Origin of the sequence: Streptomyces sp. CHD11, from assembly GCF_018638295.1 — a bacterium.
Lineage (GTDB): Bacteria > Actinomycetota > Actinomycetes > Streptomycetales > Streptomycetaceae > Streptomyces.
On sequence record NZ_JABTTS010000022.1, the window covers coordinates 1 to 56,329 of the forward strand.

Here is a 56,329-nt window from a genome sequence, read left to right on the forward strand (position 1 = left end):
GCGCCGGCCGCCGCGCCCTCCTTGGCCCCCGCCCCCGACCTGACCGAGCCCGAGGACGCCCGATGAGCACGCCCCCGCCCCCGATGCCGCAGAGCGCCGCACCCGAACGGCAGGCGGCAGCCGGTTCCCCGTACCCCGACTCCGGCCGGAACCACCCCGGCTACACCTCGCCCATCCCGGTGGTGCGCACCCACCTCGGGAACGCGCTCGCCTCCGAGTGGACGAAGATCAAGTCCGTGCGCTCCACCTTGTGGACGCTGGGCGTGTTCGTCCTGCTGGTGGTCGGCATCGGTCTGCTGACCGGTCTCGTGGTCTCGAGCTCGGAGCCCGACATGGGCAGCGAGAGCCCGCTGGCCCTCGGCTTCTTCGGACTGCTGCTCGGCAGCATGTGCGTCATCACGCTGGGCGTACTGACGACGGCCTCCGAGTACGGCACCGGCATGATCCGCACCACGATGGTCGCCTGCCCCTCGCGCGGCCGGGTGCTCCTGGCGAAGGCCCTGGTGTTCTTCCTGCTCGCCTTCGCGGTGACGCTGGTGTGCGCCACGCTCGTCGGCCTCCTGCACGAGTCGCTGCTGGAGGAGTACAGCACCGAGGCCCCCTCCGGCGAGGAGTGGCTCAAGGGCACGATCGGTATCTCGCTCTACGTGGCGCTGCTCGGCACGCTGTCGCTGGCGATCGGGTCGGTCATCCGGCACTCGGCGGGGGCCATCACCATCATGATCGGCGCCGTGCTCGCTCCGCTGGTGATCGCGCTGTTCATGTTCTCGTCCTCGCTCCGGGACGTTCAGCAGGCGCTGTTCGAGTACTCCATCCCCAACCAGATGAGCATCTTCTACGCCAACTCCCTGAGCGAGTCGGGACCGTCCGGCTGGGACCCGCTGTGGATCATGCTGGTGGCCACCGGGGCCGCGCTCGGCGGCGCCTTCGCCCTGCTGGAGAAGCGGGACGTTTGAAGTGCTCTCCCGGCTGAAGCCGGGAGATTCCCTCCTACCTTGCGGTGGCGGGTTTGACGCCTCGTGGGCGCCTGCCGACTGCCCTTCCGGCAGCCGGGACGAGCGCGTGGCTCATCCGGTACAGGTGCAAGACGTTCCGGGCTGCGTTGTGGTCGGCGTTGTCGGACCAGCCGCAGCCTTCGTTCTTGCATACGAACACGGCCTGGGACTCCCGGCTGCCCGGCGTGGTGAAGCCGCACATCGAGCAGCGCCGGGAGGTGCCGGGGGCGGGAACCTTGTGCAGGGTGCCGCCGTGGCGGGCGGCCTTGTACGTCAGCATCGTCACGGTGCGTCCCCACGCCTCTTGGCCGATGGAGCGGTTGAGGCCGGACTTCTGGGCGACGTTCTTCCCCGGGTTCTCGACGGTGCCTCTGGCACTCTTGACCATGTTCGGGATGTCCAGTCTTTCCACCACGATCACGCCGTAGGTACGGGCGAGGTGGGTGGTGGTCTGGTGCTGCCAGTCGCTCGCCCTGCGCTTGGCTGTCGCGCGGAGGCTTGCGATCTGGTCGTAGGTCCGCTTCAGCCGGCTGGACGTTTCCTGGCCCGGCTTGCGGAAGCTCTTGCGGTGCGCGGCTCGCTGTTCCAGACGGAGCAGCTTGGCCTTTTCATCGAGGTTGAGCCACTTGTCCCGGTCGGCCGTGCCGTTCGGGAGGCGGGCGGGGCGACCGTGGTCCTGGTGGTTGCCGTCGGACAGAGCCAGGGGGATGTTGACTCCGGCGTCGATGCCGACCGCGGGACCGGTGTGCGGCTCGGGCACGGCGTTGAGGGTCTGGACGCGGAAGGCGATGTGCCAGCCGAGCGTGTCCTTGACCAGCCGGGCGCCGGTAATCTTGTTGTCGGTACCGGCGGCCTTGCCGATGGGTAGGTCTTTGGTCCAGCGGAAGCGGACACGGCCGATCTTGGGGATGTTGGCCATGCCCCAGCGGCGGTGCACGCGCTTGACCTGGAGGTCGCGGCCCTGCGGGACGTCCACGCTCATCACCGTGCGCGAACGGGCCTTGAAGTTCGGCGCTTCGGCCCGGCCGTCCCAGCAGTTCTTCCACGCCTGGAAGTACGTCTTCAACACCGCCTGGGCTGCCTGGGCGGGAAGGGCCGCGAGCCAGCCGATGTCTCTGCGGGCCTGGCGGATCGCGGCGTCCGCCGCGGCAAGCGTGCGCTTGCCCTTCGGCAGCATCGTCCACCAGTCGTGCAAGAGATTCCACGTCGTACGGGCGGCGTGCGCCTGGGCGTCGACGAGCCGGATCTGTGCAGGGGTCAGTGCCAGCCGGGCGCGGTGCCCGAACGGCCGCTTCTCCTGCGCACGTTCCGTTGCCAAGCGATCACCGTACCATTGGGTCTATGTCACCGCGTTGGAATCCAAATCCCGATGTGCGTACCGGTCGTCATGTTGTCTACAATCTCCATGTCCACTTGGTCTTTGTCACCAAGTACCGGCGCAGGGCCATGACAGGCGAGATGCTGACGCGCTGCGAAGAGATCATGCGAGAGGTCTGCGAGGACTTCGAGGCTGAACTGAAGCAGTTCAACGGAGAAGAGGACCACGTCCACCTGCTCGTGCACTACCCGCCCAAGGTCCAGCTCTCCAAGCTGGTCAACTCCCTCAAGGGCGTCTCCTCCCGCTACCTGCGCAAGGAGTACGACGCTCACGTCCGCCGCTACCTGCGGGGTGGCCACTTCTGGTCCGGCTCCTACTTCGCCGGAAGCTGTGGTGGAGCGCCGCTGACCGTCGTCCGCCAGTACATCGAAAACCAACAGCGCCCCGTGTGACGGCCGTCGTGGGCGCGGTCAACGGCGCAGATCCGTGCCCACAGCAGAGGTCAGAGCAGTTCTGAGATGCGCTTCACCTCCGCCCTGAAGGCCGGAGCACTGCGCAAGATCAAAGGTAGAAACCTTCAGAACCTCGGCGCGTTGCGGGACCGCCGCACCCGTGTGGTGCGGCGGTCCTTGGCGTTCCAGCACGCCTTGTGCCAGTGCCGGCGGTCGTCGACGCCCGAGTGCTCCGGCCAGGCCACCACGTGCGGCACCCCGTCCGGGATCAACTGGTCGCAGCCCGGACAGCGGTAGGCCTTGCCCTGCGCGCTGGCCCCCGCCACGTGCCGTACGCTCCACTCCTCGCCCTGCCAGCGCTCCGTGGTCTGCCAGCCCCCGTAGCGTCCGGAACGGTCGTCCCCGGCGGTCCGGCCGGACGACGCACCGGCTCCCTTGGGTCGGTTGCGACGCGGGGACACAGGACACCTCACGGGGCTATACAGGGAGCGGGAACCGCGTCCAGCCTACGCGGCACGAGCAGGGGCAGGCGTACGGAACCAATCGTCACAAGTCCCCTCCCGTGGCGATGCGGCGGCCCCCGGCGACGCTCATTCTGCAGACAATCCGCAAAATCGCTCGCCCGGCCGTGTCCTCGGCACGTGTCGCGCGGTTATGCCCTGCGGGGGAGCTCCGCGTCGGAGCCAAGGAAGCAGGAAAGCAATGCGCGTTGGAAGTTTCGTGTTGGCCGCCCAGTTCCCCGGGCAGGGCGAGGGGGAGGCGCTGCACCGCGCGGTCCGCTCGGCCGAGGTGGCCGAGGAGGCGGGGCTCGACACGGTCTGGCTGGCCGAGCACCACTTCGTGCCCTACGGCACCTGCCCGTCGGCCGTCACCCTGGCCGCGCTGCTGCTCGGCCGCACCCGCCGGCTGCGGGTCGGCACGGCGGTCAGTGTGCTGCCCACCGTCCACCCCGTCGCCCTCGGCGAACAGGCCGCGCTGCTGCACATCACCAGCGGCGGCCGGTTCTCGCTGGGCCTCGGGCGCGGCGGGCCGTGGGTGGACCTGGAGGTCTTCGGGGCCGGCCTCGAGGCGTACGAGAAGGGGTTCCCGGAATCACTCGATCTGCTGGTGCGCTGGCTGCGCGAACCCTCCGTCGGGGCGGACGGCGAGCGGTACCGCTTCCGCGAGGTGCCCGTCGTACCGCGCCCGTCGGAGTCCCTGACCGAGACCGAGGGTCCCGAGGTCGTTCTCGCGTGCACCTCCCCGTCGAGCGTCCGGCTGGCCGCCGAGCGCGGGCTGCCGATGCTGCTCGGCATGCACATCGGGGACGAGGAGAAGGCCGAGATGGTCGCCCTGTGGCGGCGCCACGCGCGCGCGAGCGGCCGGCCGGCCGGGGAGATCCACCGCGCGGCCCATGTGTCGGCCGGGGTCTGTCAGATCGCGGACCGGCGCACGGACGCGGCGGAGATCCTGCTCAAGGCGATGCCCGGCTGGCTGCGGCAAGGACTCCAGGCCCATGTCACGGTGGACGGACGGCAGCGGCAGCTGCGCGATCCGCTGGCCTACACCGAACTGCTCTGCGGGCTGCACCCGGTGGGCACCCCGCGGCTGTGCGCCGACCGGCTCGCCGCGACCAGCGAGCGGACCGGCATCTCCCGCTTCGCCCTGCTCGTCGAGGGTTCCGGCGATCTGGCGGCGACGGAGGAGAACGTACGGCGGCTCGGGGCCGAGGTACTCCCCCGGCTCGCCCGGAACTGACGGGCCGGGGTCCCACGTCGGCTTGCCGCCCCGGTACGAACCGCACCTCCCGCGTACGGAGCGGCAAGCGAACGATGACGTGTCAGCAGTCGCGCAGTTCCGGGGACTGGTTCAGCAGTTGATTGCGCGCCGAGGTGAAGCGGGACAGCGTCTCGTCGACCGAGGAGTCAAGCGGGAACACCGCCACCCGGTGGCAGTTCTGGAAGGCCAGCCGTACACCGAAGTGCCGTTGCAGCGCGCCGCGTATCGCGTCACTCGCGAGCGCACGCAGCAGCTGACCGCGCGCCTGCTCGTCGGGCGGGGGCGTCTGGTTGTCGGCGAAGGGTCCGCCGTCCACCTTCAGCTGAGCCACCAAAGAGCTGATCATCTCCCACGCGAAGGGCAGGGAGGTCCGGACGCAGTCGACGAAGTCAGCTTCGTCGACCTCGCCTCGCTCGGCCTGTTCGAGTAGGGCCGGTGAGACGTCGAGCGACATGGGTTCTCCTCTCGCACCCCCGACGAACAGGGGTTGCCTGACAGATAAGGGAACGCGCGAAATCGGGCACGCTGCGTACACGCTTCGCGACCTCCCGTTCAATACCGTAAGCAACGGACCGTGACGGCACCAGGAGAACGCCCGGATGCGGGACTTCCTGTGGGCCGGTAATCGGCCATCGCCGAACACGCGTTTTCCAGGAGATTCAGGACGCGTCACCTGGGTCCCACGGGGCGGCTGTGGGGGCCGTCCGCAGGGCGGATCGCGCCGACCCCGGCCGGTCGAGTAGCGTTGCCGACCATGCGTCTCGTCATTGCCCGCTGCTCCGTGGACTACGCCGGACGGCTCACCGCGCACCTGCCGTCGGCACCCCGTCTGATCCTGGTCAAGGCGGACGGCAGCGTCTCGATCCATGCCGACGACCGGGCCTACAAGCCCCTGAACTGGATGTCGCCGCCCTGTGCGCTGAAGGAGGGCACCGGCGAGGAGGAGGGCGTCTGGACCGTCGTCAACAAGGCGGGCGAGAAGCTCATCATCACGATGGAGGAGATCCTCCACGACTCCTCGCACGAACTCGGTGTCGATCCCGGCCTGATCAAGGACGGCGTGGAAGCGCACCTCCAGGAGCTGCTGGCCGACCGTATCGAGACCCTCGGCGAGGGCTACACCCTCATCCGCCGCGAGTACATGACCGCGATCGGACCGGTCGACATCCTCTGCCGGGACGCCGAGGGGCGGACCGTCGCGGTGGAGATCAAGCGGCGCGGCGAGATCGACGGCGTGGAACAGCTCACGCGCTACCTGGAGCTGCTCAACCGCGATCCCCATCTCGCCCCGGTGCGCGGTGTGTTCGCCGCCCAGGAGATCAAGCCGCAGGCCCGGGTCCTGGCGACCGACCGGGGCATCGGCTGCCAGGTCCTCGACTACGACGCGATGCGGGGCATCGAGGACGACAAGCTGCGGCTGTTCTGACGTACGGCGGGCAAGGAGGGCCGGGGTCCGTGCGGACCCCGGCCCTCCCGCGTGCCCTGCTACGGGTCAGATCACCGTTTCCTGGCTGCTGGGCGTGCCCACGCCGGTGCTCTGCGGGGTGTCGGCGTCAGAGTCCGTCTCCACGGGGATGGAGGGGGCTGTGCCGCTGGCGGAGTCGCTGGTGGAGGGCTCCCCCGGCGGCGTGGTCCCGGGGTCGCTGTCGCTCGGATCCGGTGAGGTCTCGGGCCCGCTCGGGTCCGGATCCGGGTCCGGGTCGGGATCCGGGCCGCTCGGGTCGGGGGACGCGGAAGTGGTGGGATCGGGCGGCGTCTTGGACGGCGACTTCGACGGAGATTTCGTCTGATCGCCCGGCTTCTTCGTACCGCTCGCGTCGTCCGACGGCTCGTCCGGCTCCCCCGCCGTCGGTGCCGGGTCGTCCGAGGTGCCCAGCGTGCCGTCCGCGCCCGGGTCGGTCGGCCGGCTGGTGGCGTCGCCGGTGTCGCCCTCGTCGTCCCCGGCCGCCGGGTCGGCACCCAGGCTGCCGTCGTCGATGCCCTGGCTGGCGGACGGGTTGACGCCGACGTTCTCCGACGGCGTGCCGGCGTCGTTCTCGGAGGTGGCGCCGAGGGTGACCACCGTGCCCAGCACGGCCACCAGCAGCGCGCCCGCGCCGGCCGCGACCAGATTGCGCTTGGCCAGGCTCTTCAGCCCGCCCCCCGGCCCGGCCGGCAGCGCGGCCGGTGACGGCACCGTGCGGCTCATGACCAGGGAGGTCTCCGCGGGCGGCAGAAGCTCCGGGAACGCCGTGGGCACCCGCGGCGGTGAGGCCGACTCCTCGAACTGGGCGTCGGGCACCTCCTCCCCCGCGGTGGGCGCGATCGCCAGCGGGATGCCGGAGCGGTCGGCGACCAGGGCCAGGGCCCGGCGCCCGGCGACGGTGCCCCGCTTGTCGGCGAGGGCGCCGCGCAGCCCGATGGACGCCTCCAGTTCGGTGCGCGCCCGGTCGAGCTGTCCGGCGCACAGCGCGTGGATGCCGAGCTCGTGGTGGAAGTAGGCTTGTTCACCCACGTCGCCGGCGAGCCGGGCGGCCTCCGCGCCGGCCCGCAGCGCACATTCCCAGGCACTCCAGTGCAGCCCGGAGGCGAACGCCGGTGCGGCGGTCCGGGCGAGCTGCACGGCGGTGCTGGGCTCGCCCTCGCCGGTGGCCGAGGTGAGCGGCGACAGCACGGCGAGCGCGGCGAGCACCGCGTCGGCCTCGGCGCACACCCGTTCCGGGGTGACCGAGGGGTGCCCCGTCCACCAGGCGTAGTGCTGGGCGGCGGCGCGCACCTGGGCCTCGGCCTCGTCGGCGTACCCGGCGGCCTCCAGCTGGGCCGGCACCCCGGCGGCGAGCCGGAAGCGGGAGCCGGTCGGGGAGACCAGTCCGCAGGCGGCCAGCTCGCCGAGGGCGGCGTCGGCGTGGGTGTCGCCCACCAGGGCGGGCAGGTGTGCCTGATGGGGCACCTCGCCGCCGAGCGCGACGGCGAACCGCAGGGTGGCGCGGGCGGAGGTGCTGAGCCGGGAGGCGAGGAGCGGGGCGGGCGCGGCGGCCTCCCCCAGCGAGGGCAGCGGTACGTCATCGCTGTCGTCCGCGGCGGGGTCGTAGGGCGTCTCGTCGGGCCGTACGTCCTCGAAGACGCCGAACTCGTCGACGGCGCTGGTGCCGGCCCGCAGCCGGTCGCGCTGCCGCAGCAGGGCTCCGGCCTGGACGAAGCGCAGCGGCAGGCCCTCGGACTCGAACCACAGGTCGCCGGCCCAGTTCGACTCGTCCTCGGTGAGACCGCGGCCGACGGCGTGCTCGAGCAGGTCGAGGCCGGCCGCGCGGTCGAGACCCGGGAGGACGACCTCCTCCACACCGGCTTCGGCGGACGGCTCGGGCACGTCGGGGGCGACGCCGAACAGGAAGGCGCACTCGGGGGTGGCCTCCAGGAGCGCGTCGAGGGCGGCGCCGCCGAGCTCGAGGTCGTCCAGGACGACCACGGCGCCGATGTCACGGACCCACTCGGTGAGTTCGTCCCGGTCGGGGCGGTGCAGGGGCGCGTCGTGGACGGCGTAGAACAGCTCGTACAGCAGGTCGTCGGCGGAGCGGCCCAGGCCGTTCAGCCGGACCACACCGTCGGGAGCGAGGTCCGCGCAGTCCTCGGCGACGATGTCGAGGAGCCGGGTGCGGCCGGAGCCGGGCGGGCCTGCGAGGCGTACGGAGCGGCCGCGGGCGAGCAGCCGGACCAGCTTCTCGCGCTCGTCCTGACGGGCCAGCAGCGGCAGCGTGGGCGGGGTGGGACCCGGCGGGACGGGCGGCCGGGCGGCCCGCTCGACCTCGGCCCGCTCGGCCTCGGTGAGCTTGGCGGGACGGGCCGGCCGCTCGGTGGGCGGGCAGTGCTCGATCTCGCCGCCGTCGACGGGGTTGACGGTCAGCAGGAAGTCGCCGGAGACCAGCTGCACCGTGCGGGCGAGCGCGGGCGCGTGCTGGCCGAAGTCGGAGGTGAGGTGTTCCCGTGCGGGACGCTGACGCGGGGCGTCGCTTCCGCGGGCCTCGTCCGCGCCCGGGCCGGGGGACTCCCATGACCGGGAGGTGTCCCCATCGTCGTGGCCGTACTCCTCGGGTCCCGGGTTGTTCGGGTCCATCGGTCCTAGCCCCCCAAAAGCGTCGTGGCTGAAGCCCTCCCCGGCCTCGCTGCACACCGCGCTGTCGCTTCTGGTCCGGGCCCGCTCGAGGGTTGCAAGGCAGCGGGCAGCCGAACCCTAAACCTTCGCTCAGTATCTACGACAGTCCGGGGTACCGGGCGGTCCGGGACATCACAGTCTCGTGAGGATTGTGCGGGGGTCGTACGGTGCGGATGTGCGGGGCCCGGCCGGTCCACCGGACGCCGGCGCCGGTCCGCGGGCCGTCCGCCGGTGACGCGTACGGCCTCACACACGGGGCAGCGTCTCCACCCCGATGCCCCCCTCGATCGCCAGGATCCGGTGCAGCCGGGTGGCCACCAACAGGCGCTGCATCTGCGGTGGTACGTCGCGCAGCACCAGGCGCCGGCCGCACCGGCCGGCCCGTCGGTGGGCTCCCATGATCACGCCGAGTCCGGTGGCGTCCCAGGAGTCCAGATCGGACAGGTCCAGCACCAGGTCGCCGACTCCGTCGTCGACGGCCGAGTGCAGGACCGTACGGGCGTCCGCCGCGCTGCGGACGTCGAGGCGGCCCCCGACGACCAGCTCGGCGTGGTCGCCCCTGATGTACATATGCGCTCCCCGTGCTCCGTCTTGCTGCTCCGTGATGTCCTCAAAGGCCGGTGACGCAACCTCTGACGGCCCGGCGGCCGCCGGGGTTGCTGCCTGTAAGCGAACCGATACCGAATTCACCCCGGCGTGTGATGCGCTCCGGGGCGGGTGCGCGGTGTCAGTGCTCGTAGAAGCCCTGCCCGCTCTTGCGCCCGATGTCACCGGCATCAACCATCCGGCGCATCAGCTCGGGGGCGGCGAACTTCTCGTCCTGGGACTCGGTGTAGATGTTGTCGGTGGCGTGCAGCAGGATGTCGACACCGGTCAGGTCGGCGGTGGCCAGCGGCCCCATGGCGTGGCCGAAGCCCAGCTTGCAGGCCAGGTCGATGTCCTCGGCGCTCGCCACACCCGACTCGTAGAGCTTGGCGGCCTCGACGACGAGGGCGGCGATGAGGCGGGTGGTGACGAAGCCGGCGACGTCGCGGTTGACGACGATGCAGGTCTTGCCGACCGACTCGGCGAACTCCCGCGCCCTGGCGAGCGTCTCGTCACTGGTCTTGTAGCCGCGGACCAGCTCGCACAGCCGCATCATCGGCACCGGCGAGAAGAAGTGGGCCCCGACGACGCGCTCCGGGTGCTCCGTCGCGGCCGCGATCTTGGTGATCGGGATGGCGGAGGTGTTGGAGGCCAGTACGGTGTCCTCGCGCACGATTCTGTCGAGCGCCCGGAAGATCTCGTGCTTGACCTCGAGCTTCTCGAACACGGCCTCGACGACGACGTCCGCGTCCGCACAGGCGTCCAGGTCGGTGGTGGCGGTGATCCGGGCGAGGGCGGCCTCGGCGTCCCGCGCCTGGAGCTTCCCCTTGCCGACGAACCGGTCGTACGACGCCTTGATCCCGTCGGTGCCCCGCGCGAGCGCCGCGTCGGTGACATCGCGCAGGACGACGTCCCAGCCCGCCTGAGCGGAGACCTGGGCGATGCCGGACCCCATGAGACCGGCCCCGATGACGGCGAGCTTGCGTGCCACTGTGCGACTCCCTGATACGCGCTGTCTTGTTCTCCAGAAGCGGACATTAGCGTTCGCGAGGCGCTGTGTGACCGGTAAGTAACGCGCGTCACGTCTCACATGACGGACATCACACCGGCGGGGTCAGAAAGCGCTTCGTACGGCGCAGTTGAGCCCCGCACGCCCCACCGTGTCCCTGGCCACACGCGCACTGCGGACCTCCGTGACGTCACTAGGCTGACCCCATGGTCAATCTGACGCGCATCTACACCCGGACCGGCGACAAGGGCACCACCAACCTCGGTGACATGAGCCGGGTGCCCAAGACCGATCTGCGGATCTCCGCCTACGCCGACGCCAACGAGGCGAACGCGGTGATCGGCACGGCGATCGCCCTGGGCGGTCTGGAGGAAGAGGTCGTCGAGGTCCTCACCCGTGTGCAGAACGACCTGTTCGACGTGGGCGCGGACCTGTCGACGCCGGTGACGGAGGACCCGAAGTACCCGCCGCTGCGGGTCGAGCAGTTCTACGTCGACCGGCTGGAGGCGGACTGCGACCGGTTCAACGAGCGGGTGGGGAAGCTGCGCTCCTTCATCCTGCCCGGCGGCACCACGGGCGCCGCCCTGCTCCACCAGGCCTGCACGGTCGTCCGCCGGGCCGAGCGCTCCACCTGGACGGCGCTCGAGGCGCACGGCGAGACCATGAACCCGCTCACCGCCACCTACCTGAACCGGCTCTCCGACCTGCTGTTCATCCTGGCCCGCATCGCCAACAAGGAGACCGGGGACGTGCTGTGGGTGCCGGGCGGGGAGCGCTGAGCCCTGCCGGGGCTCCACCGGGCCGCCGCGCGCGGCCCGGCAGAGGTCCGGCAGAAGACCGGCAGAAGACCGGCAGAGGCCCGACGCGGCCTTCGCGCCGCCGGCACCCATCGTCACCACGCCCACCGTGGCGGGCGTGACCGCCGGGACCGCACCGGCATCCGCCACCGGCCGATGACCGCCGTCGGCTCCGGTCCTCCCCCGGTCACCCGGCTCGCGGCCGGAATCGCCGTCGCCGCCGTCCTCCGAGGCGCCGGTCATCCCGGCCGGCGGCCACCGGGAGAGCCCGCCCGGCCCGCGCCGCCGGCCCGACCGGGCCCCGCCCTTCTGCCCCGGCCACACCGCCGGGCCGCGCCGCCCTCCCGCCGTCCACTTCTCCGGCGGACAGCCACGGTTCCGGGCCGGTCGCCGGCAGGCCCGCTCCCGCGCGGACGCTCCCGGCCGCCGACGTCACCGGCCCGCACGCTCCCGGTCCGCGCCCCCGGCCTCCACGGCTCCCGCGGGGGCCTTCTTCGGCCAGATCCAGTAGGCCAGGGCCACCAGTCCGTGGATTCCGGCGATCCGCCATGCGGTGAGGCGCCAGTCCTCCAGGGACGTGACGCGGCCCGGGTCGCCGACGTACCAGACGGCGAGCTGGAGCAGCGCGGTCGCGACGGCGGCGCCGGCCAGGGTGCCCAGCCAGAGCCTGGTCTCGTGCCGGGCGCGGGCCGTGCCGTAGCGGGGCGGGCCGAGCAACTTCGGCGCCCCGCCCAGGCGGTGCGCCGCGTGGCCGTCGAGCCACTTCACGGTGCGGTGACCGTGGCCCGCGGTGTAGCCGATGTAGAGGGCGGCCAGACCGTGCGTCCAGTCCGGTTGCGCGCCGTTCTTCAGGTCCAGCGCGGTGGCGACCAGCAGGACGACCTCCAGCACCGGCTCGCACAGCAGCAGCGCCAGGCCGGTACGCGGCATCTTCAACAGGTAGCGGAAGGCCAGTCCGGCGGCCAGCAGCACCCAGAAGCCGATCTCGCAGGCGACGATCAAGGCGACGATCACGGTTCACTCCTCTCGGTCACCCTCCCAGGCTCCCGTCCGGTACGTCCCGTTGCGTCGTCGCCGCCGATGAACTCCCGGTACATCGAAAGTCGCAGTCCAGGACCCTTCCCGGGGACCGGGCGCCGGGTGCGCGCACCGTGTTGGATGGAGCCATGGCCCTGCGACCGCCCCGCCCTCCCCGCTTCGACCTGTGGGTCGCGCTCGCCGGACTCGGCGGCGGGCTGCTGCTGTGGGGGTTCGGGCTGGGCGTGCGGCCGGGCGACGATCCGGTCGTGCTCTTCGGGGGACGGTGGCCGCTGCTGGTGCCGCTGGCCGTGATCGCCGGCTGCGAGCTGCTGCGCCGCACCGCACCGCGCACCGCCCTGGCGGTCGGCACGCTGGCACTGATCGCGGACACCATGACCCGGGGCAGCATCGCCACGATCGTGATGTACACCGATCTCATGTACGCCGCCGTCCTGTACGGCACGCCCGCCACGGCCCGCCGGCTGCCGTGGGTCACCGGCATGCTGACGGTCGCGGCGACCCTGGTGCCCTATGCCGTGTGGCGGGTCCCCGAGGCGCTGCTGACCGGTCTCGTGGTGGGCGCGGTGACGTTCGCGCCCGCGTCGACGGGCCTCATCGTGCGCAGCCACCGCGACGCGGCCGACTCGGCCCGGCTGCGCGCCGGACAGACCGCGCTGCTCGCGGAGATGGACCGCACCCAGGCGGTGGTCGCGGAACGCGCGCGGATGGCCCGCGAACTGCACGACATGGTCGCCAACCACCTCTCCGCGATCGCCATCCACTCCACGGCCGCGCTCTCCCTCGACGACCCCGGGACCTCCCGTGAGGCGCTCGGTGTGATCCGGGAGAACAGCGTGCAGGGACTGTCCGAGATGCGACGGCTGATCGGCATCCTGCGCGACGGGGAGGACGACCGGGAACCGGCGGCGACCCCCACCCTGGACAGTCTCGGCACCCTGGTCGAGGGCGCGCGTGCCAACGGTCTCGACATCACCCTCGACGCCGTCCACGGCGAGGTCCCCGCACCGGTCGAGCTCGCCGCATACCGGATCGTCCAGGAGTCCCTGACGAACGCGCTCAAGCATGCCGCGCCGGGGACGGTCACCGTCCGCCTGCGCCGTCCGGCCGACAGGCTCGACATCCGGGTGAGCAGCCCCTACGGCGGCCGGGACGCCCCGCGCGCGCCGGGTTCGGGGGCCGGGCTCATCGGCATGCGGGAGCGGGCCGCCCTGCTGGACGGCACGTTCGAGGCGGGGCCGGAGCACCGCCCGGAGGGCACCTCGTGGGTGGTGCGCGCCACCCTCCCCGTCACCGACATCGCGCCAGGAGACAGCTGATGATCCGCGTCCTGATCGCCGAGGACCAGTCCGCCGTCCGCGCGGGGCTGGTCCTGATCCTGCGCAGCGCGCCCGACATCGAGGTGGTCGGCGAGGCGGGCGACGGGGAGCGGGCGGTGGAGCTCGCCCGTGAACTCCGTCCCGACCTGGTGCTGATGGACGTACAGATGCCGCGGCTCGACGGGGTGTCGGCGACCCGGCAGGTGGTCGGCGAGGGGCTCGCCGATGTGCTGGTGCTGACCACGTTCGACCTCGACGCGTACGTGTTCGGGGCGCTGCGGGCCGGTGCGGCCGGGTTCCTGCTGAAGAACACGGAGGCGGCGGACCTCATCACGGCGGTGCGCACGGTGGCGGCCGGCGAGGGCATCGTCGCCCCGGCCGTCACCCGGCGGCTGATCGCCGAGTTCGCCGCGAAACCCGCCCGGCCGGTGCCGGCCGACGCCGCGGTGCTGGACTCCCTCACGCGGCGCGAGCGCGAGGTGCTGTCATGTCTGGGCGAGGGGCTGTCCAACGCGGGCATCGCGGACCGGCTCGGCATGGCCGAGGCGACGGTGAAGACACACGTCAGCCGGCTGCTGGGGAAGCTGGAGCTGCGCAGCCGGGTACAAGCGGCCGTTCTCGCTCAGGAGTTGGGGATCTAAGGGGTTTCCGGGGCGAACTTCGAGGACAGTGGTCCAGACCTATTGACCCGTGGTCCAGACCTTTCTATTCTCGCGGCACCGCGGATGTGATGGCTCAGTCACATCCACAACGGCTTCTCCCCATAAGGAGGCGCAGCATGCGCTTCAGACACAGAGCCGCCGCAGGGTTCGCGACCCTGCTGCTCCCCGTCGCCGGCCTCGTCGGCCTCGCGAGCCCGGCCGAGGCCGCCACCTCGGCGACCGCCACCTACGCCAAGACCCAGGACTGGGGCTCGGGCTTCGAGGGCAAGTGGACGGTGAAGAACACCGGCACCACGACCATCAACTCCTGGACCGTCGACTGGGACTTCCCCTCCGGCACCAAGGTCACCTCCGCCTGGGACGCCACCGTCACCAACTCCGGGGACCACTGGACCGCCAAGAACGTCGGCTGGAACGGCACCCTCGCCCCCGGGGCGTCGGTCAGCTTCGGCTTCAACGGCAGCGGCTCCGGCTCCCCCTCCGGCTGCAGGCTCAACGGCGGCAGCTGTGACGGCACCTCCGTCCCCGGCGACGAGGCCCCGTCCGCCCCCGGCACCCCGACCGCCTCCAACGTCACCGACACCTCGGTGCGGCTGTCCTGGCCGGCCGCCACCGACGACAAGGGCGTCAAGAACTACGACGTCCTGCGTGACGGCTCCAGGGTCGCCACCGTCACCGGCACCACGCACACGGACACCGGGCTGTCCAAGGGCACCGACTACTCCTACACCGTGCAGGCCCGGGACACCGCCGACCAGACCGGCCCCGCCAGCGCCGCGGTGAAGGTCCGCACCACCGGCAACACCGAGGAACCGCCGCCCCCCGGCGAGAAGATCAACCTCGGCTACTTCACCGAGTGGGGCGTCTACGGCCGCGACTACCACGTCAAGAACCTGGTGACGTCCGGCTCGGCCGCCAAGATCACCCACATCAACTACGCGTTCGGCAACGTCGTGAACGGGCAGTGCAAGCTCGACGACTCCTACGCCGCCACCGACCGTGCCTACACCGCCGACCAGTCCGTCAGCGGCCAGGCCGACACCTGGGACCAGCCGCTGCGCGGCAACTTCAACCAGCTGCGCCAGCTCAAGGCGAAGTACCCGCACATCAAGGTGCTGTACTCCTTCGGCGGCTGGACCTACTCCGGCGGCTTCGGCCAGGCCGCGCAGAACCCGGCCGCGTTCGCCAAGTCCTGCAAGGCCGTGGTGGAGGACCCGCGCTGGGCCGATGTCTTCGACGGCATCGACATCGACTGGGAGTACCCGAACGCCTGCGGTCTGACCTGTGACACCAGCGGCCCGGCGGCCTTCAGGAACCTCTCCCAGGCGCTGCGCGCCGAGTTCGGCAGCGACTACCTGGTCACCGCCGCCATCACCGCGGACGGCTCCAGCGGCGGCAAGATCGACGCGGCCGACTACGGCGGCGCCGCCCAGTACCTCGACTGGTACAACGTGATGACGTACGACTACTTCGGCGCCTTCAACGCGCAGGGTCCGACAGCCCCGCACTCGCCGCTGACGTCGTACAACGGCATCCCGCAGGACGGATTCAACTCGGCCGCCGCGATCGCCAAGCTGAAGGCCAAGGGCGTCCCGGCGAGCAAGCTGCTCCTCGGCATCGGCTTCTACGGCCGTGGCTGGACCGGTGTCACCCAGTCCGCCCCCGGCGGCACGGCCACCGGAGCGGCCCCCGGCACCTACGAGGCGGGCATCGAGGACTACAAGGTCCTCAAGAACAGCTGCCCGGCCAACGGCACGGTCGCGGGCACCGCGTACGCCCACTGCGGCAACAACTGGTGGTCCTACGACACCCCGGCCACCATCAACTCCAAGATGGCCTGGGCCAACAGCCAGGGCCTCGGCGGCGCTTTCTTCTGGGAGTTCAGCGGCGACACCACGAACGGTGAACTCGTCACCGCCATGGACAACGGGCTGAACTAGCCGAAGGAAGGACACGGCCCCAGGGCCACAGCCACAGGACCGCCCCCGGACGCCGCCGTCCGGGGGCGGTCCCGCGTTCGGCGGACCCGGGAATCAGGTGTTGCAGCCGTTGACCGAGGCGGCGAGACCGTCCAGGGCGTCCTTGATGTCGTCGTTCGGGGCGGTGGAGCCGTTCTCGACGAAGGAGAAGACCTTCCAGCGCCCGTCCTCCCCCTGTGTGATGCCGCTCAGGGCGATCGCGCCGGTGAGGGTGCCGGTCTTGCCGCTGACCTCCCCCACCGCGCACTGCGAGTCCTCGGTGTCGAACCGGCCCCACTCGGGCCCCAGCGTGCCGCCCTCCTCACCGGCGACGGGCAGACCGTCCGCGACGTGCTTCAGTACGCCGGCGTAGCGGGGGTCGGTGGTCAGGTCGAGGATGTCGGCCAGGGTCCGCGCGGGGATGCGGGTGGCGCGGGACAGCCCGCTGCCGTCGTACATCTCGAAGTTCTCCATGGACACGCCGTACGTGCCGCTCAGCACGTCCCGCACGACCGCCGTGCCGTCCTCGAAGGTGGCCGTGCGGCCGGCGCCGAGCGCGGTGCTCCGCAGCAGCGACTCGGCGATGTTGTTGTCGCTCACCTTGAGCATGTGCTTCACGATCGTGGACAGCGCGTCGGACCGGTGCTCGGCCACGAGGGCGTCCCTCTCCCCGGCCACCCCGCGGGTCACCTCGCCGCCGACCGTGACACCCCGGTCGGCGAGCAGCCCGGCGAAGACCTCACCGGCGTCCAGGGCGGTGTCCTCGACGGCCCGTCCGTCCACCACCAGGGCACGGACCGGCGCGACCTCGTTCGGGTGGTAGTCGGCGTTCCAGCCGGTGGCGAGGGTGGGCTCGGGGAAGAGGCTGTCGTCGACGCGGACCTCCACCGAGGTGAGACCGGCGTTGTCCAGCCCCGCGACCGCGGCGTCGGCCAGCGCGCCCAGGTCCTCGGTGGTCAGCGTGCGGTCTCCCCCGCCGACGAGGGTGAGCGTGCCGTCCGCGTAGACGACCTGGGTGGTGAACCTGTGGTCGGGGCCGAGGACGGTCGACGCGGCGGTGGCGGTCGCCAGTTTGGTGTTGGAGGCGGGCATCAGCGCGGTGTCCGCGTTGTGGTCCCAGACCACCTCGTCCGAGGCGGCGTCGATGACCACACCGCTGAGCTCGGTCCCCAGCCGGGGGTCGTCGATCCGCGCGTCGAGGGCGTCGGCGATGATCTGGTCCACGGTCCGGTCGTCGGGGGCGGTGTCGCTCGCGCCGGGCCTGACGGATTTCACGAACGTCGGCCCGTCCTCGGCCGTCCCGTCCGTCCCGTCCGACCCGTCGGTCCCGTCGGTCCCGTCGGTCTCGGAGGGGACGGCGAGGCGCTCGACGACTCCTTCCGCGCCGTCGTTCTCCGCCCCGGTGGCGCTCTCGCCGGCCTCCTCCGGGTCCGTCGGGAGCACGTTCACATGGGAGTGCTGCCGGGGGGTCGATCCGCCGTCGGCGGCGAACGCGGACGGCGCGGACAGGATCGTCGCGGCGATGGGGGCGGTCGCCGCTATCACGATCGCCCGGCGGGCCGTCGGACGCATCTCTTTGGGCTTGCGGTGGCGGCCGCTGCCGGCGGCCGCACGCGAAGTGCTGTGCATGGAGGGGGCCTCACTTGGGATGAATCGGAACCAGACGTCCGAGCGACGTCCCAAGTACAAACGCGGGCCCACCGAAATGGTTCAACGTCACGGCTGAACAGTCGCCGCGTTACGCGATTTCAGGCCACATTCACCCGCTGGCCCGGCGGGGCCGCCTCGAGCCACGCGAGGAAACCGGTCAGCGCGTCCTCGCTCATGGCGAGCTCGAGACGCGTCCCCCGGTGCAGACAGGCGAGGATCACCGCGTCCGACAGCAGCGCCAGTTCCTCCTCGCCCTCGGGGACGCGGCGCCCGGCCACCTCGATCGCGGAGCGCTCCAGGACGCGGCGCGGGCGGGGCGCGTACGAGAAGACGCGGTACCACTCGACCCGGTCGCCGTTGTAGCGGGCCACCCCGTACGCCCAGCCCTTGCCGCCGGAGTCACCGGCCGTCTCCGGCGCGTCCCAGCGCAGGCTGCAGTCGAAGGTGCCGCCGGAACGCTGGATGAGCCGGCGGCGCAGAGCGAAGACGAAGAGTCCCGCCACCACGAGCACCACGACAGTTCCGCACACAGTCAGAGCGAGGACCATCGACACCGACCTCCTCGTCTCCTAGGTAACGGAACGGAAAAATCATCCAGATCTGCCTCAGCCGCGACCGGCTCCGGATCGCTCCGGTGCCGGCCGCGGCTGAGTGACGTCAACTCATCGGGCTGGTATCAACGCCCCGCCGTCGCCGCCCGCAGGCGGACGTCCGCGCGGCGCCCGGCCTCGGGATCGTTCTCCGCCTTCGCGCGGGCGATCTCCTGCTCCACGCTCTTGACGTCGATCTCGTCCGCCAGCTCGGCGGTCTCGGCCAGCAGCGACAGCTTGTCGTCCGCGAACGAGATGAAACCGCCGTGCACCGCGGCGACGACGGTCCCGCCCTCGCGCGTACGGATGGTCACCGGGCCCGACTCCAGCACACCGAGCAGCGGCTGGTGACCGGGCATGACGCCGATGTCGCCGGACGTGGTGCGCGCGACGACCAGGGTGGCCTCGCCGGACCAGACCTCTCGGTCGGCCGCGACCAGCGCGACGTGCAGCTCAGCAGCCAAGGTGGCTCCTCGGGTCACCACCCGGCGGTTGTGCCGGGTGTTGGTTACAAGTCTAGTGGGCAAGGAGGAGGGGGCGGGACGCAGCCCGCCCCCTCAGGAGTGAGTCGTGGGACTCACTTCGCAATCCGGGGGTCAGGAGACGCCCAGCTCCTTCGCGTTCTTCTTCAGGTCCTCGATGCCACCGCACATGAAGAACGCCTGCTCCGGGAAGTGGTCGTACTCACCGTCGCAGATCGAGTTGAACGCGGCGATCGACTCGTCCAGCGGCACGTCCGAACCGTCCACGCCGGTGAACTGCTTGGCGACGTGGGTGTTCTGGGACAGGAAGCGCTCCACGCGACGGGCACGGTGGACGACGAGCTTGTCCTCCTCGCCGAGCTCGTCGATACCGAGGATCGCGATGATGTCCTGCAGGTCCTTGTACTTCTGCAGGATGTTCTTCACGCGCAGCGCGGCGTTGTAGTGGTCCGCCGCGATGTACCGCGGGTCGAGGATGCGGGACGTCGAGTCCAGCGGGTCCACGGCCGGGTAGATGCCCTTCTCCGAGATCGGACGGGAGAGCACCGTCGTCGCGTCGAGGTGGGCGAAGGTGGTGGCCGGGGCCGGGTCGGTCAGGTCGTCCGCGGGGACGTAGATCGCCTGCATCGAGGTGATCGAGTGACCACGGGTCGAGGTGATGCGCTCCTGGAGGAGACCCATCTCGTCGGCCAGGTTCGGCTGGTAGCCCACCGCGGAGGGCATACGGCCGAGCAGGGTCGACACCTCGGAGCCCGCCTGGGTGAAGCGGAAGATGTTGTCGATGAAGAACAGCACGTCCTGCTTCTGGACGTCACGGAAGTACTCGGCCATGGTGAGGCCGGCCAGCGCGACGCGCAGACGGGTGCCCGGGGGCTCGTCCATCTGGCCGAAGACCAGGGCGGTCTTGTCGATGACGCCCGACTCGCTCATCTCGTCGATGAGGTCGTTGCCCTCACGGGTGCGCTCACCGACACCGGCGAACACCGACACACCGTCGTGGTTGTTGGCGACGCGGTAGATCATCTCCTGGATGAGCACCGTCTTGCCGACGCCGGCACCGCCGAACAGACCGATCTTTCCACCCTTGACGTACGGGGTGAGAAGGTCGATGACCTTGACGCCGGTCTCGAACATCTCGGTCTTCGACTCGAGCTCGTCGAAGTTGGGCGCCTTGCGGTGGATCGGCCAGCGCTCGCCCGTGTACTCCTCGTCGGAGTTCAGCACCTCACCGAGGGTGTTGAACACCTTGCCGGTGGTGAAGTCACCGACCGGCACCGAGATGGCGGAGCCGGTGTCGGTCACCGGGGCCTGGCGGACCAGACCGTCGGTGGGCTGCATGGAGATGGTGCGGACCAGGCCGTCACCGAGGTGCTGCGCGACCTCGAGGGTCAGCGTCTTGAGCTCGCCGTCCTTGGCCGGGTCGGCGACCTGGACATGCAGCGCGTTGTAGATCTCCGGCATCGCGTCGACGGGGAACTCCACGTCGACGACCGGGCCGATGACCCGGGCGACGCGGCCCGTGGCCGTCGCGGTCTCAACAGTGGTGGTCATGAGTTGTCACTCCCCGCGTTCGCGTCGGCCAGGGCACTGGCGCCACCGACGATCTCGCTGATTTCCTGGGTGATTTCGGCCTGGCGGGCCGCGTTGGCAAGACGGGAGAGCGTGTGGATCAGCTCGCCCGCGTTGTCGGTGGCCGACTTCATCGCGCGCCGCGTGGCGGCGTGCTTCGAAGCGGCCGACTGGAGCATCGCGTTGTAGATCCGGCTCTCGACGTACCTCGGCAGCAGAGCGTCGAGGACGTCCTCCGCCGAGGGCTCGAAGTCGTACAGCGGACGGACCTCGTCCTTGACGGCGCCCGCGGCGTCAGCCGCAGATGTCTCTGCCTGCGCGACCTCTTCGAGGCGCAGGGGCAGCAGCCGGGAGCCGATCGCCGTCTGCGTCATCATCGAGACGAACTCGGTGTAGACGATGTGGAGCTCGTCCACGCCGCCGTCGGCCGTCTCGGTCTCGATGGCCTCGATCAGCGGCGCCGCGACCTTCTTGGCGTCCGCGTACGTGGGCTCGTCGGTGAAGCCCGTGAACGTCTCCGCGATCTTGCGCTCGCGGAAGTTGTAGTGGGCCACACCGCGCCGGCCGACGATGTACGTGTCGACCTGCCGGCCCTCGCGCTCCAGGCGCTCGGTCAGCTGCTCCGCCGCCTTGATGGCGTTGGAGTTGAAGGCGCCGGCCAGACCGCGGTCGCTCGTGAGGAGCAGGACCGCGGCACGGGTCGGGTTCTCCGCCTCCGTGGTCAGCGGGTGCTTGGTGTCCGACCCGGTTCCGACCGCCGTGACCGCGCGGGTGAGTTCCTGCGCGTACGGCGTGGAGGCCGCCACCTTGCGCTGCGCCTTGACGACGCGCGAGGCGGCGATCATCTCCATCGCCTTGGTGATCTTCTTGGTCGCGGTGACGGATCGGATGCGACGCTTGTAGACCCGGAGCTGGGCTCCCATGAGTCAGGTCCCTTCCTTACGTCACTTGGCGGCGGACGGGGCGTCCTCGCCGAGCAGCTTGCCGTCGCTGGTCTCGAACTGCTTCTTGAACTCCGCCACGGCGTCGGCGATCGCCTGGATCGTGTCGTCGGACATCTTGGCGCCCTCGCGGATGGAGGTCATGAGGCCCTGCTCCTTGCGGTGCAGGTACTCAAGGAGCTCCTTCTCGAAGCGGCGGATGTCGGCGACCGGCACCTCGTCCATCCGGCCGGTGGTGCCGGCCCAGACGGAGACGACCTGGTCCTCGGTGGCCATCGGCTCGTACTGGTTCTGCTTCAGCAGCTCGACCATGCGCTGACCGCGCTCCAGCTGCGCCTTCGACGCGGCGTCCAGGTCGGAACCGAAGGCGGCGAACGCCTCCAGCTCACGGAACTGGGCGAGGTCCACGCGCAGACGGCCGGAGACCTGGCGCATCGCCTTGTGCTGGGCGGAACCGCCGACTCGCGAGACGGAGATACCGACGTTCAGCGCGGGGCGCTGACCGGCGTTGAACAGGTCCGACTCCAGGAAGCACTGGCCGTCGGTGATGGAGATGACGTTGGTCGGGATGAACGCCGACACGTCGTTGGCCTTGGTCTCGACGATCGGCAGACCGGTCATCGAGCCGGCGCCCTCCGCGTCGGAGAGCTTGGCGCAGCGCTCCAGCAGGCGGGAGTGCAGGTAGAAGACGTCGCCCGGGTAGGCCTCGCGCCCCGGCGGGCGGCGCAGCAGCAGCGACACGGCGCGGTAGGCGTCGGCCTGCTTCGACAGGTCGTCGAAGATGATCAGGACGTGCTTGCCCTCGTACATCCACTGCTGGCCGATGGCCGAGCCGGTGTACGGCGCCAGGTACTTGAAGCCGGCCGGGTCGGAGGCCGGGGCGGCCACGATGGTCGTGTACTCCAGCGCGCCGTTCTCCTCCAGCGCGCCGCGTACGGACGCGATGGTGGAGCCCTTCTGGCCGATGGCGACGTAGATGCAGCGGACCTGCTTCTTCGGGTCGCCGGAGCGCCAGTTGTCACGCTGGTTGATGATCGTGTCGACGGCCAGGGCCGTCTTGCCGGTCTGGCGGTCGCCGATGACCAGCTGACGCTGGCCACGGCCGATCGGGGTCATGGCGTCGACGGCCTTGTAGCCCGTCTCCATCGGCTCGTGCACCGACTTGCGCTGCATGACCGTGGGGGCCTGCAGTTCGAGGGCGCGGCGGCCCTCGGTCTCGATCTCGCCGAGGCCGTCGATCGGGTTGCCGAGCGGGTCGACCACACGGCCGAGGTAGCCCTCGCCGACGGCGACGGACAGGACCTCGCCGGTGCGGGTGACCGGCTGGCCCTCCTCGATACCGCTGAACTCACCGAGGACGACGCAGCCGATCTCGCGCTCCTCGAGGTTGAGGGCGAGGCCGAGGGTGCCGTCCTCGAACTTCAGCAGTTCGTTGGCCATGGCCGAGGGCAGGCCCTCCACCTTGGCGATGCCGTCGCCGGCAAGGCTGACCGTACCGACTTCCTCGCGCGAGGCCGCGTCCGGCTTGTACGACTGGACAAAGTTCTCCAGCGCGTCCCGGATCTCCTCCGGCCGGATCGTGAGCTCCGCCATCTGAGTTCCCTGCTCTCCTTGTTGGGCCCGAAGTTTCACTTTGGGGGGATGGGGACTCCCCCCTGAAAGAGGTGAATCCTCTGCACGGCCCAACCAGGGCCGTAATTGCGTACTGCTGATGAAGTGGTGTGGTGCTCAGCTCGCCAGCCGGCGGCTCGCGTCCTCGAGCCGGTCCGCCAGGGAACCGTTGATGACCTCGTCACCGACCTGCACCCGGATCCCGCCGACGACCGAGGGGTCGACGTCGAGGTTGAGGTGCATCCGGCGGCCGTAGAGCTTCGCGAGGGCTTCGCCCAGGCGCTGCTTCTGCCGGTCGCTCAGCGGCACCGCGGAGGTGACGACGGCCACCATGCGGTCCCGGCGCTCGGCGGCGAGCTTGGACAGGGACTCCAGTCCCGACTCCAGGCTACGTCCCCGGGGCGCGGTCACCAGACGCGTCACCAGACGCTCGGTGGCCACGTTCGCCCTGCCCCCGAGCAGGCCGCGCAGCAGCTCGCTCTTGGAGGAGACCGGGGCGTTCCGGTTGGTCAGCGCGGCGCGCAGCTCGTTGCTCGAGGAGACGATCCGGCCGAACCGGAACAGTTCGTCCTCGACGTCGTCGAGCGCGCCGGCCTTCTGCGCACCGGTGAGGTCGGCGACGTCCGCCAGCGCCTCCAGCGCGTCCACCAGGTCGCGGGACTGCGACCAGCGGGAGCGCACCAGGCCGGCCACCAGGTCCGCGGCCGGGCCGCTGACCTGCGAGCCGAGCAGACGCCGGGCCAGTTCGGCCTTGGCCTCTCCGGCCTGCGCCGGGTCGGTGAGGACCCGGCGCAGCGACACCTCGCGGTGGAGCAGCGCGGTGACGGAGGCCAGCTCTTCGGCGAGCGAGCCGGCGTCCACGGACGTGGAGTCCGTCAGCGCGTCGAGACGCTCACGTGCGGCTGCCAGGGCCTCGCGGCTCGCTCCGTTCATCGTGCGGCCTCGGCCTTCTGGTCGAGGTCGTCGAGGAAGCGGTCGATCACACGGCTCTGCCGGGCGTGGTCCTCGAGGGACTCGCCGACGAGCTTGCCGGCCAGGTCGGTGGCGAGCTTGCCGACGTCCTGGCGCAGCACGGACGCCGCCGCCTTGCGGTCCGCCTCGATCTGCGAGTGACCGGCGGCGATGATCTCCTCACGCTGCCGCTGGCCTTCCGCGCGCATCTCGGCGATGAGCGTGGCGCCCTGCTCCTGCGCCTCCTGGCGCAGGCGCGCGGCCTCGTGCCGGGCTTCGGCGAGCTGAGCCTTGTACTGCTCAAGGACGCTCTGGGCCTCGGTCTGAGCGGCCTCGGCCTTCTCGATACCGCCCTCGATGGCCTCACGGCGCTCGTCCAGAACCTTGTTGATGTTCGGGAGGAGCTTCTTGGCGAGGAAACCGAAGACGATGACGAAGGCGAGCAGGCCGATGACGAGCTCGGGGATCGGCGGGACGAGGGGGTTCTGACTCTCCTCGGCCGCGATATGAAGCAGTGTGCTCATATCAGAGTGCCTTTCGTCTGGTGGGCCGGTCGTGGATCAGGTGATTACCGGCCGTAGACGAACGGCATGACCAGACCGATGAGGGCGAGCGCCTCACAGAAGGCGAAGCCGAGGATCTGGTTGGCACGGATCAGGCCGGCGGCCTCGGGCTGGCGGGCGAGGGCCTCGGTGCCCTTGCCGAAGATGATGCCGACGCCGATGCCGGGGCCGAACGCGGCGATGCCGTAGCCGATGGAAGCGATCGAGCCGGTGACGGCGGCCAGGGTGTAGGACATTCCGGTTCTTCCTTTTCTTCACGGACCGGTGGGGGTGGCCACCGGACGAATGGGGGTGCGGGACGCTCAGTGCTGCTCGGCGAGCGCGCCCTGGATGTAGGTAACGGTCAGCAGGACGAAGACGTACGCCTGCAGGGCCTGGATGAAGAGCTCGAAGGCGGTCATCACCAGGACCATGAGGAACGAGACCCCGGCGTAGGCGATGCCGACGCCGTTCAGCAGGTACCAGCTGGCGATGGTGAACAGCACCAGCAGGATGTGGCCCGCGAACATGTTCGCGAAGAGTCGCACGGCGTGGGTGAAGGGCCGCACGAGCAGGTTCGAGAAGGCCTCGATCAGCATGACGACCGGCAGGGCCGCACCGAGCGACTTGTCGTAGCCGGTGAAGTTCTTCAGGGCCCCGACGAAGCCGTGCTTCCTGAAGGTCAGCGAGACCCACACGACGTAGACGATCAGCGCGAGCGCCATCGGGTACGCGATGACCGAGGTCACCGGGAACTGGGCGAGCGGGATGATCGACCAGAGGTTCATCATCCAGACGAAGAAGAACAGGGCGACGACGAACGGGACGTACTTCTCGCCCTCGCGCTTGCCCATCGTCTCGTAGACGACGCCGCGGCGGACGAAGTCGTAGCCGGTCTCGGCGACCATCTGGAGCTTGCCGGGGACGACCTTGGGCCGGCGGAAGGCCGCCCAGAAGAAGCCGATGATGACGATCGAGCCGAGCAGGGCCAGCAGCATGGGCTTGTTGAAGTACACGTTGCTGTCGCCGTCACCCCAGAGGGGCTCGAACAGGAACGAGTGCAGCCCGGGAGACGGGAAGCCACAGCCGTCGAAGATGTGGCAGTCGGTCTCGAAGGCGAGCACCTGTGTCGGGTCAGCACTCACCGCGGGCTCCTTCAGCGTGGCGCATGGATTCGGCAACCTCGTGGTGTCGGCGCGGCGCGGGGCCGCGGTACGGCACGGGACTGGTGTTACGGATGGGAGGGCGGCGGTGGGGCATCTCGCCTCGCGATGTGACAGGCGTCAGCTCGGATGCCCGCGCCCGCGATGCCGCAGTTGGCACCGGACGATAGCACCGTCCGTGGTGCTGCTTTATCCCGGCCCTACGACTCACGCCGGCCGCTCCGACGTGTCCGTCTTGTCCGCCCCGCTCGCGGCCGTCGCCGGCTCGGGGTCCACGTAGAAGGTCTTGGCCTTCATCGTGGCCCGTGCCTGCGCGGCGACCCAGGTGAGGGTGGCGACGAGCAGCGAGAGGGCGAAGACCTGTGGGTGGAACAGGGTCGTGTCCTTGAAGAGGGCGATGAAGACGAAGATCACCAGGATCTGCGTCATGTACATCATCAGCCCCATCGCCTGGAACAGGTGCGGCACCGACTTGGCGATCCACTGGAGGACGAACAGGCCGGTCCCCATGAGAAGGATCACAAGCAGTGCCCCGATGGCCGCTCCGGTCACCCCCTGGCCGCCTTCGACGGCACCACCGACCGCGACCGCGACCGCACCGACGGCAGCGGTGGGGACGGCAGCCTGGATCAGGATCCGGACGTCGTTGGACGGCATGACAGAACTCCGCTTTGAACAGGGGGCATGAGGCGCATGAGATGTCGTCGAGGACGAGCGTAGTCCCCCGGATGGAGTGGTTTACCTCCGGCCGACGAACCGTCGCACCACGGTTCCGCGGCCCTCTCCGGCGAGACTCGTGAACGGTATCACAAACTATTTGATGCAGTCTTTACCTAGTGGGCGTGCAGAACATCACGCACCGGAGTGAACCCGCTCGCCAGGACCCACATCGGGGCGGCTTGTCTGGTATTGAGGCGCTTCGCACCCCCAAGGGTGCCCCATCGCAGTCCCACGACTTGGCAATGCTCTAGCCGGATTCTTACCTTGACCGTGATGTCCGCGAGGCACCCCTCAGCGGGAGCGCGCACCCCTCTAGCGGGAGCTGCCGGCCTTCCCCCGGTCGGCCAGGTGCACGCCGCGGCTGAGGGCGGTGGCGCCGTTGACGCCCGAGACACCGGCGGCGACCGGGGCGCGGGGGGCGTCCTCCTCCTCCGGGCTGCCGGGGCCGTCAGGGCCGTCAGGGCCGTCAGGGCCGTCGGGGGTCCCGGGCACCTCCGCCTCCACCGCGGCCCTGCGCCGGTAGCGCGGGGGGACGACCGCCTGCGCCCAGCGGGGCGCGCGCGGGGTGAACCGGGGCAGCAGGAGCAGCAGCAGGCCGAGGGCGCTCAGCACCACGACGCTCAGCACGATCCACATGGACGCCGAGTTCACCGAGTAGGTGAGCGCGCCGAAGGCGATCAGCGCCGACCAGAAGTACATGATCAGCACCGCCCGGCTGTGCGAGTGGCCGATCTCCAGCAGCCGGTGGTGCAGATGGCCCCGGTCGGCCGCGAACGGCGACTGGCCGCGCCAGGTGCGCCGCACGATGGCCAGGATCAGGTCGGCGGCCGGCACCGCGATGATGGTCAGCGGCAGCAGCAGCGGGATGTAGACCGGCACCGTCTGGTGCACGGCCTCCTTCTCCGAACCGGCGAACAGCTTCAGCGCGTCCGGGTCGACCTGCCCGGTGACGGAGATCGCGCCGGCCGCCAGCACCAGGCCGATGAGCATCGAGCCGGAGTCGCCCATGAAGATCCGCGCGGGATGCATGTTGTGCGGCAGGAAGCCCAGGCACATGCCCATCAGGATGGCCGAGAACAGCGTCGCCGGGGCGGCCGCCTCGATGCCGTACGAGTACCAGATGCGGTAGGCGTACAGGAAGAACGCCGCCGCGGCGATGCACACCATCCCGGCCGCGAGACCGTCCAGTCCGTCGACGAAGTTGACCGCGTTGATGGTGATGACAACCAGCGCGACCGTCAGCAGGGTGCCCTGCCACTGGGTGAGCGCGACCGAGCCGACGCCCGGGATCGGCAGCCACAGGATCGTCAGACCCTGCACGACCATCACACCCGCGGCGATCATCTGGCCGCCCAGCTTGATCAGGGCGTCGATCTCGAACTTGTCGTCCAGGACGCCGATCAGCCAGATCAGCGCCGCCCCGGAGAGCAGCGCCCGCGGCTCGTTGGACCGTTCGAAGAGCTGGTTGAGATTGGTGAGGTGGTCGGCGACCAGCAGGCCCGCGCACAGGCCGAAGAACATCGCGATACCGCCCAGCCGCGGAGTGGGTTCCCGGTGCACGTCACGGGCCCGGATCTCCGGCATCGCCCCGGCCACGATCGCGAACTTCCGTACCGGCCCGGTCAGCAGGTACGTCACCGCCGCCGTGACGCAGAGCGTCAGCAGGTATTCACGCACAGGCTTCCCCACAGGTCTCGCTGGCCATCACAGCCCCACACCCTAGCGAGGCGCGCATACGGGTGGGGACTTCCGGGTAGCGACGATAGTTGCACGTGTGCCTGTGCATCCGGTGCGTCTACCCCGTGAGGGCCCCTTCAGCGCGGGTACGGGGGAAACGCGGCCGCCAGTTCCCGTACGTCCTCCCGGGCCCGCACGGGGTCCGTCCCGCCCCGCAGCACGCTCGCCAGCAGTCCCCCGACGAACGTCATCTCCCGGGTGCCCATGCCCTGGGTGGTCACGGCCGCGGTGCCCAGGCGCAGCCCGCGGGCGTCGTCGTGCGGAAGCGCACAGGAGTCCAGGACCAGCCCGGCCGCCGCGAGCCGGCCGCGCGCGGCGCGTCCGTCGACGCCGAGCGGGGCCGGGTCGGCGGTGATCAGGTGGGTGTCCGTACCGCCGGTGGTGACGGCCAGCCCCTCGGCGGCCAGCGCCGCGGCCAGCGCCCGCGCATTGGCGACCACCTGGTGCGCGTACGCGGCGAACGCCGGGGCCGCCGCCTCCCCGAACGCCACCGCCTTGGCCGCCACGGTGTTCATCTGGGCACCGCCCTGGGTGAAGGGGAACACCGCACGGTCGACGCGCCCGGCCAGCTCGCGGCCGCACAGGATCAAGCCGCCGCGCGGGCCCCGCAGCACCTTGTGCGTCGTCGCGCACACGATGTCCGCGTACGGCACCGGACTGGGCGCCACTCCCCCGGCGACCAGGCCCATGGGGTGCGCGGCGTCCGCGATGAGACAGGCGCCGGCCTCGTCGGCGACCTCCCGGAAGAAGGCGTAGTCGATGTGGCGGGGGTAGGCGATGGAGCCGCAGACGATCGCCTTGGGGCGGTGCGTACGGGCCAGGGCGCGCACCTGCTCGTGGTCGATGAGCCCGCTCTCCGCGTCCACGCCGTAGCCGACGAAGTCGAACCAGCGGCCGGAGAAGTTGGCGGGCGAGCCGTGGGTGAGGTGACCGCCGTGCTGCAGGCCGAGGGCGAGCACGGTGTCGCCGGGGCGCAGCAGGGCGGCGTAGGCGGCGAGTACGGCGGACGAGCCGGAGTGCGCCTGCACGTTGGCGTGCTCGGCGCCGAACAGCGCCTTGGCACGCTCCACGGCGAGGCGCTCGGCGGCGTCCGCCATCTCGCAGCCGCCGTGGTGCCGGTTGCCCGGGTATCCCTCGGCGTACTTGTTGGCGAGGGGCGAGCCGAGGGTGGCCAGCACGGCCGGCGACATGAAGTTCTCGGCGGCGATCAGCTGGAGCGTGGTCGACTGCCGCTCCCGCTCCCCGAGCAGCACCTCGGCCAGCTCGGGATCCTGCCGCCGCAGTACATCGGCCTCAAGAACATGACTGACCGCCATCACGAACTCCCGGGACGTCGACACGGACGTACGCCCAATGTAGGCCGCCCCCACCGACGCCGCCCCCGCTGCTCCCTCCACCGCCCCCGCAGCCGGGCGCCTACGCCCGCGTCCGCACCCCGGTCAGCGCCGTGACGACAGGATCCAGCGCCTCGTATATCTCCACCCCGATGGACTGGAAGAACGGCAACGGCGCCCCGTACGGGTCGTGCACCTCGTCCGCCTCGGCGGTGGGCGCCAGCAACCACCCCCGCAGCGCCGCGGCCGCCCGCACCAGAGCCCGCGCCCGCATGACCAGCCCCTCGTCCAGCGAAGGCAGCGTCGCCGGATCGATGGCGTTGACCAGCCGCGTGAACTCCTTCAGCGTGAACGTCCGCAGCCCCGCCGAATGCCCCATGGAGATGACCTGCGCCCGATGGTCCCGCGTAGCGGTCAGCACCAGATCCGCCCGGATCACATGGTCATCCAGCAGTTCCCGCCCCACGAAGCCGGAGGCGTCCGCCCCGAACTCCCCCAGCACGGTCTCGGCGTGCGCCTCCATCGCCGCACCCTCGTGCCCCCAGGTGCCCGCGCTCTCCACGATGAGCCCGCCGCCCAGGATCCCCAGCCGCTGGCTCACGAAATGCCGGGTCAGCCGCTCGGTGATGGGCGAGCGGCACACGTTTCCGGTACTGACGTGGAGGATGCGGAAGGTGTCGCGCGGAAACCCGAAGGTGGTCGTCATCTCCGCGCCGGATTCTTCGATGCCTATGCCACGCCCCGCCTCAGGGGCCGTCAATTCGCCACCTCGAGGTCGGGTACCACCTTGCGCAGCTCGTCCGGCGAGATCGCGCCCTCGCGCAGCAGCACGGGCACGGGACGGGTGACGTCGACGATGGAGGAGGGCACGTTGCCCGGGGTGGGCCCGCCGTCGAGGTACACGGAGACGGAGTCGCCGAGCATCTCCTGCGCGGCGTCGCAGTCCTCCGGCGCCGGGTGGCCGGTGAGGTTCGCCGACGAGACGGCCATCGGCCCGACCTCGGTGAGCAGCTCGATGGCGACCGGGTGCAGCGGCATCCGTACGGCGACGGTCCCCCGGGTGTCCCCGAGGTCCCACTGCAGGGACGGCTGGTGCCGGGCGACGAGCGTCAGCGCGCCCGGCCAGAAGGCGTCGACCAGTTCCCAGGCCATCTCGGAGAAGTCGGTCACCAGCCCGTGCAGCGTGTTCGGGGAGCCGATGAGGACGGGCGTGGGCATGGTGCGGCCCCGGCCCTTGGCCTCCAGCAGATCGGCGACGGCCTCCGAGGTGAACGCGTCGGCGCCGATGCCGTACACCGTGTCCGTCGGCAGCACCACGAGCTCGCCCCGGCGGACGGCGGACGCGGCCTCGCGCAGACCGGTCGCGCGGTCGGTCGCGTCGTTGGTGTCGTATCGCCGGGCCATCTGGCGGACCTCCTCGTACGGGTGCTGCCGGGGGGATGAAGTATGCGGGACGCTCACGGCAGGGCCTTGCGGGCGGTGGCGAACCGGGGTCGCTTGTTCAGGTCGGGGTGGTCGGCCGCGTCGGCCCATCCGCGTTCCTCGGCGAAGATCCACGGGACCTGTCCGCCCTGGGTGTCGGCGTGCTCGACGACGACCACTCCGCCGGGGCGCAGCAGCCGGTGCGCGGTGCGCTCCAGGCCGCGGATCAGCTCGAGCCCGTCCTCGCCGGAGAACAGCGACAGCTCGGGGTCGTAGTCGCGGGCCTCCGGGGCGACGTACTCCCACTCGGTGAGCGGGATGTAGGGCGGGTTGGAGACGACCAGGTCGACCTGCCCGTCGAGGTCGGGAAACGCCGTCAGGGCGTCTCCCTGGCGCAGTTCGACCCTGGACCCCTCCATGTTCCGGCGCGTCCACGTCAGGGCGTCCTCGGACAGCTCCACGGCGTGCACGCGCGAGCGCGGCACCTCCTGCGCCAGCGCCAGCGCGATGGCCCCCGAGCCGGTGCACAGGTCGACGATGCAGGGCTCGACGACGTCCATCGCCCGCACCGCGTCTATCGCCCAGCCGACCACCGACTCCGTCTCGGGCCGCGGCACGAACACCCCGGGACCGACCTGGAGCTCCAGATAGCGGAAGTACGCCCGTCCGGTGATGTGCTGGAGCGGCTCGCGGGCCTCGCGGCGGGCGATGACCTCCCAGTACCGGGCGTCGAAGTCGGAGTCCTTCACACCGTGCAGCTCGCCGCGCTTGACGCCGTGCACGAACGCGGCGAGCTCCTCCGCGTCGGTGCGCGGCGAGGGCACGCCGGCGTCGGCGAGCCGCTGGGTGGCCTGGGCCACCTCGGCGAGCAGCAGGTTCACTGGTCCTCCGGACTGTCTTCGAGGGTCACGCGGCTTACGCGGCGGCGAGCTTGGCGGCCGAGTCCGCGTCGACGCAGGCCTGGATCAGCGCGGCGAGGTCGCCGTCGAGGACCTGGTCCAGGTTGTACGCCTTGAAGCCGACGCGGTGGTCCGAGATGCGGTTCTCCGGGAAGTTGTACGTACGGATCTTCTCGGAGCGGTCGACGGTGCGGACCTGACTGCGGCGGGCGTCCGCGGCCTCCCTCTCCGCTTCCTCCTGCGCCGCGGCGAGCAGCCTGGAACGCAGGATACGCAGGGCCTGCTCCTTGTTCTGCAGCTGGCTCTTCTCGTTCTGGCAGGAGGCGACGACTCCGGTCGGGATGTGCGTGATGCGCACGGCGGAGTCGGTGGTGTTGACGGACTGCCCGCCCGGTCCGGAGGACCGGTAGACGTCGATGCGCAGGTCGTTGGGGTTGATCTCGACATCGACCTCCTCCGCCTCGGGCGTCACCAGGACACCCGCCGCGGAGGTGTGGATACGGCCCTGCGACTCGGTGGCCGGCACACGCTGCACGCGGTGCACGCCGCCCTCGTACTTCAGCCGCGCCCACACACCCTGGCCGGGCTCGGTGGCGCCCTGGCCGCCCTTGGTCTTCACCGCGACCTGGACGTCCTTGTAGCCGCCCAGCTCGGACTCGGTGGCGTCGATGATCTCGGTCTTCCAGCCGACGCGCTCGGCGTAGCGCAGGTACATGCGCAGCAGGTCGCCGGCGAACAGGGCGGACTCGTCGCCGCCCGCGCCCGCCTTGATCTCGAGGATGACGTCCTTGTCGTCGCTGGGGTCACGCGGGACGAGGAGCAGACGCAGCTTCTCGGTGAGCGTCTCGCGCTGCTGCTCCAGCTCCTTGACCTCGGCGGCGAAGTCGGGGTCGTCGGCGGCGAACTCGCGCGCGGTCTCGATGTCGTCGCCCGTCTGCTTCCAGGAGCGGTACGTGGCGACGATCGGGGTGAGCTCGGCGTAACGCTTGTTCAGCTTGCGCGCGTTCGCCTGGTCGGAGTGGACCGACGGATCGGCGAGCTTCGTCTCCAGGTCGGCGTGCTCGGCGACGAGTTCCTCGACGGCCTCGAACATCTTGGGCTCCTGCTGGTACGTGGGTGAAGGGCGGGCGACCAAAAACGCCGGTCCCGGCCTGCCCCCGGGCGGGGGCGCGGCCGTGGACCGGCGATCGGTGACTCGCTACTTCTTGGAGCCGGCGGCCTTGCCGAAGCGGGCCTCGAAGCGGGCCACACGGCCACCGGTGTCGAGGATCTTCTGCTTGCCCGTGTAGAACGGGTGGCACTCGGAGCAGACCTCGGCACGGACGGTGCCGCTGGAGATCGTGCTGCGGGTGGTGAACGACGCGCCACAGGTGCAGCTGACCTGCGTCTCGACGTACTCGGGGTGGATGTCGCGCTTCAAGGTGTCTCCTAGGTTCGGGAGGGCGCCGGGTCGCCACCGCTCGGTGCGGAAGCGTGAACCGGGGCCGACGTACCAGTCTGCCAGGACTGGGGCCATCCCCCAAAACGAGGGGTGGCGCCGGTGTATTCCTGTGGACGGCCGGCCGTCACCGCGGCCTCCCGGCACGACGGAGGTCCGGCGGGTGAGCGGTGCGCGCACCGCTCACCCGCCGGACCTGCCGAAGGCGTCAGCCGAAGATGTCGTAGTGCTGGAAACCCGTGCCGACGGAGACCCGGGTGGAGAAGAACGGGGCGGTGTTCTTTCCGGTGCCCCGGTACTGGTACATCGTGCCGCCGGGGGTGCGGGCCAGGAGGTCCGCCTTGCCGTCACCGCTGACGTCACCGACCGTGACCAGGTCGTTGAACGTGGTGTTCTTCCAGGTGGTCAGCTTGACCCGGCCGCCGAAGGATCCGGCGCCGGCCTTGCCCGTGCCCTTGTACAGGTACACGTCGCCGTTGCTCCGGTAGCGGGCGATCAGGTCGGTCCTGCCGTCACCGGTGAAGTCGCCGTGGCCGCCCAGGAAGTTGAACGCGTTCCAGCCGCTGCTGCCGGTCTTCAGCCGGGCGGAGAAGGAGCCGTTGCCCTTGCCCGGGTAGGTCCACAGCACGCCGGCGGAGTCCACCATCAGCAGGTCGGGCACGTAGTCACCGGTCACATCGCCCGGGGTGATGATCTGGTTGACGGACTTCCAGTTCCTGACGAGCAGCTTGGTGGACCAGTCGCCGGTGGAGATGACGTAGTGGGACCAGTAGACGTTGCCGTTGTCACCGCGCCGGTACACCAGGTCCTGGTAGCCGTCGCGGTCGAGGTCGGTCTGCAGGACGAGGTCGACGCCGCTCCAGTCCCCCCACGACTCGTTGGCACCGAAGGAGCTGCTCCTGGAGTTCCTGGAGTAGCCGACCCCCGTCGACTTGTGGCGCAGCCACAGGTCGGCCCGGTGGTCGCCGTTGATGTCGGTGTCGTCCACGCGCGGGTAGGTGACGCCGACGTAGTCGGTCACCTTGGTGAAGACGCTGTAGGCGCCCTCCGCCACGCAGTCCACGACGCCCCAGGAGACGACGCCCACGATCCGGTTGTTCACGACCAGCGGACCGCCGGAGTCGCCGTTGCAGGCGGAGGTGGTGCCCTCGTCACTGCCGCTGGCGGGCTCACCGGCACAGACCATGTGGCCCTTGACGAAGTCGCTGCCCCAGGCGTCGGTGCACGTGGCGTCCGACTGGATGGGCAGCGTGGCCGTCTTCAGCGTCTCGGAGATGGCCTGGCTGGTGGAGCTGGTGCGGCCCCAGCCGTAGACCTTGGCGTTGGTCCCGGCGGCGTACGAGGCGGTGTCGCCGGCGGTGGTCATGCGGATCGGGGTGGCCCGCACGGGCGCGGGCAGGGTGAGCAGCGCTATGTCGTTGTCGATGGTGTTCGCGTTGTACCGCGGGTCGTTCCACTGCCGCCAGACACCGCTGACGGTGCCGCCGTGCAGGTCGCCGTCGGCCGAGGGGAGCTGAGCGGTCCCCGTGACGATGGCGCCGTTGTTGTGCCAGTCGTAGCCCTTGGCACAGTGCGCGGCGGTGAGGATCTTCGTCGGCGCGACGACGGCGCCGCTGCAGAAGAAGCCGATGTCGTCGCCGGTGCCGGAGGTGCCCCGGTCGTCGTAGTAGTGCAGCTGCGCCATCCAGGGCGCCGAGGTGATGCTGGTGGTGCTGCCCCCGATGATCTTCGCGTCGATGGCGGAGTCGGGGTTCGCGTTCTTGCTCAGCGACGACTTGTTCGTCTGGCCCGCGATGTCGTCACCCGCCATGGCGCCCACGACGCGGCGCGTCAGCTCGTCGAGCGACGGCGTCTCCATCGCGGGGTTGACGGTCGGCTGCGGCAGCGCGGGCGAGGCGCCGGCGGGCGAGGCCAGCAACGCGGCGCCGACCGCCGCCGCGACACCGGCCGCGGCGATACCGTACCCACGTCTGTGCCGTCCGCCCCCGGACAGGGATGTACCCATGCAATTCCCCCCTCGGAATGGTGAGTTCGGGCCCGATCAGGATCTTGGAAAACGGCCCGAAGCAGCGTGATCGTACACCTGTCCGACGACACATGAACACGGATATGGCCGTCCTGTGAACAGGACGGCCATCCGGGCGCCTCCGGAGGGGACGGGAGGTATCCAGCTTGTCGGCGCGCGCGGCGGGTGGGCGCGCGCGTGCGTGCGCGGGGGCGTGCGTGTGCGCGCGGCCGGGCAGGCATGAGTGCGCGGCCGGGCAGGCGTGAGTGCGCGGCCGGGCAGGGGCGGGCGCGGGCGCGCGAGGACGGGCACACGCGAGGACGGGAAGACAGGGACGGGAACACAGGGACGGGCGCGGGGGACCCATGGTCACCCGCGCCCGGTACACGCCCTGCGATCCGCGGGACGGCGGTTCACGCCGTCCCGGCGAGCGTCAGTCGCCGTTGCCCGGCGCCGGCGTCGTCTTCTGGATCTGCATCAGGAACTCGGCGTTCGACTTCGTCTGCTTCATCTTGTCGAGCAGCAGCTCGACCGCCTGCTGCTGGTCGAGGGCGTGCAGCACCCGGCGCAGCTTCCAGACGATGGCGAGCTCGTCGGGGGCCAGCAGGATCTCTTCCTTGCGGGTGCCGGACGCGTCGACGTCCACCGCCGGGAAGATGCGCTTGTCGGCGAGCTTCCGGTCGAGCTTGAGCTCCGCGTTGCCGGTGCCCTTGAACTCCTCGAAGATGACCTCGTCCATGCGGGACCCGGTGTCCACCAGGGCGGTGGCGAGGATGGTCAGCGAGCCGCCGTCCTCGATGTTGCGGGCCGCACCGAAGAAGCGCTTCGGCGGGTACAGGGCGGTCGAGTCGACACCACCGGACAGGATGCGGCCGGAGGCCGGGGCGGCGAGGTTGTACGCACGGCCCAGACGCGTGATCGAGTCGAGCAGCACGACGACGTCGTGCCCCAGCTCCACCAGGCGCTTGGCGCGCTCGATGGCGAGCTCCGCGACCGTGGTGTGGTCCTCGGCCGGACGGTCGAAGGTCGAGGAGATGACCTCGCCCTTGACCGACCGCTGCATGTCGGTGACCTCTTCCGGACGCTCGTCGACCAGGACGACCATCAGGTGGCACTCGGGGTTGTTGTGGGTGATCGCGTTGGCGATCGCCTGCATGATCATGGTCTTGCCGGTCTTCGGCGGGGCCACGATGAGACCGCGCTGGCCCTTGCCGATCGGCGACACGAGGTCGATGATCCGCGTGGTCAGCACGCCCGGGTCGGTCTCCAGACGGAGGCGGTCCTGCGGGTACAGCGGCGTGAGCTTGTTGAACTCCGGGCGGCCACGGCCGTGTTCGGGCGCCATGCCGTTGACGGAGTCGAGGCGGACCAGCGCGTTGAACTTCTCGCGGCGCTCACCCTCCTTCGGCTGGCGGACCGCGCCGGTGATGTGGTCGCCCTTGCGCAGGCCGTTCTTGCGGACCTGGGCGAGGGAGACGTACACGTCGTTCGGTCCGGGCAGGTAGCCGGAGGTGCGGATGAAGGCGTAGTTGTCGAGGATGTCCAGGATGCCCGCGACGGGGATCAGGACGTCGTCCTCGTTGACCTGCGGTTCCTGCACCTCGTCGCGGCCGCGGCGGCCCCGGCGGTCGCGGTAGCGGCCGCGACGGCCACGGCGCCCGCCGTCGAAGTCGTCGTCGTCGTGCTGCTGACGGTCCTGACGGCCGCCGCCCTGCTGGTTCTGCTGACGGCCGCCGCCCTGCTGGTTCTGCTGCTGGTCGTCGCCCTTGCTGCGCCGGTCCCCGCGATCCCCGCGGTCACCGCGATCCCCACGCTCACCGCGGTCGCCCCGCTCACCGCGGTCCCCACGGTCGCGGCCGCGCTCACGGCGGTCACGGCGGCGGCCCTCGCCGCCCTCCTGGTCGGACCTGCCGTCGCCCTGCTGCGACTGCTGCTGGGCCGGCGCCTCGGACCTGGAGTCGGTCTTCGGCTCGGCGGTGACCGTCTCGGCCGCGGCGGCCGGGGCACCGGCGTCGGAGGTGGCGCGACGGCGGCGGCGCTCGGCGGGAGCGGCCTCCTCGGCCGGCTCGGCCGAGACCTTCGGGGAGGGCTGGCCGGGGATGTCGATCTGCTGCTGGGCCGCGGCCTGCTCGGCGGGGGCCTGCTCGTCCTTGGCGTCGGTCTTCTTCTCGGCGGTGTCACCCGTGCGGGTCCGCGAGGTGGCGCGACGCTTCGGCTTGGTCTCGGTGGCGGACTCGGCCTTGGCCGGTGCCGCGGCGGGGGCAGCCCCACCGGCGGCCTGCGCCTCCTTGATGACCTCGATCAGCTGGCTCTTGCGCATCCGCGCGGTGCCCCTGATACCGAGGCCGGTTGCGACCTGTTGCAGCTCTGCCAGCACCATGCCCTCGAGGCCGGTACCGCGGCGACGCCGGGAGCCGGCACCGGAGGCAGGCGCGGAAGCGTCCGTGGCGGGCGCGGCAGCGGTCTCCTCGACACGTGCGCCCATCAGATCGGTGGTGTCGCTCACGAAGGGTCCTTCCCTGGAGCGGACGTCGGCCTGTCTGGCTCGGCGACCGGTTGTGCTGTCCGGCATCGGTTCTTGCTGTGCGAACCGTGCCGGGGCGGTTGTCCGCCTGAGCGGCGGAAGAGATATCTGGTGATGGCGCTTCCTCGAGCCGTGGCATCCTGTGTCACGTGGCGTGGTCGCACCGGTTCCGGAGCTCCCCCTGAGGGGCTAGCCCCACCGTCGGGCCGTTCAGCGTCCGCGTACGACGTACTGCCCGCATACGTAGCAGTGAACACAGTGCGGCTTGGGGGGCTCCCGGAAGAATGTCTGTCCCGGACGGGGACGCGAGGCACCTCGCCATGGTGGGGTCGGGTGCAGACTTGAGGTTAACACTACCGGATCCAACAAACATTCCCCCTCTCCAAATCCGGCGACCGTGTGTCAGGTGGCGAGCGGGAGCACGCTCGCTCCCTGGACATCGAGACCGAGCCGGTTGGCGGCCCACTCGTCGCCGGCCAGTGCTTCGACCTTGTCGGCCGTCTCGGTGTCCGCCAGCGCCATCACGGTGGGTCCGGCGCCGGAGATCACCGCGGGGACACCGTCCCCGCGCAGCCGCTCCACCAGGGCGGCGCTCTCCGGCATGGCCGGGGCGCGGTACTCCTGGTGCAGACGGTCCTCGGTGGCGGGCAGCAGCAGTTCGGGGCGCCTGGTCAGGGCCTCGACGAGCAGGGCGGCACGGCCCGCGTTGGCGGCGGCGTCGACGTGCGGCACGGTGCGCGGGAGCAGTCCGCGCGCGGTCTCGGTGAGGACCGGCTTACCGGGCACGAAAACCACCGGAACGATGGAATCGGCGGGCTCCATCCTGATCGCACGGGCCGCGCCGCGCTCCATCCAGGACAGGCTGAATCCGCCGAGCAGACAGGCGGCGACATTGTCGGGGTGGCCCTCGATCTCGGTGGCCAGTTCGAGCAGCGCGGTGTCGTCGAGCCTGGAGTCGGCGCCTATCGTCACGGCGCGGGCGGCGACGATCCCGGCGCAGATGGCGGCGGAGGAGGAACCGAGGCCCCGGCCGTGCGGGATGCGGTTGGCACAGACGATCTCGAGGCCGCGCGGCTGTCCGCCGAGCAGGTCGAAGGCGGTGCGCAGGGAGCGTACGAGGAGGTGGCGCTCGTCCCTGGGGAGGGTCTCGCCGCCCTCGCCGGCGATGTCGATGTGCAGCCCGGAGTCGGCCACCCGGACGACCACGTCGTCGTACAGCCCCAGCGCGAGGCCGAAGGCGTCATAGCCCGGGCCGAGGTTGGCGCTGGTGGCGGGGACGCGCACCCGGACGGCGGCGGCGCGGAACGCTGGACCGGCCATCGCTCGAAAACTCTCCTTGAGCTGCGTGTCCGTCGAACGGCATTCGGCGGACACGATGGACACGATGGACATTCGATGACGCACGGAACCCCTGGGGCCGCCGCCGACCGGGGTGGCCGGCCGCTTTCCGGGCCGTATCCCGGCCGCTTTCCGGACCGTGGAGACGACGCACTACCGCCGCATATGCGGCGGGCGGGTTCTGTACAGCTTATCGAAGGAAAGTTCACTGGCGACATAGGGCGCACAGGAGGCGCACGATGCGTGTCGAAAGCCCTCCATGCCCCCCGTAGGCAACTTCCCCAGGTGAGCGCGCCCTTACGCCCGCCCTGCCGGTTCGCCGGCCCCGGACGGCCCCGGGACGGCCCCGGGCGGGCAGGACACCGACGCCCGCTCGCGACGAGCCCGGTCACCTGCCCCGCACGGGACGCGGACGCCCTGCCGCTCGCGGGACGCGGACGCCTGCCCCTCCCCGGAGGCGGGCACCTGCGGTTCCGGCGCCTCGCGGGGCACGGACACCTCCCGGGGCGGAGCCCGGAGGCCGCCCCGCCTCCCCGTGAGGCCCGGAACCGGCCCCGGGCGCCGTGCCCTAGACGAGCCCGAGCCGCTCCGCGGCGGTCGCCGCGTCGACGGGGACGGTGACAGGCTGCGGCGCACCCGCGACGGCCCAGTCGGGGTCCTTCAGACCGTTTCCGGTGACCGTGCACACGATGGTCTGTCCCGGGTCGACCCTGCCCTGCTCGGCGGCCTTCAGCAGACCGGCCACCGAAGCGGCGGAGGCGGGCTCGACGAAGACGCCCTCCCGCGAGGCCAACAGCCGGTAGGCGCGCAGGATCTCACGGTCCGTCACCTCGTCGATGGCGCCGCCGGACTCGTCCCGCGCGGCGAGCGCGAAGTCCCAGGAGGCGGGGTTGCCGATCCGGATGGCGGTGGCGATGGTCGACGGGTCCTTGACGACCTCGCCGCGCACGATCGGCGCGCTGCCGGAGGCCTGGAAGCCCCACATGCGCGGCGTCCTGGTGCTGACACCGTCGGCGGCGTACTCCTTGTAGCCCTTCCAGTACGCGGTGATGTTGCCCGCGTTGCCCACCGGCAGCACATGGACGTCGGGCGCGTCGCCCAGCATGTCCACGATCTCGAAGGCGGCGGTCTTCTGCCCCTCGATACGCACCGGGTTGACCGAATTGACCAGCGCCACGGGGTAGTTGTCGCTCAGCGCGCGGGCCAGCGTGAGACAGTCGTCGAAGTTGCCTTCGACCTGGAGGATCTTCGCGCCGTGGACCAGCGCCTGGCCCATCTTGCCGAGCGCGATCTTGCCCTGTGGCACCAGGACGGCGGAGACCATCCCGGCCCGCACCCCGTACGCGGCGGCGGAGGCGGACGTGTTGCCGGTGGAGGCGCAGATGACCGCCTTGGCGCCCTCCTCCTTGGCCCTGGAGATGGCCATGGTCATGCCCCGGTCCTTGAAGGACCCGGTGGGGTTCGCGCCCTCGACCTTGAGGTGCACCTCGCAGCCCGTGCGCTCGGAGAGCACCTGCGCGGGCACGAGCGGCGTACCGCCCTCACGGAGCGTGACGACCGGCGTGCTGTCGGACACCGGCAGCCGGTCCCGGTACTCCTCGATGATTCCGCGCCATTGGTGGGTCATTGCTGGTTACTCTCCTTCAACCCGCATGATGCTGGCGACACCACGCACGGTGTCGAGCTTGCGCAACGCGTCGACGGTCCCCCCGAGGGCCGCGTCGGACGCACGGTGGGTGACGACGACGAGGGAGGCCTCCCCGTCCTTGCCCGACTGGCGAACCGTATCGATCGAGACGCCGTGCTCCGCGAACACGGTGGCGACCTGGGCGAGAACACCCGGTTTGTCGGCGACGTCGAGGCTGATGTGGTACCGCGTGACGACCTCGCCCATCGACGAGACGGGCAGCGCGGCGTACGCGGACTCGCCGGGCCCGGTGGCCCCGCTGATCCGGTTGCGCCCCACGGCGACCAGATCCCCGAGCACGGCGGAGGCGGTCGGCGCACCGCCGGCACCCGGCCCGTAGAACATGAGCTGACCGGCGGCGTCCGACTCCACGAACACGGCGTTGTACGCCCCCCGCACGGAGGCCAGCGGGTGGCTGAGCGGAATCATCGCCGGATGCACCCGCGCGGTGACCGACGCCCCGTCCCCGGCCCGCTCGCAGATGGCGAGGAGCTTGATGGTGCAGCCCATCTCCCTGGCGGAGGCGAAGTCGGCGGAGGTGACCTCGGTCATGCCCTCGCGGTAGACGTCGTCCAGGCGCACGCGCGTGTGGAAGGCGATCCCGGCGAGAATGGCGGCCTTGGCGGCGGCGTCGAAGCCCTCCACGTCGGCGGTCGGGTCGGCCTCGGCGTACCCCAGGGCGGTGGCCTCGTCGAGGGCCTCCTGGTATCCGGCGCCCGTGGAGTCCATCTTGTCGAGGATGAAGTTGGTGGTGCCGTTGACGATGCCGAGCACCCGGTTGACCTTGTCCCCGGCGAGCGACTCGCGCAGCGGGCGGATCAGCGGGATGGCACCGGCGACGGCGGCCTCGTAGTAGAGGTCCCTGCCGTGCTCCTCGGCGGCGGCGTGCAGCGCGGCGCCGTCCTGGGCGAGGAGCGCCTTGTTCGCGGAGACGACGGAGGCACCGTGCTCGAAGGCGGTGGTGATGAGCGCGCGGGCGGGCTCGATGCCGCCGATGACCTCCACGACGATGTCGAGGTCGCCACGCTTGACGAGCGCGGTGGCGTCGGTCGTCACCAGGGCCGGGTCGATGCCCTCGCGCACCTTGTCGGGCCGCCGTACGGCCACGCCCGCCAGCTCCACCGGAGCACCGATCCGGGCGGCGAGGTCGTCGGCGTGCGTCGTCATGATGCGCGCCACCTCTGAGCCGACCACACCACAGCCCAGCAGCGCCACCTTCAGCGGACGCGTACGCATCATCCGACCTCGTTTCCTGATTACCGTCTCGGTTGAACCAGTCTCACTCACCGGACGGAACTTTCTGCGTTATGTCCGGATCGTGAGACATCTATTTCATTTCCATGACCGGGCAGACAGAAGATCTTCCGCCATCCGGCCGGACCCCCCGCTCACCACCACTGAACCACTCGGCCCCTCACCCGTAGCGCGTCACCCGACGTCGAGACGGAGCAGGTCCTCCTCCGTCTCCCGCCGGACGATCACCCGCGCCTCACCGTCCCGCACGGCGACGACGGGCGGCCGCAGCACATGGTTGTAGTTGCTGGCCATGGACCGGCAGTACGCCCCCGTCGCCGGTACGGCCAGCAGGTCGCCCGGCGCCAGGTCCCCCGGCAGATAGGCGTCCTTCACCACGATGTCCCCGCTCTCGCAGTGCTTGCCGACGACCCGGCACAGCATCGGCTCGGCGTCGGAGCCGCGGGAGACGAGGGACACGCTGTACTCGGCGTCGTACAGCGCGGTGCGGATGTTGTCCGACATCCCGCCGTCGACGGAGACATACGTCCGCAGCCCGTCGAGCTGCTTGACCGTGCCGACCTCGTAGAGCGTGAAGGCGGTCGGCCCGACGACGGCGCGCCCCGGCTCCACGGAGATGCGGGGCGTCGCGAGCCGGGCCGCCTCGCACTCCCGGGTGACGATCTCGGTCAGCGACTTGGCGATCTCGTACGGCTCACGCGGGTCGTCGTCACTGGTGTAGGCGATCCCGAGCCCGCCCCCGAGGTCGATCTCGGGCAGCTCGACCCCGTGCTCGTCCCGGATGTCCTTGAGCAGCCCGACCACCCGGTGCGCGGCGACCTCGAATCCCGACATGTCGAAGATCTGCGACCCGATGTGCGAGTGGATGCCGATGAGCTCCAGCCCGTCGAGCTTCAGCGCCCGCCGCACCGCTTCCGCCGCCTGCCCCCCGGCCAGCGGGATCCCGAACTTCTGGTCCTCGTGGGCGGTGGCGATGAACTCGTGCGTGTGCGCCTCGACGCCCACGGTGATACGGATCTGCACCCGCTGCCGCGTACCGAGCTCCTGCGCGATGTGCGCGACCCGCACGATCTCCTGGAACGAGTCGAGCACGATCCGCCCCACCCCGGCCTCGACGGCCCGCCGGATCTCGCCGGGGGACTTGTTGTTGCCGTGGAACGCGATCCGCTCGGCCGGCATCCCGGCGGACAGGGCGGTGGCCAGCTCCCCGCCCGAGCAGACATCCAGATTCAGCCCCTCCTCGTGCAGCCACCGCACGACGGCCCGGGACAGGAACGCCTTGCCGGCGTAGAAGACGTCGGCGTCGTCACCGAACGCGGTGCGCCAGGCCCGCGCCCGCGCCCGGAAGTCCTCCTCGTCGAGGAAGTAGGCGGGCGTGCCGAACTCCTCGGCCAGCCGCTTGACGTCGATCCCGCCGACGGCGAGCACACCGTGCTCGTCACGCTCCACGGTCTGGGCCCACACCTTTGGGTCGAGGGCGTTGAGATCGGCGGGCGGCCCTGAGTAGTGGCCCTCGGTGAGGACGTCGGCGTGACGGGGCCCGGCGGGGTGTGCGGAACGGCTCATGATGTTCTCTGGGCTCTCTCAGAGGTGGTCGGGTGCGTCGATACCGAGCAGGGACAGGCCACCGGCCAGCACCGTCCCGGCGGCTTCGGCGAGGGCCAGCCGGGCACGGTGGGCGGCCGAGGGTTTCTCGTCCCCGAGCGGCAGCACCGCGGGAAACAGCGGCAGCAGGGCGTCGGCGACGGTCACGAGATGCCGGGCGAGCCGGTCGGGGGCGCGGTGAGCAGCGGCGCCGGCGAGAACACGGGGGCAGTCGGCGAGCGCCTGGACCAGCACCTGCGCCTCCACGGCCCCCGGTTCGGGCCCGAACCCCAGATCGGCGGCGTTGCGGACCACCGCCCGGCTCCTGGCGTGGGCATACCGCACCCGGAACAGCGGATTGCTCTCCCGCTGCACCAGATGCTCCTCCCCCGCCCGGGGCCGGTCACCCGGCGCGGGATACAGCAGCGCCCAGCGCGCGGCGTCCCGCCCGAGAGGCAGCGGATCGAAGGACACCGGAACGGGGCGGACACCGGCCTCGCCGGAGCCGTCCCGGAGGCCGTCGACACGGACGCCCAGCACACTCCCCCACTCCGGCTCGAGCGGACCCGCGCAACCGGCGTGCACGAGGGCGCCCTGCGACCGGAGGATCCGCGCCACGGCATCGAGATGAACGACGGCCCGAACCTCGGTCGCCGCGTTCAGCCGAACGGCACCCTGACCCGCGAGGGAGTCCCCGTACCCGTACCGCGACCCGTGCCGCAGAATCTCGCGCACCAGGTCGGCGACGGCGGCACTCCGCAGCCGGACGTTGATGAACCCGGGCCCGGTCACGACCACATCACTGATCCCGACGGCACCCAGCAGACGCGCTCGGATCACCTCGGCGACCCGCGGCGCCGGCTGCCCGGCCGACCGGGCGAGCTGCAGGGCGACGTTGGTGGCGTAGTCCCCGCACCCCCCGGGCCCCGGCGGAGCCACCACGACCCGCTCGGGCACCGTCACCGCCAGCTCCCCCTCCTCGACGGCACGGCGCACCGCGTACAGCACGGTGCGGGAGAGCTCGACGGGGGTCACGGGACAAGCGTAGGGGAGGTGGGGGGTGGGTATGCGAATGGGTCAGACCGCGATCCCGGCATGTGGACGCCGGTGGACACCCCCGGCTCCACCGCCGTCACCCTCCCGCATGCCCCGCGGCCGGCTCGGCGTTCCCGGTGCCACGCACCCGGCCGAGAGGATCCACGATCAGCTCACGAACGAGCCGGACGAGTACCTGAGGATCGAAGGGCTTGGCGAGAAAAGCATCGATCCCGACGTCGAGCCCACGGTCGACCTCGTACTGGCTGCAGGCACTGACGATGACGAGCGGAAGGTCACGCGTACGCGGATCGGAACGCAGCCGTCCGGCGGTCCGCAACCCGTCGAGCCTCGGCATGACGACATCGAGGGTGACGAGGTCGGGCCTCACCTGATGAACGACTTCCAGACACTCGGCACCATCGGCCGCGGTCACGACCTCGATGCCCTCCAGCTCGAGGTTGACCCTGATCAACTGCCGGATGACCTTGTTGTCGTCCACAACAAGAACCCGGCCCGCAGCGCCTGGCACAACTCGAGAGTAGGTCGGGCCCGGCCACCACGTCCGGCGTTTGACCACTTCCACCCCGCACGGGCGACACCCTGGCCTCCACCACCGCGAAAACGGTTCCTGACCACCCCTTGGGAACTGGTAGTGTTCTACCCGTCGCCGCGATCACCGCGACCGACACGCCCCCGTAGCTCAGGGGATAGAGCAACGGCCTCCGGAGCCGTGTGCGCAGGTTCGAATCCTGCCGGGGGCACACTGTGCAAGTGTGTCCAAGACCCCGTCACCAGCGGAAACGCTGAGGCCGGGGTCTTCGCGTGTATCGGGGGACAGAGTGTCCAGCGCCTGAACAGATGCTGGACAGCGGAGAGGATCACCCGGACACAGGACTATGCCTTGCATGTCTGGCAGTGCTTGAGCTTGCCGTTTGACCCCATCAAGGAGTGACGTAGTCGCCCCAGCCGAAAGTGGCGACGTAAGCCCGTCGAACGGCTTCTCCGCCGCGTCCGCCCCTGACACGGATGACGGTCAGCGCGAGGATGAACCAGGCGGTGAAGCACCCCGCGACGATCAAAGTCCAGCCGGGGTCGGAGAAACTGGCAATGACGACCAGGGCAATGATCGTGATGACCAGTCCTATGTGGCCGCCGCCGATATCCGTGCCGGACCTGCCGCCGCGTGTCATAAGAGTCCCCCACCAAGAGCACGCCGTTCTGGTCAGAGCAGACTACGGGGCTCAGCCAACGGTGTCAGTGCCGCTTGTACGACGGGGTCTGGTGCCCTTCTCGTGGTGGGCGGGTCGGGTGTGCGCCTCGCCGGTCGCGAGGACTTTGCCCACGTCATGACGGGTGGCTGGGCGGCGGTTCTTCGAACCCGGTGGTCGGCCGGGCCCGGGACGAGACGGTTTCGGTGCACCGGCCGGAGAGCCGGTCTTCGTGCACAGGTTCCTGAACCCCCTGCGGACACGGGCGGGTGTAAGCCTCTCGGTCGGCTTCTCCCAGGGGCGCCGGAGATCGATGGCCAGTGGCCGGGCAGGGCGGCCGGGGGCCACAGACGCAACCGCTGCCTCTGCCCGGCCGCGATCCCACCGGTTCACGGCCGGGTTCACACCCGAGGCATCGTCCCGGCAGACGTCGGTCGCGGCACACGCCCGGCCCGGTGGCCGTTCCGCCGGGTCAACCGCCCCGGCGGAACGGGAGGCCCGCGATCACGGACGTTCCGCGCGTGGGGCGGGGTCGGACGGTCCAGGCGGTGGCGAGGTGGTCGACGAGGAGCAGGCCCCGGCCGTTCTCGGCGTCCGAGTCCGGGTGGGTCAGGAGGGGTTTGCCGGTGCCGGGGTCGGAGACGGCGAGCCAGTAGTGTCCGTCGGCCGGCCACAGCACGAGTTCGATGAGGTCCTCGTCCTCCCGGCGAGCCCCGTGGCGGATGGCGTTGGTGACCAGCTCGGAGGTCAGCAGGCCCAAGTCGTCGCCTAGGTGAGGGCGGAGGATGGGCGGGAGCGATTCGGTGACAGCGTGGCGGGCCCGCGGTACGGAGCCGGGGTGGGCGGGGAAATGCCAGTGGACGGGCACCAGGGGAATCTCGGGCATGGCGAACTCCAGTGCTGTGTGCAGGGTTTGAGACCGCCGGTGGCCTACCGCCCTGGTCGCGGGCACACCCGTCCCAGGGCAGACGGGCATGCTCGCGCGGTGCGCTTCCGGCATCGCTATGTGTAACTTGCGCGATACTGACAGTAGATCAGTGGGGGCCATATTTGCCATGTGGTCCGAAATAATGGCATCGACGCGGTGAACTTGCGCTTATAGGACTGACCCGGACACCGCACCGTACGGAAGGAACGTCATGCCCCCGAGGACGATTCTCACTCAACGTCAGAAGCGTCTGGGCAGTGAGTTGCGCAGGATGCGCACCACGGCCGGCATGTCCGCGGAGTACGCTGCCGGGCTCCTCGGCGTCGACCGGAGCCGCATTTCCAACATGGAGTCCGGCCTGCGCGGCATCAACGCAGAACGGTTGCGCACGTTGGCCTGCAACTGTGACTGCACCGACGAGACATACGTCGATGCCCTCGCCGAGATGGCGGAGCCGAGCCGGGCAGGATGGTGGGAGCGCTACCGAGGCAGCTTGCCCCAGGGCTTACTGGACATCTCCGAAACCGAGGCCTATGCAGTACGCCTCCGGGGCGCGAACACCGTGCATGTGCCGGGGCTGCTCCAGACGTCGGAGCACGCCATGGCCATCTTCCGCGCCGTCGTCCCGCAACTTCCCGAGCATGAGGTCGCTCTCCGTCTGGCCCACCGTTCACAGCGCCAGGGTGTGATCACCAGCGACCACCCGGTTCCGTACGTGGCCGTGATCCACGAAGCAGCGCTTCGGATGCAGTTCGGAGGACGCGGCGTTGCCCGGGGGCAGTTGAAGTACCTGCTGGACGTTTCCGAGTGGGACCACGTCACCGTGCTTGTGCTTCCTTTCGACCACGGCGCCTTCCCAGGAGCGGGACAGACGGTCGTCTACGCCGAGGGGCCCGTGCGGCAGCTGGACACCGTGCAGATCGACAACTCTCATGGACCGGACTTCGTCCACACCGACGGTCAGCTCGCGAAATATCGCGCTCAACTCGACTTGTTGGAAGATTCGGCACTGTCCCCGGAGCGGTCCCGCGACCTCATCCGCGAGATCGCTCACCAACTATGAGGAGTGGACACATGACTGCCATCACCTGGGAAGCCCCGTTCTGCGGCGAGGGAAGTTCCTGCTTCCGCCTCGGTACCGACGCCGAGGGCAACGGGTACATAGCCGTTGCCGGCCAGGAAGAGAGCCCGCTCACCGACTCCCTCGAAGCCCTGCGCACCCTCATCACCGACATCAAGGCCGGTAAGGCCGACCACCTGTTGTAGGGGCCGCAGCGCACCGTCGCCAGGTAACACCGCGCAGGCGCCGGACCCTGATCCGCACCGACTCCTTGACCTTGGTAAGGCGGGCTGTCTCGCGAGGTCATCGAGTGGAACGGAGCTTCGGCGTTCGGGAGTTGTTTTCCGACGGCTCCCTGCGCCGCTCAGGGGTGGACCGGGTCCGGCGCATGCGTTCTCGGCGTTCTCTCAAGCCGAGAACGCCGAGAGGTAACGCCGCTTCAGATGGTCGGGGTGTCGTCGACGATCGGCCTGTGGATCTCGACGACCGGCTTCCACCCCGCGGAGAACTCGATGAAGTCCGCACGGGTGGGGTAGGTGTCGATCGCGCGACGGTCGCGCTTGGGACTGTCGCTCCCCTTGCGCCCCCGGGGAATCTGTTCCTCGAGGATGTCGACCTTCACGTCGGGAACCTCCTTGAGGCCCTGGCGCCAGATCTGCACGATGTCGGCGCCGAACGCCTGCCGGGCCGCAGCGTAAAGGGCCGTGAGTGACCCCTTGTCCCCACCAGGGACGAAAAGTGCCAGGTCCAGCACGACACCGGCGGACTGGAGAACCTCGATGGTCTCCGAGCCGTTCTCTTCGGCCAAGTAGATTCCGGCTTCATTCTCGTCGTCAGGAAGACAGGAGACCTCTTCCTGGAATACGGTTCTCGCCGTGATCGAGCCGCCCTCGAAATTCTCACCGGACTTGGTCAGAAAAGCAGGAACATAGCAGTCGGGAAGCTTGAGTTCTGCCGTGTCGGCGGAAACGAAGATCCTGTCCTTCACGCTGAGCTTCGTCACCTCTTCCAGCGAGAGGCGGCGAGCGGCGATCTTCTCCGTGTTCACAATTTCCCTTTCAGGTCGCACTGTCCCTCCGAGCAAGGACGCTACCACGAAACCCCGAGGTCAACTGCCCAGTAATCTCTGGGTATATGGCCTCCGATGACCCGCACGGGAGGATACCGAAGCGAGTGCCACCCGGTCGGGAACACGCGTCCGCCAGGCAGCGGCCCTCGGCATGGCGTCGGGGATCAACTGACGGTTGCATTGCGATGCGTCGGGCAGCACTGAGGAACCAAGAAAAGTTGGGTCTACGGTAGATATCGCCCATATCACCTTCGGGGGGTGGAGGCGGGGTAAGGCGAACCATTCGTCGTGCGTCTCGAGGAGCGCGGCGGAAACCAACCGGATGGTGCGACAGCGCGACGACGGAGACCCCCACCGGCGACATCCGGAGGGGGCGCGAACCGGCAGCCGCGTACCAGCGCGCCCTTTTCGGTCAGGACTTCGGTGCAGTCGACTGACGCCCGGTTGCTGACGTCTCGTCATGTCGGGCGGAGTTCGGCACAGTGATCACGTCTGCCCCTGGCTCCGTGCGCTCCTCGCGTCGGGGTCACAGCCGGGTGCACTCGCTGGCGCATCGAGTGCCGGCAGACGGACACGCTGCTCTGACGGCCGCCGGTCTCCGCCCGGGAGCACCCGTCCGTTCGCGGCTACTGATTCTCGGCCGCGAGGTCGGGCGCGGGTGCGGGCGCGGACGTCCGGGGTTGGCTCGGCTCGGTGATCATGGTTCTCAGGGTTTCGAAGGCGGCTGCCGTGGGACCGGCCGGTTCGGCTTGGTAGACCACGAGTTGCTGGTGCGGGGCCCCGTTGACCGTGAAGGCCGCGAACTTGATCTGCAGGTCTCCGACCTCGGGGTGCTTGAGACGCTTGCCTTCCTGCGACTTGCTCTTGACCTCGTGCCTCTTCCAGATGGCGGCGAACTCCGCGCTCCGGCCCGACAGTTCCGCCACGACCTCGGCGATACGGGCCGATTCGGGGTCATGGCCGTAGGCGGCTCGCAGTTCGGCGACACAGGAGTGCGCGGCTCGCTCCCACTCCTGGTAGAACTCGCGGCCTGCCGGGTCGGCGAAGACCATGCGGGCGAGGTTGTCGAACTGGTCGAATCCGCTGTGGAGGGCGGTGGCGAGAGGGTTGGCCGCCAGGACGTCGAGGGCCGGGCCGAGGACGAAGGCCGGAGTGTGCTCCCAGCCGTTCATCAGCTCCAGCAACTGCCGGCTGACGTCCGCCCGTCCCCGGACGCGCGGGCGCTGCGATGCGGTGAGGCAGAGGCGGTGGAGATGGTCGGCCGCTTCCGCATCGAGTTTCAGTGCCTGGGCCACGGCATCGAGCACCTGCGGGGACGGGCTGCTCTCGCGCCCCTGTTCCAGCCTGATGTAGTAGTCCGAGCTGACTCCGGCAAGCATCGCGACTTCTTCTCTGCGCAGTCCCGGAACCCGGCGTCGCCCGTATTCGGGCAGGCCGACATCCTGGGGCTTGAGGGCTTCGCGGCGGGCTCTGAGGAAATCACCCAAAGGTGTCCCATTGCTCATACGGCAAGAGTAGATGGTTCCTGGTTCACAGACCGTCCGGCCGCATGAAGTGACAGCGAGTAGCGAGTCTTGGACGGGGAGTGCATTCATCTCCTCGCAGGCGAGCGTTCGGGCCGGGGTGGTGCCTGGGAGGTCTGGCTGTCGGCCGGCTCCTTCGCCCGTCCGGCACATCCGTGCACCACTCATGGACCCGTATTCCTAGGTATGACGCACCCACCGTCGGCAGACCGTTCGCGGGTGCCTTCGGCCTAATCTCGGAGGTATGGAAAACGTCGCGCGTGCTGATTCGGTTGAAGGGCTGGGTCAGTTCCTGCGCGCCCGTCGGGAGCGTCTCAGCCCCGCGGACGCGGGATTGCCCAGCACGGGCCGCCGGAGGGTGCCCGGCTTGCGGCGGGACGAGGTCGCGTCGCTGACGGGCGTCAGCCTGAGCTACTACAGCCGACTCGAGCAGGGCCGTGAACTCAGCCCCTCGCCCCGGGTGCTGGAGGCGATGGCCCGCGTGCTGCGGCTCGGGGAGGAAGAGACGCGGGAACTCTTCCGGCTGGCCCGGCCGACAGCTCGCCGGCGTACGAAGGCGCCCGCCCGGGTCGAGCGTGTCCGGCCGCATCTGCGGCAACTGATCGGGAGCTGGAGCCGGACACCGGCGTTCATCATCGGCCACGCCCAGGACCTGCTGGCCACCAACGCACTGGCCGACGCGCTCTACCGTGACTTCGCTCAGTGCGACAACGTGCTGCGCATGCTCTTCCTGGACCCCGTGGCGAAGACCTTCTACCGGGACTCCCAGCAGGCCAAGCATCGTGCGGTAGCCGATCTCCAGCAGACGGCCGCGAGTACCCCGGGGGACGCCCGCATCCTGGAACTCGTCGGTGAACTGTCGGTACGGAGCTGTGAGTTCCGCTCCCTGTGGGCACGTGAGTACACCCGGGTCCCGCCCTACGAGGTCAAGCAGATGTACCACTCCGTCGTGGGAGTCCTGGAGCTGCGGCACGAGGCCCTCGCCATCCGCAGCGCTCCGGGACAGCAACTCGTCGTCCTCCAGGCGGAGCCGGATTCCCCCTCCGCGGACGGTCTGGCCCTGCTGGGCTCCGTCAGCGCGACGGAAAGGCCCCGCCGGCGGAATTCCGCGGACGGCAGCTGAGCCGGCGACGTCCGAGCCGGGTCGCTACCGCGCATTGTGCTGATCGCCTACGGAATTGGACGCTCGGCGTTTGGACCCACGTCGTCTCATCATCCTGGGTCATCCTGGGTGTGGGACTCCCAGGAAGAGCCCAGCCCTCATAGCGTCGCAGCCGCCCGGGAACTCGCACGACAGACCACATCGAGTTCGACAGGTCAGCAGCGAGTACCCGAATAAGGCAATGAGGAGAGAGGTTTCACCATGGCTACGTGGTTCGTCACCGGCGCTTCCCGCGGAATCGGTGCCGAGATTGCCCGCGCCGCCCTTGCAGGCGGTCATGAGGTCGTGGTCGCCGTACGGAATCCGGAGCGTGTGCCGGACGACCTGAAGAAGTCCGGCCGAGTCTTCGCGGTCGCCCTGGACGTCACGGACAGCGACTCCATCCCGCAGGCGGTCGAGGCCGCCGTGGACCGGTTCGGCGGCATCGACGTCCTGGTCAACAACGCCGGCCGCGGTCTGCTCGGCGCGCTGGAGGAGATCACCGACGCGGAGGCCCGGTCGCTGTTCGACCTCAATGTCTTCGGACTGATCAACGTCACCCGGGCCGTGCTGCCCGTCATGCGCAAGCAGGGCTCGGGCAGGCTCGTGCACATCGGTTCGCGCTCGGGTTTCGAGGGCGAACCGGGCGTCAGCCTGTACAGCGCGTCGAAGTTCGCCGTCGCCGGCATCAGTGAGGCGCTGTCCGCGGAGATGGCCCCGTTCGGCATCCAGTCGATGGTCGTCGAACCGGGCGTCTTCCGTACCGACTTCCTCGACTCCAGCTCCCTCTCGGTGGCCGCGGACCGCATCGCCGACTACGACGACACCCCCGCACACCTGACGCTGGACTGGATCGACCAGGCCAACCACGCCCAGCCCGGCGACCCCGTGAAGGGTGCTGCCCTCATCGTCGAGGCCGCTTCCGCCGAGAAGCTGCCCACGCACCTCTATCTCGGGCGCGACACTCTGGAGCGGCTCGACGTCAAGTACCAGCAGGTGCGGGACGACCTCGCGCCCTGGCGGGAGAAGTCCGCGGCCACCGCGCACGACGACGTCGCCTGACGTGACGGCGCGGGCGCCCTCCACTCGGGCGCCCGCGGCCCCTCGATCCCCCGGCCGGGAAGGAAGACCCGGCCGGGGGATCGTCGGGCGTCCGGCTGCTCACGCGGCCGGGGTGTTCAGTACGTACTCGCGTGAGGCGTGGACCTGTGCGCGCAGGGCGGTCAGGTCGACGTCGAGGACCCGACCGTCCCACTTGCGGGGCTCGCCGTCGATGAGGACGGCGCTGATGTTGCGGGCGTCGGAGCCCAGCACGATGGTGCCGATCGGGTCGTTGAGCGGCATGTTGTTGAGGGCCTCGGCCTCGATGACCAGCAGGTCGGCCTTCTTGCCCGGCGTGAGTGAACCGGTGACGCCGGACAGGCCGTTGGTGCGGGCGCCCTGGAGGGTGGCGAAGTCCAGGACGTCGTGGGTGGTGATCCGGGAGGGCTGCTCGTCGGTGCCGTAGGCGGCGTTGACCGCGCGCATCCGCTGGATGGCGTGCAGGGCTCGCATCTGCGAGAACATGTCGCTGGCCAGGGCGACTTCGACGTCGATGCTGAGTCCGGGGCGGATGCCGGCGGACAGGGCCTCGTCGACGGCGGGGATCGCGGTCTCCAGGCCGATCTGCGCGTCGGACGTGGGGGCGAGTGCGACGGTGGTGCCGGTCTCCCCCATGGCCTTCCATGCCTCGGGGGTCAGTCCGGTGGCGTGGATGAGGGTGACGTCGGGGCTGAGAATGCCGTCCTCGGCCCAGCGCAGGACCGCCTCGGAGGAGGAGGCGCCGAAGACGGCGTCCACGCTCACTGCGATGCCCAGGTCCGCGGCGACGCGGGCCGGCCCGGTGCCGTAGGTGAGGGCCGGTCCGGCGATCTCGTCGGTGGCCAGGGTCGCCAGGCGCAGCGTGAGCAGTTGGTCGTCGCTGCTGAAGTACTGGTCCTTGATGCGGGTCAGGTCGCCTGGCCACTGCCGGTCCCAGTCGCCGAAGTGCGGGCCCATGGAGGCGTGCACGCCGCGGATGCCGGTGTCGCGGAGGGCCTCGATCGCGGCGTCGGAGTGCTCGCGTGTGCGGGAGTTGTGGGAGAAGTCGAGCAGGGTGGTGATGCCGCTGTCGATGGCGGTGAGGGCGGCCAGACGGGTGCCGGTGTACATGTCCTCGGGCCGGTAGACCGTGGCGTAGCTGGCCAGGGTGGCCATGACGTAGCCGCCGAGGTCGTCGACGTCCGGCATGATCCGGCGCAGCTGGGTCTCCCAGGCGTGCCGGTGGGTGTCGACGAAGCCGGGGGTGAGGATCGTTCCGGTGGCGTCCACGGCCACCGCGTCGCCGGCGTCGAGGTCGCGGCCGACCGCGGTGATCGTGTCGCCCTCGACGAGGACGTCGCCGCCGTCGATGACGCCGAGACCGGGGTCCATGGTGACAACGGTCGCGCCGGTGAACAGGATGCGCCGCCGGTCGGCGGGCCGGCGCCGGAGCTCGTCGAGGACTGCGGCGCTGGTGGTATGGGCTTCCATGAGAGTTCTGCCTTCCGTACGGAGGAGAGGGGACCGGGAGGACGGGCCATGCGTCGGAGAGGGCCCGCAGGATGGGTGCAGGGCCACGTCGGCAAGGGTTGCGCCGGGGGCCGAGTTTCCCGGGGGCCCCGGGAGGGCCGGGGCAGCCGGGAGGGCCGGGGCAGCCGGGAGCGGCCGGAAGCGGCCGGAAGCGGCCGGGCTGCTGCGGCAACCGGGCTCGGCCGCGCCCGGCACGGCGATCAGGCGGCCGGGGTCTCCCAAAAGGTCGCGCCCGGGGCCGGGGCCGTCGTCGCCCCGGCCGGCGGGAAGGTCAGCCGGGTTTCATGACGTAGCCCGCGTGGTGCAGCTCGTCGCCCTTGAACTCTCCGTAGGCCCAGAAGCCGAGGTCGTCCAGGTAGTCGACGCGGTCGCCGTCGATCCAGTAGCGGCCCTGATAGGCGTGCGGGCGGCCGCCCCGGGTCTCGTCGTAGCGGCCGTCGGCGGTGAGCTCCTGGTGCAGGAAGTCGTGTTCGTCGATCCAGACACCGACGCGCGGGCTGCCGGTCAGGTCCCCGGCGGCCGGGATGCCCGCCTCGGGGGCGCGGGGCCGGCCGGGGACGTCGGCGCCGGCCCAGAGGACCGGCCGGCCGGCCGCGACGAGTGCGCGGACCTGCTCCGGCCGGGTGACGAGCGCGACCACCGCGCTCGGCACGTCGGGGGCGAGCGCGTCGGGCACGACCAGGATGTCGGTGGTGTTGCCCGGGGTCAGCGTCGCGACGTGGTCCGAACGGTGGCCACGGCCGCCGGCCAGGGCCACGGCGTCCACGACGGCCGGAGCGATGGTCATGCCGGTGCAGTCGACGACGATGGCGTTGTCGTCCTGAGCGGCGGTGATGATGCCCGGGCCGACGCCCACGAGCAGGGAACCGACGAGCAGGAGGTCGGCGCCGGTCATGGTCCCGATCACCGGGTCCATGGTGAGGATGCGGGCGTTGGCGAACAGGACGGGACGGCCCTCGTCGTTCGAGAGGATCTCGTCGAGCGCCTCGGGGTTCCAGCTCACGGTGTGGGTGCCGGAGTCGGTGTGGTTCATCGCGTGCTCCTCGGTGCGGTCGGTTCCTCGGTCCGCCCGGGCGCGGGGAAGCGCCGGGGCAGCCGCGAGGCGGATGTGCGGCAGCCGTGAGGACTGTCCGCCCACCACGTTCGTCGCTCCGCACGATCGGAACCAGGCCGCCGTCTGCCCAGGTGTGCGACACCCAGGAAGCCCCCACCCGGGCAGACGGAGACCTGGTTGCCTCCGGCGGCCTGGGCGACCGGGCCTGACCACCCACGACACGCCCCGCGCCCCGCACCCGTATGCCGGGATGTGGGTGACCTCGGACGGTCTCGTCCGCCAGGAACCGCTGCCGGACGGCCGCTACGACGAGGCGCGCGGCAGCCGCCGGAGCGCCTGCACCGGCGGCTGTACCGTCACCGGCAGCCGCCTCGACCACGTCGACGGCACCGGCTTCACCGCCACCGGCGACATCCGGGACGGCGTTGTCCTCCATGAGCACCTGATGCTCCACCGGGAGGACGACGAGCGCGCCCGGCAGGGAGTCCGGCCGGCCTGACCAGGTCCCGGGCGCGGCTCTGCTTCGCGCTCACGCGGGGCGTCACGGTGTGCCCGGCCAGGTCGCGGTCACCAGCCAGTAGCGGGCCGTCAGGTGTACGCCCTCGGGTGTCGCGTAGGCGCCGAAGGCGTCCGTGGCGGCCCGGTGGGCGCGGGCGACGGACTCGGGGGCGGCCTCGCGCAGCCAGTGCCGCATCGGACCCCAGCCGAAGAGGAAGCCGGCGGCGTCCGCCGGGTCCGTACCCCACTCCTGCACCACCTCGAGCGGGTCCACGGTGATGGTGTCGAATCCGGCCCCGGACAGGACTTCCCCGGGGCGGGCGGGGTCGGCGAAGGCGGCGGGGCCCGTTTCCTGCCGCTCGTCGAAGTCGGGCAGGGTCACGTGTCCGGCCACGGCTGCGAAGACCGCCGACTGGTCCATGGCGGTGACCGGCTGCGGGCAGACGAAGGCCAGGCGGCCCTCCGGGCGCAGCGCGCGGCCGATGTTCGCGAACGCGGCGACCGGGTCGGCGAAGAACATCACCCCGAAGCGGCTCAGGGCGACGTCGAAGGAGCCCGGCGCGAACGGGTGCACCTGGGCGTCGGCCTGGAGGTGGGTGACGTGGGTGAGGTGTTCCCCGGCGGCGCTCTCGCGGGCGCGTTCCAGCATGGGGGCGGACAGGTCCACGCCGACGGCGCGGGCCGCGGTGCGGGCGGCCAGCCTGGTCAGGCGGCCGTTGCCGCAGCCGATGTCCAGGACGCTGTCCGTGTCCCGGAGCGC

Annotated in this window: 53 protein-coding genes, 1 tRNA gene and 1 pseudogene (1 of these 55 cut by a window edge); 14 read left to right on the top strand and 41 right to left on the bottom strand. The window is 70.5% G+C overall.

What is annotated here, in order from left to right:
- The first annotated feature begins 62 nt into the window (after positions 1-62).
- On the top strand, positions 63-956 hold the full coding sequence (locus HTV45_RS21030) for an ABC transporter permease subunit (protein ID WP_215207377.1): 894 nt from the start codon (positions 63-65) through the stop codon (positions 954-956).
- 34 nt (positions 957-990) lie between these two features.
- Here HTV45_RS21030 and HTV45_RS21035 read toward each other — a convergent pair whose 3' ends face one another.
- Positions 991-2,313 carry a transposase gene (locus tag HTV45_RS21035; protein WP_251692494.1) on the bottom strand — a complete coding sequence of 441 codons (1,323 nt, stop codon included), beginning with the start codon at positions 2,311-2,313 and terminating at the stop codon, positions 991-993.
- A 23-nt stretch (positions 2,314-2,336) separates the two neighbouring features.
- Between HTV45_RS21035 and tnpA the strand changes: the two genes are divergently transcribed.
- Positions 2,337-2,765, top strand: a complete 429-nt coding sequence (gene tnpA, locus HTV45_RS21040) for an IS200/IS605 family transposase (RefSeq protein WP_215207378.1) — start codon at positions 2,337-2,339, stop codon at positions 2,763-2,765.
- A 125-nt stretch (positions 2,766-2,890) separates the two neighbouring features.
- Here the strand turns inward: tnpA and HTV45_RS21045 are convergent, their stop codons facing one another.
- Positions 2,891-3,226: an ATP/GTP-binding protein gene (locus tag HTV45_RS21045; protein WP_215207379.1), complete on the bottom strand. Its 336-nt coding sequence runs from the start codon at positions 3,224-3,226 to the stop codon at positions 2,891-2,893.
- A 241-nt stretch (positions 3,227-3,467) separates the two neighbouring features.
- On the opposite strand from HTV45_RS21045, the gene HTV45_RS21050 reads away from it, so the two are divergent.
- A complete protein-coding gene (locus HTV45_RS21050; protein ID WP_215207380.1) occupies positions 3,468-4,502 on the top strand; it encodes an LLM class flavin-dependent oxidoreductase in 1,035 nt (344 codons plus the stop codon).
- Positions 4,503-4,584: 82 nt separating this feature from the next.
- Here HTV45_RS21050 and HTV45_RS21055 read toward each other — a convergent pair whose 3' ends face one another.
- Positions 4,585-4,977: an SCO5389 family protein gene (locus HTV45_RS21055; protein ID WP_215207381.1), complete on the bottom strand. Its 393-nt coding sequence runs from the start codon at positions 4,975-4,977 to the stop codon at positions 4,585-4,587.
- Positions 4,978-5,277: 300 nt separating this feature from the next.
- Here HTV45_RS21055 and nucS point away from each other — a divergent pair, with 300 nt between their 5' ends.
- Positions 5,278-5,949 (top strand): endonuclease NucS, encoded by a 672-nt coding sequence (gene nucS, locus HTV45_RS21060; protein ID WP_215207382.1) that lies wholly within the window; start codon positions 5,278-5,280, stop codon positions 5,947-5,949.
- Positions 5,950-6,015: 66 nt separating this feature from the next.
- On the opposite strand, the gene HTV45_RS21065 is transcribed toward nucS, so the two are convergent.
- From HTV45_RS21065 to HTV45_RS21075, 3 genes are all read right to left on the bottom strand, one after another.
- Positions 6,016-8,613, bottom strand: coding sequence for an ATP-binding protein (locus HTV45_RS21065; RefSeq protein WP_215207383.1), 2,598 nt, complete (start codon positions 8,611-8,613; stop codon positions 6,016-6,018).
- A gap of 285 nt (positions 8,614-8,898) precedes the next feature.
- On the bottom strand, positions 8,899-9,222 hold the full coding sequence (locus tag HTV45_RS21070) for an STAS domain-containing protein (RefSeq protein WP_215207384.1): 324 nt from the start codon (positions 9,220-9,222) through the stop codon (positions 8,899-8,901).
- Positions 9,223-9,379: 157 nt separating this feature from the next.
- Complete coding sequence (locus tag HTV45_RS21075; protein ID WP_215207385.1) at positions 9,380-10,228, bottom strand: 3-hydroxyacyl-CoA dehydrogenase family protein; 849 nt, start codon at positions 10,226-10,228, stop codon at positions 9,380-9,382.
- A gap of 224 nt (positions 10,229-10,452) precedes the next feature.
- Between HTV45_RS21075 and HTV45_RS21080 the strand changes: the two genes are divergently transcribed.
- The gene (locus HTV45_RS21080; protein WP_215207386.1) at positions 10,453-11,025 is read left to right on the top strand and encodes a cob(I)yrinic acid a,c-diamide adenosyltransferase; all 573 of its coding nucleotides are present in this window, start codon (positions 10,453-10,455) and stop codon (positions 11,023-11,025) included.
- Between the two features lie 450 nt (positions 11,026-11,475).
- Here HTV45_RS21080 and HTV45_RS21085 read toward each other — a convergent pair whose 3' ends face one another.
- Positions 11,476-12,057 (bottom strand): hypothetical protein, encoded by a 582-nt coding sequence (locus tag HTV45_RS21085; protein ID WP_215207387.1) that lies wholly within the window; start codon positions 12,055-12,057, stop codon positions 11,476-11,478.
- 152 nt (positions 12,058-12,209) lie between these two features.
- Between HTV45_RS21085 and HTV45_RS21090 the strand changes: the two genes are divergently transcribed.
- From HTV45_RS21090 to HTV45_RS21100, 3 genes are all read left to right on the top strand, one after another.
- Positions 12,210-13,400 (top strand): sensor histidine kinase, encoded by a 1,191-nt coding sequence (locus HTV45_RS21090; RefSeq protein WP_215207388.1) that lies wholly within the window; start codon positions 12,210-12,212, stop codon positions 13,398-13,400.
- The gene (locus tag HTV45_RS21095; protein WP_215207389.1) at positions 13,400-14,041 is read left to right on the top strand and encodes a response regulator transcription factor; all 642 of its coding nucleotides are present in this window, start codon (positions 13,400-13,402) and stop codon (positions 14,039-14,041) included. The genes HTV45_RS21090 and HTV45_RS21095 overlap by 1 nt, the downstream gene beginning before the upstream one ends.
- 137 nt (positions 14,042-14,178) lie before the next feature.
- Positions 14,179-16,002 carry a glycoside hydrolase family 18 chitinase gene (locus tag HTV45_RS21100; protein ID WP_215207390.1) on the top strand — a complete coding sequence of 608 codons (1,824 nt, stop codon included), beginning with the start codon at positions 14,179-14,181 and terminating at the stop codon, positions 16,000-16,002.
- Positions 16,003-16,095: 93 nt separating this feature from the next.
- Here HTV45_RS21100 and dacB read toward each other — a convergent pair whose 3' ends face one another.
- The 26 genes from dacB to HTV45_RS21230 form a co-directional block, all read right to left on the bottom strand.
- The gene (gene dacB / locus HTV45_RS21105) at positions 16,096-17,649 is read right to left on the bottom strand and encodes a D-alanyl-D-alanine carboxypeptidase/D-alanyl-D-alanine-endopeptidase (protein ID WP_251692495.1); all 1,554 of its coding nucleotides are present in this window, start codon (positions 17,647-17,649) and stop codon (positions 16,096-16,098) included.
- Positions 17,650-17,768: 119 nt separating this feature from the next.
- Positions 17,769-18,218: a DUF2550 domain-containing protein gene (locus HTV45_RS21110; protein ID WP_215207391.1), complete on the bottom strand. Its 450-nt coding sequence runs from the start codon at positions 18,216-18,218 to the stop codon at positions 17,769-17,771.
- A 128-nt stretch (positions 18,219-18,346) separates the two neighbouring features.
- A complete protein-coding gene (locus tag HTV45_RS21115) occupies positions 18,347-18,724 on the bottom strand; it encodes a F0F1 ATP synthase subunit epsilon (protein WP_215207392.1) in 378 nt (125 codons plus the stop codon).
- A gap of 132 nt (positions 18,725-18,856) precedes the next feature.
- The gene (atpD, locus tag HTV45_RS21120) at positions 18,857-20,293 is read right to left on the bottom strand and encodes a F0F1 ATP synthase subunit beta (protein WP_215207393.1); all 1,437 of its coding nucleotides are present in this window, start codon (positions 20,291-20,293) and stop codon (positions 18,857-18,859) included.
- Entirely contained in the window at positions 20,290-21,234 is a 945-nt protein-coding gene (locus HTV45_RS21125; RefSeq protein ID WP_215207394.1) for a F0F1 ATP synthase subunit gamma, read from the bottom strand. The genes atpD and HTV45_RS21125 overlap by 4 nt, the downstream gene beginning before the upstream one ends.
- Before the next feature lie 21 nt (positions 21,235-21,255).
- A complete protein-coding gene (gene atpA, locus HTV45_RS21130; protein WP_215207395.1) occupies positions 21,256-22,845 on the bottom strand; it encodes a F0F1 ATP synthase subunit alpha in 1,590 nt (529 codons plus the stop codon).
- Positions 22,846-22,980: 135 nt separating this feature from the next.
- On the bottom strand, positions 22,981-23,796 hold the full coding sequence (locus HTV45_RS21135; RefSeq protein WP_215207396.1) for a F0F1 ATP synthase subunit delta: 816 nt from the start codon (positions 23,794-23,796) through the stop codon (positions 22,981-22,983).
- On the bottom strand, positions 23,793-24,338 hold the full coding sequence (locus tag HTV45_RS21140; protein ID WP_215207397.1) for a F0F1 ATP synthase subunit B: 546 nt from the start codon (positions 24,336-24,338) through the stop codon (positions 23,793-23,795). Before HTV45_RS21140 ends, HTV45_RS21135 begins: the two co-directional genes overlap by 4 nt.
- A gap of 44 nt (positions 24,339-24,382) precedes the next feature.
- Positions 24,383-24,613, bottom strand: a complete 231-nt coding sequence (gene atpE, locus HTV45_RS21145) for an ATP synthase F0 subunit C (RefSeq protein ID WP_215207398.1) — start codon at positions 24,611-24,613, stop codon at positions 24,383-24,385.
- 66 nt (positions 24,614-24,679) lie between these two features.
- On the bottom strand, positions 24,680-25,516 hold the full coding sequence (gene atpB / locus HTV45_RS21150) for a F0F1 ATP synthase subunit A (RefSeq protein WP_215207469.1): 837 nt from the start codon (positions 25,514-25,516) through the stop codon (positions 24,680-24,682).
- 210 nt (positions 25,517-25,726) lie between these two features.
- Positions 25,727-26,176 (bottom strand): hypothetical protein, encoded by a 450-nt coding sequence (locus tag HTV45_RS21155; protein WP_215207399.1) that lies wholly within the window; start codon positions 26,174-26,176, stop codon positions 25,727-25,729.
- 375 nt (positions 26,177-26,551) lie between these two features.
- Complete coding sequence (locus HTV45_RS21160; protein WP_215207400.1) at positions 26,552-27,916, bottom strand: MraY family glycosyltransferase; 1,365 nt, start codon at positions 27,914-27,916, stop codon at positions 26,552-26,554.
- A gap of 137 nt (positions 27,917-28,053) precedes the next feature.
- Positions 28,054-29,292: a serine hydroxymethyltransferase gene (glyA, locus tag HTV45_RS21165; RefSeq protein ID WP_215207401.1), complete on the bottom strand. Its 1,239-nt coding sequence runs from the start codon at positions 29,290-29,292 to the stop codon at positions 28,054-28,056.
- Between the two features lie 100 nt (positions 29,293-29,392).
- Positions 29,393-30,070, bottom strand: a complete 678-nt coding sequence (locus HTV45_RS21170; RefSeq protein WP_215207402.1) for a protein-tyrosine-phosphatase — start codon at positions 30,068-30,070, stop codon at positions 29,393-29,395.
- Complete coding sequence (locus tag HTV45_RS21175; RefSeq protein WP_215207403.1) at positions 30,067-30,714, bottom strand: L-threonylcarbamoyladenylate synthase; 648 nt, start codon at positions 30,712-30,714, stop codon at positions 30,067-30,069. The genes HTV45_RS21170 and HTV45_RS21175 overlap by 4 nt, the downstream gene beginning before the upstream one ends.
- A gap of 53 nt (positions 30,715-30,767) precedes the next feature.
- The gene (prmC, locus tag HTV45_RS21180) at positions 30,768-31,613 is read right to left on the bottom strand and encodes a peptide chain release factor N(5)-glutamine methyltransferase (RefSeq protein WP_215207404.1); all 846 of its coding nucleotides are present in this window, start codon (positions 31,611-31,613) and stop codon (positions 30,768-30,770) included.
- 34 nt (positions 31,614-31,647) lie between these two features.
- A complete protein-coding gene (gene prfA / locus HTV45_RS21185; protein WP_215207405.1) occupies positions 31,648-32,724 on the bottom strand; it encodes a peptide chain release factor 1 in 1,077 nt (358 codons plus the stop codon).
- Between the two features lie 105 nt (positions 32,725-32,829).
- On the bottom strand, positions 32,830-33,051 hold the full coding sequence (gene rpmE / locus HTV45_RS21190) for a 50S ribosomal protein L31 (RefSeq protein WP_016438250.1): 222 nt from the start codon (positions 33,049-33,051) through the stop codon (positions 32,830-32,832).
- Between the two features lie 226 nt (positions 33,052-33,277).
- The gene (locus HTV45_RS21195; RefSeq protein ID WP_215207406.1) at positions 33,278-35,074 is read right to left on the bottom strand and encodes a trypsin-like serine protease; all 1,797 of its coding nucleotides are present in this window, start codon (positions 35,072-35,074) and stop codon (positions 33,278-33,280) included.
- Positions 35,075-35,507: 433 nt separating this feature from the next.
- Positions 35,508-37,580 (bottom strand): transcription termination factor Rho, encoded by a 2,073-nt coding sequence (gene rho, locus HTV45_RS21200; protein ID WP_215207407.1) that lies wholly within the window; start codon positions 37,578-37,580, stop codon positions 35,508-35,510.
- Between the two features lie 420 nt (positions 37,581-38,000).
- Positions 38,001-38,918: a homoserine kinase gene (gene thrB, locus HTV45_RS21205; RefSeq protein ID WP_215207470.1), complete on the bottom strand. Its 918-nt coding sequence runs from the start codon at positions 38,916-38,918 to the stop codon at positions 38,001-38,003.
- A 586-nt stretch (positions 38,919-39,504) separates the two neighbouring features.
- Positions 39,505-40,563 carry a threonine synthase gene (gene thrC, locus HTV45_RS21210; RefSeq protein ID WP_215207408.1) on the bottom strand — a complete coding sequence of 353 codons (1,059 nt, stop codon included), beginning with the start codon at positions 40,561-40,563 and terminating at the stop codon, positions 39,505-39,507.
- A gap of 6 nt (positions 40,564-40,569) precedes the next feature.
- Complete coding sequence (locus HTV45_RS21215) at positions 40,570-41,859, bottom strand: homoserine dehydrogenase (protein WP_215207471.1); 1,290 nt, start codon at positions 41,857-41,859, stop codon at positions 40,570-40,572.
- 192 nt (positions 41,860-42,051) lie between these two features.
- Positions 42,052-43,443 carry a diaminopimelate decarboxylase gene (gene lysA, locus HTV45_RS21220; protein WP_215207409.1) on the bottom strand — a complete coding sequence of 464 codons (1,392 nt, stop codon included), beginning with the start codon at positions 43,441-43,443 and terminating at the stop codon, positions 42,052-42,054.
- 18 nt (positions 43,444-43,461) lie between these two features.
- Complete coding sequence (gene nrtL / locus HTV45_RS21225; protein ID WP_215207410.1) at positions 43,462-44,496, bottom strand: ArgS-related anticodon-binding protein NrtL; 1,035 nt, start codon at positions 44,494-44,496, stop codon at positions 43,462-43,464.
- Between the two features lie 97 nt (positions 44,497-44,593).
- On the bottom strand, positions 44,594-45,082 hold the full coding sequence (locus HTV45_RS21230) for a response regulator (protein WP_215207411.1): 489 nt from the start codon (positions 45,080-45,082) through the stop codon (positions 44,594-44,596).
- A 106-nt stretch (positions 45,083-45,188) separates the two neighbouring features.
- Between HTV45_RS21230 and HTV45_RS21235 the strand changes: the two genes are divergently transcribed.
- Positions 45,189-45,260, top strand: a tRNA-Arg gene (locus tag HTV45_RS21235).
- 180 nt (positions 45,261-45,440) lie between these two features.
- On the opposite strand, the gene HTV45_RS21240 is transcribed toward HTV45_RS21235, so the two are convergent.
- The 3 genes and pseudogenes from HTV45_RS21240 to HTV45_RS21245 form a co-directional block, all read right to left on the bottom strand.
- The gene (locus HTV45_RS21240; RefSeq protein WP_215207412.1) at positions 45,441-45,689 is read right to left on the bottom strand and encodes a hypothetical protein; all 249 of its coding nucleotides are present in this window, start codon (positions 45,687-45,689) and stop codon (positions 45,441-45,443) included.
- Positions 45,690-45,740: 51 nt separating this feature from the next.
- Positions 45,741-46,043 (bottom strand): annotated as a pseudogene (locus HTV45_RS34405) (transposase); the annotation flags it as partial.
- 136 nt (positions 46,044-46,179) lie between these two features.
- A complete protein-coding gene (locus HTV45_RS21245) occupies positions 46,180-46,593 on the bottom strand; it encodes an ATP-binding protein (RefSeq protein WP_215207413.1) in 414 nt (137 codons plus the stop codon).
- 253 nt (positions 46,594-46,846) lie between these two features.
- Here HTV45_RS21245 and HTV45_RS21250 point away from each other — a divergent pair, with 253 nt between their 5' ends.
- A complete protein-coding gene (locus HTV45_RS21250; protein ID WP_215207414.1) occupies positions 46,847-47,698 on the top strand; it encodes a helix-turn-helix transcriptional regulator in 852 nt (283 codons plus the stop codon).
- A gap of 11 nt (positions 47,699-47,709) precedes the next feature.
- Entirely contained in the window at positions 47,710-47,901 is a 192-nt protein-coding gene (locus HTV45_RS21255) for a hypothetical protein (RefSeq protein WP_215207415.1), read from the top strand.
- A gap of 233 nt (positions 47,902-48,134) precedes the next feature.
- On the opposite strand, the gene HTV45_RS21260 is transcribed toward HTV45_RS21255, so the two are convergent.
- Both HTV45_RS21260 and HTV45_RS21265 read right to left on the bottom strand, forming a co-directional pair.
- Positions 48,135-48,743 (bottom strand): hypothetical protein, encoded by a 609-nt coding sequence (locus HTV45_RS21260; RefSeq protein ID WP_215207416.1) that lies wholly within the window; start codon positions 48,741-48,743, stop codon positions 48,135-48,137.
- 647 nt (positions 48,744-49,390) lie between these two features.
- Entirely contained in the window at positions 49,391-50,269 is an 879-nt protein-coding gene (locus HTV45_RS21265; RefSeq protein ID WP_215207417.1) for a helix-turn-helix transcriptional regulator, read from the bottom strand.
- 262 nt (positions 50,270-50,531) lie between these two features.
- Here HTV45_RS21265 and HTV45_RS21270 point away from each other — a divergent pair, with 262 nt between their 5' ends.
- A complete protein-coding gene (locus HTV45_RS21270; RefSeq protein ID WP_215207418.1) occupies positions 50,532-51,410 on the top strand; it encodes a helix-turn-helix transcriptional regulator in 879 nt (292 codons plus the stop codon).
- Between the two features lie 240 nt (positions 51,411-51,650).
- A complete protein-coding gene (locus tag HTV45_RS21275; protein ID WP_215207419.1) occupies positions 51,651-52,490 on the top strand; it encodes an SDR family NAD(P)-dependent oxidoreductase in 840 nt (279 codons plus the stop codon).
- 99 nt (positions 52,491-52,589) lie between these two features.
- Here the strand turns inward: HTV45_RS21275 and HTV45_RS21280 are convergent, their stop codons facing one another.
- Positions 52,590-53,978, bottom strand: a complete 1,389-nt coding sequence (locus tag HTV45_RS21280) for an amidohydrolase family protein (protein ID WP_215207420.1) — start codon at positions 53,976-53,978, stop codon at positions 52,590-52,592.
- 310 nt (positions 53,979-54,288) lie between these two features.
- Complete coding sequence (locus tag HTV45_RS21285; protein ID WP_215207421.1) at positions 54,289-55,050, bottom strand: Atu4866 domain-containing protein; 762 nt, start codon at positions 55,048-55,050, stop codon at positions 54,289-54,291.
- A 226-nt stretch (positions 55,051-55,276) separates the two neighbouring features.
- On the opposite strand from HTV45_RS21285, the gene HTV45_RS21290 reads away from it, so the two are divergent.
- A complete protein-coding gene (locus HTV45_RS21290; protein WP_285899672.1) occupies positions 55,277-55,570 on the top strand; it encodes an Atu4866 domain-containing protein in 294 nt (97 codons plus the stop codon).
- 42 nt (positions 55,571-55,612) lie between these two features.
- Here HTV45_RS21290 and HTV45_RS21295 read toward each other — a convergent pair whose 3' ends face one another.
- A protein-coding gene (locus HTV45_RS21295) for a class I SAM-dependent methyltransferase (RefSeq protein ID WP_215207423.1) crosses the window boundary here: on the bottom strand, positions 55,613-56,329 show its 3' portion. Its footprint extends 138 nt past the window's final position; only the last 717 of its 855 coding nucleotides appear in the window; its start codon lies off the right edge, out of view; the stop codon is at positions 55,613-55,615.

What these genes read in the sequence shown, in the direction of transcription:
- HTV45_RS21275 (WP_215207419.1), top strand. Translation starts at nt 51,651, where the DNA reads ATGGCTACGTGGTTCGTCACCGGCGCTTCCCGCGGAATCGGTGCCGAG.
- HTV45_RS21240 (WP_215207412.1), bottom strand. Translation starts at nt 45,689, where the DNA reads ATGACACGCGGCGGCAGGTCCGGCACGGATATCGGCGGCGGCCACATA.
- HTV45_RS21175 (WP_215207403.1), bottom strand. Translation starts at nt 30,714, where the DNA reads ATGGCCCGGCGATACGACACCAACGACGCGACCGACCGCGCGACCGGT.
- HTV45_RS21090 (WP_215207388.1), top strand. Translation starts at nt 12,210, where the DNA reads ATGGCCCTGCGACCGCCCCGCCCTCCCCGCTTCGACCTGTGGGTCGCG.
- HTV45_RS21100 (WP_215207390.1), top strand. Translation starts at nt 14,179, where the DNA reads ATGCGCTTCAGACACAGAGCCGCCGCAGGGTTCGCGACCCTGCTGCTC.
- HTV45_RS21270 (WP_215207418.1), top strand. Translation starts at nt 50,532, where the DNA reads ATGGAAAACGTCGCGCGTGCTGATTCGGTTGAAGGGCTGGGTCAGTTC.
- HTV45_RS21285 (WP_215207421.1), bottom strand. Translation starts at nt 55,050, where the DNA reads ATGAACCACACCGACTCCGGCACCCACACCGTGAGCTGGAACCCCGAG.
- HTV45_RS21265 (WP_215207417.1), bottom strand. Translation starts at nt 50,269, where the DNA reads ATGAGCAATGGGACACCTTTGGGTGATTTCCTCAGAGCCCGCCGCGAA.
- HTV45_RS21140 (WP_215207397.1), bottom strand. Translation starts at nt 24,338, where the DNA reads ATGAGCACACTGCTTCATATCGCGGCCGAGGAGAGTCAGAACCCCCTC.
- HTV45_RS21055 (WP_215207381.1), bottom strand. Translation starts at nt 4,977, where the DNA reads ATGTCGCTCGACGTCTCACCGGCCCTACTCGAACAGGCCGAGCGAGGC.
- HTV45_RS21110 (WP_215207391.1), bottom strand. Translation starts at nt 18,218, where the DNA reads ATGGTCCTCGCTCTGACTGTGTGCGGAACTGTCGTGGTGCTCGTGGTG.
- HTV45_RS21050 (WP_215207380.1), top strand. Translation starts at nt 3,468, where the DNA reads ATGCGCGTTGGAAGTTTCGTGTTGGCCGCCCAGTTCCCCGGGCAGGGC.
- HTV45_RS21155 (WP_215207399.1), bottom strand. Translation starts at nt 26,176, where the DNA reads ATGCCGTCCAACGACGTCCGGATCCTGATCCAGGCTGCCGTCCCCACC.
- atpD (WP_215207393.1), bottom strand. Translation starts at nt 20,293, where the DNA reads ATGACCACCACTGTTGAGACCGCGACGGCCACGGGCCGCGTCGCCCGG.
- HTV45_RS21135 (WP_215207396.1), bottom strand. Translation starts at nt 23,796, where the DNA reads ATGAACGGAGCGAGCCGCGAGGCCCTGGCAGCCGCACGTGAGCGTCTC.
- tnpA (WP_215207378.1), top strand. Translation starts at nt 2,337, where the DNA reads ATGTCACCGCGTTGGAATCCAAATCCCGATGTGCGTACCGGTCGTCAT.
- thrC (WP_215207408.1), bottom strand. Translation starts at nt 40,563, where the DNA reads ATGACCCACCAATGGCGCGGAATCATCGAGGAGTACCGGGACCGGCTG.
- HTV45_RS21125 (WP_215207394.1), bottom strand. Translation starts at nt 21,234, where the DNA reads ATGGGAGCCCAGCTCCGGGTCTACAAGCGTCGCATCCGATCCGTCACC.
- HTV45_RS21280 (WP_215207420.1), bottom strand. Translation starts at nt 53,978, where the DNA reads ATGGAAGCCCATACCACCAGCGCCGCAGTCCTCGACGAGCTCCGGCGC.
- HTV45_RS21215 (WP_215207471.1), bottom strand. Translation starts at nt 41,859, where the DNA reads ATGCGTACGCGTCCGCTGAAGGTGGCGCTGCTGGGCTGTGGTGTGGTC.
- HTV45_RS21030 (WP_215207377.1), top strand. Translation starts at nt 63, where the DNA reads ATGAGCACGCCCCCGCCCCCGATGCCGCAGAGCGCCGCACCCGAACGG.
- HTV45_RS21070 (WP_215207384.1), bottom strand. Translation starts at nt 9,222, where the DNA reads ATGTACATCAGGGGCGACCACGCCGAGCTGGTCGTCGGGGGCCGCCTC.
- lysA (WP_215207409.1), bottom strand. Translation starts at nt 43,443, where the DNA reads ATGAGCCGTTCCGCACACCCCGCCGGGCCCCGTCACGCCGACGTCCTC.
- HTV45_RS21080 (WP_215207386.1), top strand. Translation starts at nt 10,453, where the DNA reads ATGGTCAATCTGACGCGCATCTACACCCGGACCGGCGACAAGGGCACC.
- HTV45_RS21095 (WP_215207389.1), top strand. Translation starts at nt 13,400, where the DNA reads ATGATCCGCGTCCTGATCGCCGAGGACCAGTCCGCCGTCCGCGCGGGG.
- dacB (WP_251692495.1), bottom strand. Translation starts at nt 17,649, where the DNA reads ATGCACAGCACTTCGCGTGCGGCCGCCGGCAGCGGCCGCCACCGCAAG.
- HTV45_RS21245 (WP_215207413.1), bottom strand. Translation starts at nt 46,593, where the DNA reads ATGCCCGAGATTCCCCTGGTGCCCGTCCACTGGCATTTCCCCGCCCAC.
- thrB (WP_215207470.1), bottom strand. Translation starts at nt 38,918, where the DNA reads ATGGCCGGTCCAGCGTTCCGCGCCGCCGCCGTCCGGGTGCGCGTCCCC.
- nucS (WP_215207382.1), top strand. Translation starts at nt 5,278, where the DNA reads ATGCGTCTCGTCATTGCCCGCTGCTCCGTGGACTACGCCGGACGGCTC.
- HTV45_RS21195 (WP_215207406.1), bottom strand. Translation starts at nt 35,074, where the DNA reads ATGGGTACATCCCTGTCCGGGGGCGGACGGCACAGACGTGGGTACGGT.
- HTV45_RS21250 (WP_215207414.1), top strand. Translation starts at nt 46,847, where the DNA reads ATGCCCCCGAGGACGATTCTCACTCAACGTCAGAAGCGTCTGGGCAGT.
- atpA (WP_215207395.1), bottom strand. Translation starts at nt 22,845, where the DNA reads ATGGCGGAGCTCACGATCCGGCCGGAGGAGATCCGGGACGCGCTGGAG.
- glyA (WP_215207401.1), bottom strand. Translation starts at nt 29,292, where the DNA reads ATGGCGGTCAGTCATGTTCTTGAGGCCGATGTACTGCGGCGGCAGGAT.
- HTV45_RS21255 (WP_215207415.1), top strand. Translation starts at nt 47,710, where the DNA reads ATGACTGCCATCACCTGGGAAGCCCCGTTCTGCGGCGAGGGAAGTTCC.
- prfA (WP_215207405.1), bottom strand. Translation starts at nt 32,724, where the DNA reads ATGTTCGAGGCCGTCGAGGAACTCGTCGCCGAGCACGCCGACCTGGAG.
- atpE (WP_215207398.1), bottom strand. Translation starts at nt 24,613, where the DNA reads ATGTCCTACACCCTGGCCGCCGTCACCGGCTCGATCGCTTCCATCGGC.
- HTV45_RS21065 (WP_215207383.1), bottom strand. Translation starts at nt 8,613, where the DNA reads ATGGACCCGAACAACCCGGGACCCGAGGAGTACGGCCACGACGATGGG.